The 57,671-nt window shown below is 35.3% G+C and carries 49 protein-coding genes and 1 pseudogene (1 of these 50 cut by a window edge); 26 read left to right on the top strand and 24 right to left on the bottom strand.

Annotated features, from left to right (window positions below; genetic code table 11):
- On the bottom strand, positions 1-368 hold the 5' portion of the coding sequence (locus tag VB798_RS06500; RefSeq protein WP_323257166.1) for a response regulator. The gene continues 274 nt to the left of window position 1, outside the view; only the first 368 of its 642 coding nucleotides appear in the window; the start codon lies at positions 366-368; the stop codon falls past the left edge of the window.
- A 39-nt stretch (positions 369-407) separates the two neighbouring features.
- On the opposite strand from VB798_RS06500, the gene VB798_RS06495 reads away from it, so the two are divergent.
- Positions 408-2,147, top strand: coding sequence for a sensor histidine kinase (locus VB798_RS06495; RefSeq protein ID WP_323257164.1), 1,740 nt, complete (start codon positions 408-410; stop codon positions 2,145-2,147).
- A gap of 415 nt (positions 2,148-2,562) precedes the next feature.
- On the opposite strand, the gene VB798_RS06490 is transcribed toward VB798_RS06495, so the two are convergent.
- Positions 2,563-3,315: a shikimate dehydrogenase family protein gene (locus tag VB798_RS06490; RefSeq protein WP_323257162.1), complete on the bottom strand. Its 753-nt coding sequence runs from the start codon at positions 3,313-3,315 to the stop codon at positions 2,563-2,565.
- Between the two features lie 105 nt (positions 3,316-3,420).
- Positions 3,421-3,837 (bottom strand): Holliday junction resolvase RuvX, encoded by a 417-nt coding sequence (gene ruvX, locus VB798_RS06485; RefSeq protein ID WP_323257160.1) that lies wholly within the window; start codon positions 3,835-3,837, stop codon positions 3,421-3,423.
- Positions 3,838-4,137: 300 nt separating this feature from the next.
- Between ruvX and VB798_RS06480 the strand changes: the two genes are divergently transcribed.
- Positions 4,138-5,799: a S41 family peptidase gene (locus tag VB798_RS06480; protein WP_323257158.1), complete on the top strand. Its 1,662-nt coding sequence runs from the start codon at positions 4,138-4,140 to the stop codon at positions 5,797-5,799.
- Between the two features lie 271 nt (positions 5,800-6,070).
- Positions 6,071-6,490: a hypothetical protein gene (locus VB798_RS06475; RefSeq protein ID WP_323257156.1), complete on the top strand. Its 420-nt coding sequence runs from the start codon at positions 6,071-6,073 to the stop codon at positions 6,488-6,490.
- 99 nt (positions 6,491-6,589) lie between these two features.
- Here the strand turns inward: VB798_RS06475 and VB798_RS06470 are convergent, their stop codons facing one another.
- On the bottom strand, positions 6,590-7,147 hold the full coding sequence (locus tag VB798_RS06470; protein WP_323257154.1) for a YcxB family protein: 558 nt from the start codon (positions 7,145-7,147) through the stop codon (positions 6,590-6,592).
- Positions 7,148-7,388: 241 nt separating this feature from the next.
- Here VB798_RS06470 and VB798_RS06465 point away from each other — a divergent pair, with 241 nt between their 5' ends.
- Positions 7,389-7,898 (top strand): phosphoribosyltransferase family protein, encoded by a 510-nt coding sequence (locus VB798_RS06465; protein WP_323257152.1) that lies wholly within the window; start codon positions 7,389-7,391, stop codon positions 7,896-7,898.
- Between the two features lie 2 nt (positions 7,899-7,900).
- Here the strand turns inward: VB798_RS06465 and VB798_RS06460 are convergent, their stop codons facing one another.
- Positions 7,901-9,427 carry an NADH-quinone oxidoreductase subunit N gene (locus VB798_RS06460; protein ID WP_323257150.1) on the bottom strand — a complete coding sequence of 509 codons (1,527 nt, stop codon included), beginning with the start codon at positions 9,425-9,427 and terminating at the stop codon, positions 7,901-7,903.
- A 74-nt stretch (positions 9,428-9,501) separates the two neighbouring features.
- Here VB798_RS06460 and VB798_RS06455 point away from each other — a divergent pair, with 74 nt between their 5' ends.
- The gene (locus tag VB798_RS06455) at positions 9,502-10,512 is read left to right on the top strand and encodes a sensor histidine kinase (protein WP_323257148.1); all 1,011 of its coding nucleotides are present in this window, start codon (positions 9,502-9,504) and stop codon (positions 10,510-10,512) included.
- Here the strand turns inward: VB798_RS06455 and VB798_RS06450 are convergent, their stop codons facing one another.
- Complete coding sequence (locus VB798_RS06450) at positions 10,513-12,168, bottom strand: complex I subunit 4 family protein (RefSeq protein WP_323257146.1); 1,656 nt, start codon at positions 12,166-12,168, stop codon at positions 10,513-10,515. It lies immediately after the preceding gene.
- A 45-nt stretch (positions 12,169-12,213) separates the two neighbouring features.
- Entirely contained in the window at positions 12,214-14,133 is a 1,920-nt protein-coding gene (nuoL, locus tag VB798_RS06445; RefSeq protein ID WP_323257144.1) for an NADH-quinone oxidoreductase subunit L, read from the bottom strand.
- Positions 14,134-14,355: 222 nt separating this feature from the next.
- Here nuoL and VB798_RS06440 point away from each other — a divergent pair, with 222 nt between their 5' ends.
- The 8 genes from VB798_RS06440 to VB798_RS06405 all read left to right on the top strand — a co-directional run bounded on the left by VB798_RS06440 (position 14,356) and on the right by VB798_RS06405 (position 21,304).
- Entirely contained in the window at positions 14,356-14,931 is a 576-nt protein-coding gene (locus tag VB798_RS06440; RefSeq protein ID WP_184128325.1) for an acyl-CoA thioesterase, read from the top strand.
- 117 nt (positions 14,932-15,048) lie between these two features.
- A complete protein-coding gene (locus VB798_RS06435) occupies positions 15,049-15,588 on the top strand; it encodes a DUF2911 domain-containing protein (RefSeq protein ID WP_323257142.1) in 540 nt (179 codons plus the stop codon).
- 391 nt (positions 15,589-15,979) lie between these two features.
- Positions 15,980-17,002, top strand: coding sequence for a sensor histidine kinase (locus VB798_RS06430; RefSeq protein WP_323257140.1), 1,023 nt, complete (start codon positions 15,980-15,982; stop codon positions 17,000-17,002).
- The gene (locus tag VB798_RS06425; RefSeq protein WP_323257138.1) at positions 16,999-17,778 is read left to right on the top strand and encodes a LytR/AlgR family response regulator transcription factor; all 780 of its coding nucleotides are present in this window, start codon (positions 16,999-17,001) and stop codon (positions 17,776-17,778) included. Before VB798_RS06430 ends, VB798_RS06425 begins: the two co-directional genes overlap by 4 nt.
- 112 nt (positions 17,779-17,890) lie before the next feature.
- The gene (locus VB798_RS06420) at positions 17,891-18,667 is read left to right on the top strand and encodes a sterol desaturase family protein (RefSeq protein ID WP_323257136.1); all 777 of its coding nucleotides are present in this window, start codon (positions 17,891-17,893) and stop codon (positions 18,665-18,667) included.
- Between the two features lie 66 nt (positions 18,668-18,733).
- Complete coding sequence (locus VB798_RS06415) at positions 18,734-19,132, top strand: hypothetical protein (protein WP_323257134.1); 399 nt, start codon at positions 18,734-18,736, stop codon at positions 19,130-19,132.
- A gap of 51 nt (positions 19,133-19,183) precedes the next feature.
- On the top strand, positions 19,184-20,224 hold the full coding sequence (locus VB798_RS06410; protein ID WP_323257132.1) for an alpha/beta hydrolase family protein: 1,041 nt from the start codon (positions 19,184-19,186) through the stop codon (positions 20,222-20,224).
- Positions 20,225-20,239: 15 nt separating this feature from the next.
- Positions 20,240-21,304 (top strand): serine hydrolase domain-containing protein, encoded by a 1,065-nt coding sequence (locus tag VB798_RS06405; protein ID WP_323257130.1) that lies wholly within the window; start codon positions 20,240-20,242, stop codon positions 21,302-21,304.
- Positions 21,305-21,393: 89 nt separating this feature from the next.
- Here the strand turns inward: VB798_RS06405 and VB798_RS06400 are convergent, their stop codons facing one another.
- The 8 genes from VB798_RS06400 to VB798_RS06365 form a co-directional block, all read right to left on the bottom strand.
- Positions 21,394-22,392 (bottom strand): DUF4382 domain-containing protein, encoded by a 999-nt coding sequence (locus VB798_RS06400; RefSeq protein WP_323257128.1) that lies wholly within the window; start codon positions 22,390-22,392, stop codon positions 21,394-21,396.
- Between the two features lie 643 nt (positions 22,393-23,035).
- Complete coding sequence (locus VB798_RS06395) at positions 23,036-27,763, bottom strand: pectinesterase family protein (RefSeq protein ID WP_323257126.1); 4,728 nt, start codon at positions 27,761-27,763, stop codon at positions 23,036-23,038.
- 120 nt (positions 27,764-27,883) lie between these two features.
- Positions 27,884-28,951: a pectate lyase gene (pelA, locus tag VB798_RS06390; RefSeq protein ID WP_323257124.1), complete on the bottom strand. Its 1,068-nt coding sequence runs from the start codon at positions 28,949-28,951 to the stop codon at positions 27,884-27,886.
- A gap of 92 nt (positions 28,952-29,043) precedes the next feature.
- The gene (locus VB798_RS06385; protein WP_323257122.1) at positions 29,044-30,702 is read right to left on the bottom strand and encodes a DUF5123 domain-containing protein; all 1,659 of its coding nucleotides are present in this window, start codon (positions 30,700-30,702) and stop codon (positions 29,044-29,046) included.
- A gap of 90 nt (positions 30,703-30,792) precedes the next feature.
- On the bottom strand, positions 30,793-32,607 hold the full coding sequence (locus tag VB798_RS06380; RefSeq protein ID WP_323257120.1) for a RagB/SusD family nutrient uptake outer membrane protein: 1,815 nt from the start codon (positions 32,605-32,607) through the stop codon (positions 30,793-30,795).
- Between the two features lie 70 nt (positions 32,608-32,677).
- Positions 32,678-36,253: a SusC/RagA family TonB-linked outer membrane protein gene (locus tag VB798_RS06375; protein ID WP_323257118.1), complete on the bottom strand. Its 3,576-nt coding sequence runs from the start codon at positions 36,251-36,253 to the stop codon at positions 32,678-32,680.
- A 304-nt stretch (positions 36,254-36,557) separates the two neighbouring features.
- Positions 36,558-37,595 carry a FecR family protein gene (locus VB798_RS06370; RefSeq protein WP_323257116.1) on the bottom strand — a complete coding sequence of 346 codons (1,038 nt, stop codon included), beginning with the start codon at positions 37,593-37,595 and terminating at the stop codon, positions 36,558-36,560.
- Positions 37,596-37,695: 100 nt separating this feature from the next.
- Positions 37,696-38,289, bottom strand: a complete 594-nt coding sequence (locus VB798_RS06365) for an RNA polymerase sigma-70 factor (protein ID WP_323257114.1) — start codon at positions 38,287-38,289, stop codon at positions 37,696-37,698.
- A gap of 564 nt (positions 38,290-38,853) precedes the next feature.
- Between VB798_RS06365 and VB798_RS06360 the strand changes: the two genes are divergently transcribed.
- Complete coding sequence (locus tag VB798_RS06360; RefSeq protein WP_323257112.1) at positions 38,854-40,023, top strand: pyridoxal phosphate-dependent aminotransferase; 1,170 nt, start codon at positions 38,854-38,856, stop codon at positions 40,021-40,023.
- A complete protein-coding gene (locus tag VB798_RS06355) occupies positions 40,020-41,954 on the top strand; it encodes a DsbA family protein (RefSeq protein WP_323257110.1) in 1,935 nt (644 codons plus the stop codon). The genes VB798_RS06360 and VB798_RS06355 overlap by 4 nt, the downstream gene beginning before the upstream one ends.
- Before the next feature lie 246 nt (positions 41,955-42,200).
- On the opposite strand, the gene VB798_RS06350 is transcribed toward VB798_RS06355, so the two are convergent.
- From VB798_RS06350 to VB798_RS06340, 3 genes are all read right to left on the bottom strand, one after another.
- Positions 42,201-42,653, bottom strand: a complete 453-nt coding sequence (locus VB798_RS06350) for a DUF1569 domain-containing protein (RefSeq protein WP_323257108.1) — start codon at positions 42,651-42,653, stop codon at positions 42,201-42,203.
- A 99-nt stretch (positions 42,654-42,752) separates the two neighbouring features.
- A complete protein-coding gene (locus VB798_RS06345; protein WP_323257106.1) occupies positions 42,753-43,145 on the bottom strand; it encodes a DUF1398 domain-containing protein in 393 nt (130 codons plus the stop codon).
- A 67-nt stretch (positions 43,146-43,212) separates the two neighbouring features.
- Entirely contained in the window at positions 43,213-43,983 is a 771-nt protein-coding gene (locus tag VB798_RS06340; RefSeq protein WP_323257104.1) for a helix-turn-helix domain-containing protein, read from the bottom strand.
- 356 nt (positions 43,984-44,339) lie between these two features.
- Here VB798_RS06340 and VB798_RS06335 point away from each other — a divergent pair, with 356 nt between their 5' ends.
- Complete coding sequence (locus VB798_RS06335; protein ID WP_323257102.1) at positions 44,340-45,431, top strand: plastocyanin/azurin family copper-binding protein; 1,092 nt, start codon at positions 44,340-44,342, stop codon at positions 45,429-45,431.
- The gene (locus VB798_RS06330; protein WP_323257100.1) at positions 45,428-46,945 is read left to right on the top strand and encodes a DUF7133 domain-containing protein; all 1,518 of its coding nucleotides are present in this window, start codon (positions 45,428-45,430) and stop codon (positions 46,943-46,945) included. The genes VB798_RS06335 and VB798_RS06330 overlap by 4 nt, the downstream gene beginning before the upstream one ends.
- A gap of 25 nt (positions 46,946-46,970) precedes the next feature.
- On the opposite strand, the gene VB798_RS06325 is transcribed toward VB798_RS06330, so the two are convergent.
- Positions 46,971-47,309, bottom strand: coding sequence for a HepT-like ribonuclease domain-containing protein (locus VB798_RS06325; RefSeq protein ID WP_323257098.1), 339 nt, complete (start codon positions 47,307-47,309; stop codon positions 46,971-46,973).
- On the bottom strand, positions 47,299-47,601 hold the full coding sequence (locus VB798_RS06320) for a nucleotidyltransferase family protein (RefSeq protein WP_323257096.1): 303 nt from the start codon (positions 47,599-47,601) through the stop codon (positions 47,299-47,301). The genes VB798_RS06325 and VB798_RS06320 overlap by 11 nt, the downstream gene beginning before the upstream one ends.
- Before the next feature lie 540 nt (positions 47,602-48,141).
- Between VB798_RS06320 and VB798_RS06315 the strand changes: the two genes are divergently transcribed.
- A complete protein-coding gene (locus VB798_RS06315; protein ID WP_323257094.1) occupies positions 48,142-48,471 on the top strand; it encodes a hypothetical protein in 330 nt (109 codons plus the stop codon).
- 38 nt (positions 48,472-48,509) lie between these two features.
- On the opposite strand, the gene VB798_RS06310 is transcribed toward VB798_RS06315, so the two are convergent.
- A complete protein-coding gene (locus VB798_RS06310; RefSeq protein WP_323257092.1) occupies positions 48,510-49,022 on the bottom strand; it encodes a GNAT family N-acetyltransferase in 513 nt (170 codons plus the stop codon).
- 178 nt (positions 49,023-49,200) lie between these two features.
- Between VB798_RS06310 and VB798_RS06305 the strand changes: the two genes are divergently transcribed.
- A complete protein-coding gene (locus VB798_RS06305; RefSeq protein ID WP_323257090.1) occupies positions 49,201-50,340 on the top strand; it encodes a helix-turn-helix domain-containing protein in 1,140 nt (379 codons plus the stop codon).
- Positions 50,341-50,425: 85 nt separating this feature from the next.
- On the top strand, positions 50,426-51,508 hold the full coding sequence (locus tag VB798_RS06300; protein WP_323257088.1) for a hypothetical protein: 1,083 nt from the start codon (positions 50,426-50,428) through the stop codon (positions 51,506-51,508).
- A 48-nt stretch (positions 51,509-51,556) separates the two neighbouring features.
- Here VB798_RS06300 and VB798_RS06295 read toward each other — a convergent pair whose 3' ends face one another.
- Positions 51,557-51,736 carry a DUF5522 domain-containing protein gene (locus VB798_RS06295; protein WP_323257086.1) on the bottom strand — a complete coding sequence of 60 codons (180 nt, stop codon included), beginning with the start codon at positions 51,734-51,736 and terminating at the stop codon, positions 51,557-51,559.
- Positions 51,737-51,828: 92 nt separating this feature from the next.
- On the opposite strand from VB798_RS06295, the gene VB798_RS06290 reads away from it, so the two are divergent.
- Positions 51,829-52,002, top strand: coding sequence for a hypothetical protein (locus VB798_RS06290; RefSeq protein ID WP_323257084.1), 174 nt, complete (start codon positions 51,829-51,831; stop codon positions 52,000-52,002).
- Positions 52,003-52,186: 184 nt separating this feature from the next.
- Entirely contained in the window at positions 52,187-53,434 is a 1,248-nt protein-coding gene (gene rocD, locus VB798_RS06285) for an ornithine--oxo-acid transaminase (RefSeq protein ID WP_323257083.1), read from the top strand.
- A gap of 37 nt (positions 53,435-53,471) precedes the next feature.
- On the opposite strand, the gene VB798_RS06280 is transcribed toward rocD, so the two are convergent.
- Positions 53,472-54,044, bottom strand: a complete 573-nt coding sequence (locus VB798_RS06280) for a Crp/Fnr family transcriptional regulator (protein WP_323257080.1) — start codon at positions 54,042-54,044, stop codon at positions 53,472-53,474.
- Positions 54,045-54,304: 260 nt separating this feature from the next.
- Here VB798_RS06280 and VB798_RS06275 point away from each other — a divergent pair.
- A pseudogene (locus VB798_RS06275) lies at positions 54,305-54,520 on the top strand (YciI family protein); the annotation flags it as partial.
- A 20-nt stretch (positions 54,521-54,540) separates the two neighbouring features.
- Here the strand turns inward: VB798_RS06275 and VB798_RS06270 are convergent.
- Positions 54,541-55,290: a glycosyltransferase family 2 protein gene (locus VB798_RS06270; RefSeq protein WP_323257076.1), complete on the bottom strand. Its 750-nt coding sequence runs from the start codon at positions 55,288-55,290 to the stop codon at positions 54,541-54,543.
- Between the two features lie 655 nt (positions 55,291-55,945).
- Between VB798_RS06270 and rplC the strand changes: the two genes are divergently transcribed.
- From rplC to rplW, 3 genes are all read left to right on the top strand, one after another.
- The gene (rplC, locus tag VB798_RS06265; RefSeq protein ID WP_323257074.1) at positions 55,946-56,563 is read left to right on the top strand and encodes a 50S ribosomal protein L3; all 618 of its coding nucleotides are present in this window, start codon (positions 55,946-55,948) and stop codon (positions 56,561-56,563) included.
- Positions 56,564-56,666: 103 nt separating this feature from the next.
- Positions 56,667-57,296, top strand: a complete 630-nt coding sequence (rplD, locus tag VB798_RS06260) for a 50S ribosomal protein L4 (RefSeq protein ID WP_323257071.1) — start codon at positions 56,667-56,669, stop codon at positions 57,294-57,296.
- A gap of 54 nt (positions 57,297-57,350) precedes the next feature.
- Positions 57,351-57,638 (top strand): 50S ribosomal protein L23, encoded by a 288-nt coding sequence (rplW, locus tag VB798_RS06255; RefSeq protein ID WP_323257068.1) that lies wholly within the window; start codon positions 57,351-57,353, stop codon positions 57,636-57,638.
- The last annotated feature ends 33 nt before the right edge of the window (positions 57,639-57,671 follow it).

The following is a 57,671-nucleotide window of genomic DNA, read 5'->3' as shown; positions in this document are numbered from 1 at the left end:
GTATTGCCTTCATAAACCGTTCTAATGGCTTTTTGTAATTCTTCCGTACCAGTATTTTTCAAAATATAGCCTGAAGAACCATTTTTAATCATTTTCGTGATAAAGCTTTCATCATTATACATCGACATCGCCAATACTTTTACAGTTGGATAATTGTCTGAAATATACTTACAGACATCCAAACCACTGTCTTCGCCAAGGTTGATGTCTAGCAGCATAACATCAATGCTATTTGCTGCTAAAAAAATCTTAACTTGTTCAGCCGTTTTGCATTCACCAACTACTTCAAAATCTGAAATAGGCGATAACAATGAAGCTACTCCCTCCGTGAAAATTTTATGGTCATCAACTAATAAAATGCGTATCATTACGTGATTAATATTTGGCAAATGTATATTTATACTAATATGAAGAACCTTCTTTTATCTCCTAAAATAACAATATTATTTTTGCTTCTCAAGGTTTCTATTGCAATTTCCCAAGATGAGTACCCTAGTTTAAGTAAAAACTATACTAAAACTCAATTAGACCAACTGCTACAAAAATATCAAAACAAAAAAGATACGCTTGGGCTAGCCTATACTTATTGGAGTTATGCCAAAAGTGAAGAGAAACAGTACGGACTCAATTATTCTCCGCTGACGAACCTCCGTAAAAGTATGGAGTGTTTTTTAATAATGAAAGATTCCGCTAATTTTTACAATATTCGAGGTGCTTTGGGTTCTTACTTTATGGATAGACCTTTTATCAAAGAATATGCAAAAGAATACATTACAAGTGCTGTTGATTATTTCAGAGTAAAAAATCAACCAATTAGTGAAATTGGGCATTTAGTGAATTTAGCCAATATTGATATTCATGAGAATAATTTTAAAAACGTAAAAGAAATTCTCGATAGGGTTGAAATGCTTAACAAAAAAGTAAAAGATGAGGCTTACGAAGGAAGGCTTCATTCTTCTTATTCAGATTATTATTATCGTATTGCAAACTACGACGAGTCATTGAAGCATGCCGAAATAAGTTATAGAATAGGTAAAAAATTACAAATTGACTGGTTGGAGGCTCTTTCACTGTATATAAAATCTAAATGCTTAGATGCTCTTGATAATCAAGAAGAAAGGTTGCAGGCCTTATTGGAAAGTCAAAAAATTGTTGAAAGCAATAGCATTTTGTTACAATTACAAAAGGAAGTGTATTATGAAACACAAAACTATTACTTCAAACAAAAGAATTTTCAGAAGGCTTATGACTTTATGAATAAAGCCAGAAAAACCACTGAAGAAATCTATTTTTCTAAAATGGAAAGCGATGTTCGTGCTTTTAGCGAATATAATTTACTGGAAAAACAGCGCATGGTGGTTTCTAAAATTGCTTTAGAAAAGAAACTCGCCGACATAGAATTAGACAAACTTTTGATTCGCCAACAAATGTATATTGTCTTAATTATTTTGGCGATTCTATTGATTGGCGTGCTGACTTACGCCTATTTTAGCCGACAAAGGTTTAATCGTTTGGATGCCGAGAAAGTAAAGAAAAATATTCAAATCGAAACACTTCGTGCTTTGATTAACGGACAAGAAATAGAAAGACTGCGTATTTCGCAAGAACTTCATGATGGCTTAGGGACTTTATTATCCAGAATTAAATTCCAGACAGAAAATATCAATACTTCTAAAGACCAAATTGCGGAAATGATAGATGATGCCTGTGCAGAAGTACGTATTATTTCAAGTAATTTACAACCAAATGCACTGACCCAATTTGGTTTAATTCGTTCGATTGATGATTTGATTTTAAAACAAAACAGTACTTCGCCGAATATTATCTTTCAACATTTTGGGAAAGAATTCGATATTTCGCCTGAAAGTAGCTTAATGATTTTTAGGATTATTCAAGAATTGATGACGAATGCCCTCAAACATGCTGATGCTTCTGAAATCCTGATTCAGCTTGTTTATCAAGAAGAGAGAACCCTGACCATTACCGTTGAAGACGACGGAAAAGGTTTCGACGATAACAATGTACAACCAGAGAATAATGGATGGAATAATATTCGTTCAAGAGTAAATTATTTGCATGGCATTATTACTTTACATTCAGAACCTACGGCTGGAACTTCTGTAACGATTTCAATTCCTTTTGTTTGATGTCTGTTTTAAGTTTTATCATCATTACACAAAGTAGCACGAGTTTCCAACTCGTGTTTTTTATGTTATATATTTATTTTTATTACGGATTGGAAATCCGTGTTAGGGAATATATTAAAGAATATTTGAAATTCATCGTCCTCTGTTTCCCCATTCCCATTAAAAAAAAATCAAGACTCATTCAGAAATCTTGCTTTGTAACTTAGAAAACTCGCTCCGTAGATTAGAAATCTAGCCTTGTGACTCAGAAAACTCGCTCCGTAGATTAGAAATCTTGCTTTGTGATTTAGAAAACACGCTTCGTAGATTAGAAATCTTGCTTTGTAATTTAGAAAACTCGCTTTGTGACTTAGAAAACGAGCGATGTAGTTTAGTGAACACTCCCAAACACTCCCATGTAGAGAGGAACATTGTTTTATGCGTTCCAAATTTCCCAAGCTTTTTCTGCTTGTCCATGAAGCATTTCTAAACCGAAATGAACACCTTTTGCCCCATTTTCAAGTCCTTTTTTTAAGAAAGTGGTCTCCAAAGGATTATAGACGATGTCATACAACAAATGTTTATCCGTCAATAATTGATAAGGTATTGCTGGAAAGTTTTCTATTTTAGGATACATTCCTAAAGGAGTCGTATTCACAATAAAAAGATGTTCATTCATTACTTCTTCAGTTAATTCTTCATAAGTAATGGTGTCTTCTTCTTTAGTTCTTGATACATATTGTGTGGCTAAACCTAAATCTTGCAAAGCTTGAATAATTGCTTTTGCTGCGCCACCTTTTCCTAACACTAAAGCTTTCTGAGGTAAGATTTCTTGAAAGTCCGCCCACTTTTCTAAAGTCCATCTAAAACCCCAATAATCAGTATTGAAACCTTTGGTAGAGCCATCAGGCATAATTTTGATGGTATTAACTGCACCGATTTTTAAAGCGGCTTCATCTACTGCATCCAAAAAAGGAATAACGTTTTGTTTATGGGGAATGGTGACGTTCAAACCTTTCAGTGCTAGACTATTATTTTTTAATAAAGCAGGAAAATCTTGAATGTTTTCTAATTCAAATTTTTCATAAGTATGGGTGTCGGCAATGCCTAATTGTTGGAATTTTTCAGTGAAGTATCCTTTAGAAAATGAATGTCCAAGCGGATAGCCAATAAGTCCGTAAAGATTCATGTTGATTGTTTTTTGCCTTGAAGCGTACGCTATAAGCTTTGTTGAAAATTGTTATTTTTAATGTATTAATCACTAAATCACTCATTCATTCAAACGCTCAATTAATTACATCCCTTTACTTTCCATAAAAGATTGTAAAATGATTGTCGCAGAAATTTTATCAATATTTCCTTTTTCACGGCGGTCTTTTTTCGAATATCCGCTTGTAATCATGGCACTCATTGCCATCGACGAAGTAAAACGTTCGTCATGTAAATGAATGGGCATATCAGGAAATGCTTTTTTCAGACCTTTTACAAAGCCTTTTACTTGTGGTGTATTGTTGGTGTCTTCTCCATCTAAGTTTACGGGCATTCCCACAACCATCGCTTCAACTTCTTCACGGGCAATATATGCTTTCAAAAATTCCAAAACATCTTTGCTATGAATAGTATCTAAAGCAGAAGCAATAATTTTTAAAGGGTCGGTTACTGCCAAACCTACTCTTTTACTGCCATAGTCTATGGCTAAAATTCTTCCCATTGTATTTGAATTACCTCAGCAATTGCCCTTTTAAACATTCGAGAGAAAGAAATTGAATTGAAAAAATCTTTCTTCAGAATAGTAGAGCTAGGGTTGAAGTATTTTTGATTTATTATCTTACAAAGTTACATCATTTTATTGGGCAAATATTTTCCGAATGAATTCATCGTTATTAAAAAACCTATTCCTGCTGAAAAAGGTAGAACATTATATGCTTTTTAAGAATTTATTGGTATTTTGTTGTTAAAATAATTTTTTGATTAAAAGATGAAGGAAAATAAGCCCGTAAATAATTCACCAATGAGTGTCAGACTTCCCATTATCATTGCTTTTACTTTGGTGATAGGTATGCTTGTTGGTGCCAATTTCTTTGGTGGTCAGTCGAGGATGAATAATGTTGCAAAAGGTATTGCAAAATATCGTGAAGTACTTTCTTTGGTTGAAACTAATTATGTAGATTCTGTCAGTACAGATTCTTTGGTAGAGTTTTCTATCAAAAAAATGTTAGAGAAATTAGACCCACATACTTCCTATTTTTCAACAGAAGATGTGGCAGCGGCACGTTCACAATTAGAATCGGGTTTTGATGGCATTGGTATTGAATTCAATGTTTTTAATGATACCGTTTATGTTGTTAATGCGATGGTGGGTGGTCCTTCGGATGCAGTGGGCATTAAAAGTGGTGACCGACTAATTAAAGCAGATGGTGTTTCACTGATTGGACAAAAAGTAAATTCAAGCTTGATATTTAGTAAACTCAGAGGACCAAGAGGAAGCGAAGTAAACCTAGAAATTGTAAGAAATGGCGAAAGTAAAGTCAGAACTTTTACGGTTACTCGTGATAGAATCCCTTCTTATTCAATCAATGCTGGGTTTATGATGGATAACCAAACGGGATATATCAAAGTTGACCGTTTTACAGAATCTACTTACGATGAATTTAAAAAAGTATTAACTTCTTTGAAATCGCAAGGTTTAAAAAGATTAGTACTTGATTTACGTGGAAACCCTGGAGGATATAAAGATCGTGCTGAGAAAATGGTTGATGAATTGTTATCAGACGATAGACTGATTGTTTACACAGATGGAAAAGGCACAAAGTTTGATTCACAAACTTTTACACGTCAAGAAGGCATTTTTGAAAAAGGAGCAGTGATTGTATTAGTAGATGAAAACAGTGCTTCGGCTTCTGAAATTGTAGCGGGAGCTTTACAAGATAATGACCGTGCTTTGATTGTCGGCAGACGTTCGTTTGGAAAAGGTTTGGTACAAATGCCAATTACTTTGCATGATGGTTCAGAATTAAGATTGACCATTTCGAGATATTATACACCAAGTGGTAGAAGTATTCAAAAACCATACGCTTTAGGAAAAGAAGAAGATTACGAAAAAGACTATGAACAACGAATAAAAAGCGGAGAGTTTTTTAGTTCTGACAGTATCAAATTTAATGAGAAACTAAAATATAAAACTGTTGCAGGTAGAATAGTTTATGGTGGCGGAGGCATCACGCCAGATGTATTTGTGGCAAGAGATACTACGTATTATTCTAAGTATTTAACCGAATTGTTTAGTAAGAATGTCATCAGAGAATATGCTTTGAATTATGCAAATAACAATTTGAAGACTTTGGATAAACTTAGTTTCAAGGATTTTTCAAAACAATTTGTTGTGACTGATGCCATGATGGCAGATTTACAAAAACTGGCAGCACAAGCAAAAATCAAATATTCAGCCAAAGATTATGAGCGTTCAGCCAATTATATCCGAGGACAAGTAAAAGCTTTAGTGGCTAGAAATATTTGGCAAAGAAAAACCAACAGAACCTTGAATAATGAATATTATCAAGTGTTGTTGTCTTTCGATGAAACACTGCAAAAAGCATTACAAAACTTTGAAAAAGCAGAAAAACTAGCTCGTGGTGAAATGGTTGAAACCCTGACGCATTCGGGTAAGCAGTAGTAAAATATTCAACATTTAATAAACCCATAAGTGAAGTATCATTCATTTATGGGTTTATTTTTTATAAAAGATGTTGTAAACAAATTCAAAATATTGTTGATATTACTTGACAGGTATAATATTTCTCAAGCATATTTGTTAATAGTTCGTGGACACCAAAGTCGTAGGCTTCCTTTCGTCCTTTAGTTTTCAAACAATCAGTTTTTTTATGTAAGGCTTTCATTAATTTTTCTACCAGTATTTTTTGTATTAAAAAACTCGCAAACCAAGAATGAAAAAAACAAAATGTTTAGCAGTGGCTATTACACTACTCCTAAAAATGAATCTTTCTATTGGGCAAGTAATTACTAGCTCAGATTCTTTAGCTAATCCCAAAGACTCCAGTTATGTGAAAGGAGTAAATGATGCTAAAATCTATTATTACAAGTATCGAGAGGCATCACAGCTAACATTAGTTACAACTATTTTAACAGGACCTTTGGGTTTAATTCCAGCTTATGCTACTGCTACCAAAAGACCTTCTATTCACAGACTAGGATTACCAGAGCCAGTATTGATGAGGAACACTAATTATAGAACGGGATATTATGAAACGGCATTTAGCATAAAGAAGCGTACAGTGTGGAGAAACTTTAAAATTGGAATAGCAATTTTTGTAATTCCAGCATATATTTTTTACGCAAAGAGTTAATAATATATTTTAGCACAATAAAAATCCCCTACAAACACGGTTTGCAGGGGATTTTTATTAAATACTTTCCGTACATGTCTTCACGTACAACAATTAGATTTAAGCGATTTCGTATCCTTTATCTTTCAAGATTCTATCCAATAATTTCTTATCGCTATCATTATTAAATACTGTGAATGGCAAGTAAATAAATTGATATTGACCCATATCTAAGATAAATGCTTCTTTGGTTTTTCTAGCATTTTTAATCATATCCCATTTAATAACGCCTCCTTCGGTATCATTCAATTTCATCAAAATCTGGCGACTATCAATTTCGTAACGATATTTACTAAAAAGCTGTTTGTATTGTTCTAATTGCGTAACACCTGTAAATTGAATTGCCCAGAAAATCAAATAAGCTAATGCTCCGATAATTGTTAAAACATAAATCCAGTAATTATGATAAACACCAGTAAGGTTTACGATTACATTGATAAAAATTAATGCTAAAGGCACAAATCCCCAATACCATTGATTTTTAATGAGTTGCATCATGTTTATTCCGATGAATTTATTTTTTTCAAGGGCAAACTTTTTGGTTTTGATTGCTAACGGATTTGATTGAATTGGTTGTTGTACTCGTCTTTGTTGTGACTGAGCGTATCCTTTTGCCATGTCTATAATAAAATTTGGTGATTCAGAACACAAAGGTACAAAAAATAAGGAAGTTTTGTAGTGAAGAGCTTTATCAGCATCAAATTAATGATTTCATTATAGAATTATTGGGCTATGATTCCTTTAAGCGCAAGATGAAATTATGGGTAAATTACCTTTAATGATTTGTTTTAGGTGCTTTTGAATGCTAATTTTAACATCTTAATGAAAAATATCCAAGACTTTTCAAGAATTGTAAATTATGGAACTTATCGAAAGCCAAATCCTGAGTCAGACACAAGTACTTCAAAAAATTAGAAGAATTGCTTTTGAAATTTATGAAAATAATTTTGAAGAGTCGGATATTGTCATTGCTGGAATCAGAGGGCAAGGTCATGCTTTCGCTAAATTGTTAGCATCTACACTTAGAGAGATTTCTCCTTTAGAAGCCAGTGCCGTATTGATTGATGTCGATAAAGATATTACTTACGAAAGTCCAGTAGAATTTGACTGCGACGAAAGATTTTTAGAGCGCAAAACCATCATCGTTGTTGACGACGTACTGAATAGTGGTAGAACATTAGCTTATTCATTATCTCCATTTTTAAGTATTCCCGTAAAACGCATTCAAGTAGCTGTAATTGTTGATAGAAATTATCGTCGTTTTCCTATCATGGCAGATTATGTGGGATATGAACTTTCAACAACTTTAAGTGAATATGTTTCTGTTGTGCTAGACGATGAAAACAGAATGGGTGTTTACCTTAAATAAACTTATAATTGGCTGATGATATTCATCAACCAATCTGCTTTGAAGAATAAGCCTAAAATTGGTAAAACCAAAAGTATTGCCAAGGCTAATTGTCCGATATTGAGTTTAAAAGTTTTGCCCTCTTCACTTTCTTTAAAGAACATCAAGAAAGGAATTTTTAAGTAGAAGAATAAAGAAATTACAGTATTTAGTAAGCCAAAAGCAAAAAGTAATAATAAGATTTGCTTTCCTGATAATTGGTAGGCTTCCCAAATTGCTGAAAATACATTGAGTTTCGCAAAGAAACCAGCAGTAGGAGGTAAACCTGCCAATGAAATCATCACGATTACAACCAATGTACCAAACAATGGATTGATTCTTCCTAAACCTTTAAAATTGTCGATAGAGAATTTTGAAGTATTTTCTGGAACATCATTGCCAGTTCTATTAGCGGCTAAATCAATCAACAAAAAGGCTGAAAAATTAGTAAACAAACTTACGATTAAGTAAAAAACTACACTTTTTACTCCCAATTCAGAAAGCGTTACCAAGCCAATCAACATAAAACCTGTATGAGCAATGGTTGAATAAGCCAATAATCTTTTGGTATCTTTTTGCCATAAAGCCGAGAAATTCCCGAAAGTAATACTTGCCAAAGCGATTACAGCTGTAAGTACTTGCAAGTCGTTCGGAACAGCAGAGTAAAAACGAATAATGACAAGAAAAGCTGCAATTTTTGGTGCTACAGCAAAGAAAGCGACAATCGGAGTGGGAGCAGATTGATACACATCGGGTGTCCAGATATGAAATGGACTCGCTGATATTTTAAATAAAAACCCACAAAGTGTTAGTACAATCGCAATGGTTGAGGCAATATTATCTGTTTGAGCAATCCCTCTTGAAAAGTCTGGCGAAGCAATGTTCAAAGTGCCCGTCATGCCATATAATAATGACATTCCATAAAGCATAACTGCCGAAGCAGCTGCACCAAATAAGATATATTTTAAACCACCTTCAGAAGCCTTTCTGGTTTTATTAAATGCTGTAAGAATATAGGATGAAATAGAAACGATTTCGATAGAAAGGTAAATCATTAATAAATTCACCGACATCGTCATTAGATTTAAACCAATCAACACACTAATTATCAAAGGGTAGAATTCGCCAGCGTATTTTCTTTTTGAAACATAAATATGTGCCAATAGAATAATGACAGAAAGTGTACAGAGTACTTTAAAGAAAATGGCTTTGCTATCTAATATCAGCATTTGTCCAAACAAAAATGTATCATTTGTATTTGAAAATTGTTGCACAATTTGATTCAGAGCAATTAAAACTGAAATTAAAGAGATACCCCACAACGTATTTTGATAAGCGTTTTCGTTAGTACTTTCAGATAAATCAAATTTTTGAGAAGTGTATTTATAAAGGAATAATTCAGCAATAATAAGGAGTAAAAAGACCGCCCCCAGAAAGACTTCTGGAGAAATGATGCTCAAACTATCAAGAATATGGGCAAGTAAATCGGGTAAGTATATTATTTTGGTCATTATTTTTCTTCGCAAGCGTGTTTTATTCTACTTTTGTTGTTATGTTTGAGTTTAACTTCAATTTTAGTAAAATTATGAATAAAACTAAATTCTACTGGTTGATTCAAATGTTCTGCTGGTCGATTGTCACACTTCTTTCTATCCAACACATTGAATTTACAGATTTCAGCCAATCTACCAAAACTATTTATTTAATCCTTTATTTTTTTTCAGGTCTAATTTCAAGTCACTTTTATAAAATTATTATCGGTCGATTCCATCCAGATGATATTACTCATCTTCAATATGCACTTTTCCCGATTGTAGGTGGTTTGTCAATAGGCTCTATTTATACCGTTCTTGATTATCAGTTATACAATTATCCAGATACTTCTTTTGGGGCTTTTGTGGTGATTTTCCTGAAAAATGTATGGAAAGTTTGGCCTTGGTTTATGTTTTTTCACTTGTTTCGTTTTCTTAGTATTTATCAAGATAGAAAGCAAAGAGAATCTCACACCGAAAATCTTTTAAAAATTTCAAAATTAGAAAGTCTTAAAAAACAGTTAAATCCTCATTTTTTATTCAATGCTTTGAATAGTATAAAGGCGTTGACGCTCATTGATAATGTTCAGGCTCGTGAATCTATCATTCAATTGTCTGATTTACTTAGACTTTCTTTGAACCTTGGCGAGCAACAAAAAGCAACATTGAGCGAAGAACTTCGTTTGGCTGAAAATTACCTTTCTCTTGAAAAACTTCGTTTTGATACTCGATTAGAATATGATTTCCAGATTCAAGAAGACATTGGAAATATCTTAATTATGCCAATGACTATCAATACGCTTTTAGAAAATGCTGTAAAACATGGAATCGGACAACTAAAATCTGGTGGACATATCAGCGTTATTGCCAAAACAGAAAATGGGTATATCATTTTAAGTGTTGAAAACTCTGGTATTTTTGACCCAAGACCTAAAAGTAATGAGGGCGGTATTGGATTAGAGAACCTTAAAAAACGCCTAGAATTACAATATGGCGATAATGCTTTTTTGAAAATTGTAAATACTCAAGGAAAAGTATCAGCCATTATTAAAATGCCTTATTAGTTAAAACAATTTCAACAGTTCTGAAATGGTAGCATTCGTCAAATCAAAAATGAGATGAGGAAAAATACCAAATACCAAAGCCAAGATTGCTAAAGGATAAAGCATTGTTTTTTCTCTGAAATTTAAGTCTTCTAAAGCTCCTTCAAATTGTCTTACCCAGTATTTTCCAAAGAAAATTCGTTGCAAAGTCCAAAGAAAATAACCAGCACCTAAAACCAAACCAAAGGCAGCGATTGCCGTTAACCATCTTGGAATTAATGGACTATTAAAACCGCCCATCAAAGTAAATATTTCGCCAATAAAACCAGAAAAAGCAGGCAAACCCAATGAGGCAAAAAAGGCAATTGCCGTCATGGCTGTGTAAAGAGGCATTTTATTCGCCAAACCTTGATAGCTATCAATGCGGCGGTCGTGTGTGCGGTCATACAAAACGCCCACCAATAAAAACAACATTGCCGAAAGTACTCCATGCGAAAACATTTGATATACCGCTCCATTGATACCTTCGCTAGTTAATGAGCCAATTCCTAATAGTACAAAACCCATGTGCGAAACCGAAGAGTAAGCAATCATTTTCTTCAAATCGTTCATGGCTAAGGCGTTGAATGCTCCGTAAATAATAGATAATACGCCAAAGGCAACAATCACAAAAGCGTATTCTGTAGCTACTTCTGGAAAAATTGGATAAGCGATTCTTAAAAATCCATAGCCACCTATTTTCAACAAAATACCTGCAAGTACAACTGAAACTGGCGTTGGTGCTTCCACGTGAGCATCTGGTAACCAAGTATGCACTGGCACGGCTGGTAATTTAATACCAAAGCCAATCATCAATAAAATAAAAGCTAAAGCACGAGCCGAAAAACTGAAAATCTGTATTTCAGATAAAATATTCAACCAAGAATCAGGAAGAAAATTTCCCGCATCTGGCATAAATCGTAAATCGAAAGTATGTACAATTTGTTCTGAAGGAATTTTTAGGTCTTTCAATAAGTTTTGTACTTCTGTAATAATTTGTGGCGTGATTTCCGAAACATCATTAATTAAACCAATTCTGACTGCCGTTTCTACAGGGTCAACTACAGAAAGATAAAGGGCAATCATCACAATTAAGATGAAAATTGACCCAAATAAAGTATAAAGGAAAAACTTAATAGAAGCATATTCTTTTCTTGGTCCACCCCAAATACCAATCAAAAAGTACATTGGTAAAAGCATGAATTCAAAGAAAAGGTAGAACAAAAACATATCTAAAGCCATAAAACAGCCAATCACTGAACCTGTTAATAACAAGTAAAGCGAAAAATAGCCTTTCTCCTTTTGCTCAATTTGGAAAGAGGAAATCGCTCCAACAAACATCACAATGCCCGTTAATAAAACCATAGGCATACTGATGCCATCTATACCCAAAAGGTAATCGATAGAACCGACACCCAAATTTCCCAATGGTAGCGTTATCCAATCCAATTGTTCAAGGAATTGATAATCGGCAACATCGTGGTTGAAATTTTGGTATAAGTAAATACAAATCGCTAATTCTATCGCTGTAACGCCTAGCGTAAACCATTTGAAATAAGCTTTGAATTGGTCTGGAGAAAAAGCCACAACCAACGAAGCAATCAATGGTAAAAATATAAGTACTGATAAAATGGGCATAATGATATAAGAAAAATTGTGTTCGATAGAGTGTCAAACGCAATATCAAGATGAAAAAACGATAAAAATAACCAATGCAATCAAGCCTAAAAACGACATGGCTACATAAAGCTGTACTTTACCCGCTTGCACTGAACGAGTAACTTTCCCGATTAGTCCAGCAAAAAATGCCATCGTATTCGGAATGCCATCAATAAATTTGGCATCAAACCAAGCAATCATACTGGCAATTAATACTTGTAATTTAGCAAATACATTTACGAATCGGTCAAGATAATCTTTATCCAATCCTTGTAGTAAATCTGATGCTTTCAATACTGGATTAACAAAGGCTTTTTGATAAAGAGCATCTAAAGTCGGAACTGTAAAATCAAATACTTTATTTCTGGATAAATATCCTAAAGCAATTCCTGCCACAGCCAAAGCAGTAGAAAGATAAGCTACCCAATGATTTTCGCCTGATTTTTCTACCATTTCAGGTTTCATAAATTCCCAAAACCAAGTGCTCTCAGCATTGAGTGGATTGAACGTGAATATAAAACCAATGGATAAAATCGCTAATAAACCGATGGGGAAAGTGATTTTCCAAGAACCTTCATGAATGGCAAATACATCTGCTTTTTCATTTCTGAATTCACCAAAGAAAACCATCCAAACCTGACGAGTCATATAAAATGCAGACAATAGAATACCGATGAAAAACACCACGCTGATAAGATGTAAAGCCATACTTTGATGTTGTTCTGCTTGTGCAATTACTTGTGCAAGAATAGAATCTTTCGATAAAAATCCTGAAAAGAATGGAATTCCCGCCAAAGCCAACGAACAAACGATATAACAAACAAAAGTAAAAGGCATTCTTTTCCGTAAACCGCCCATCAGGCGCATGTCTTGTGCATCAAAACCGTGTCCAGCATGATGCAAAGCGTGAATAATAGAACCCGCACTTAAAAATAATCCAGCTTTAAAGAAAGCATGTGTTAATAAATGAAAAATAGAAGCATCAGAACCCAAACCAACGACCATCAAACCTACTTGTGAAATAGTAGAATAGGCTAAAGTCTTTTTAATATCTGTTTGAAAAATCGCATAAACCGAACCCATCAGCATGGTAATACAACCTACAGAAGCCACAATCACAGATTCATCAAAACCTAATAATGGATGAATACGAGCCAATAGATAAACCCCAGCAACAACCATTGTGGCGGCGTGAATCAATGCCGAAACTGGCGTTGGTCCTTCCATCGCATCGGGCAACCAAGTATGCAATGGAAATTGTGCCGATTTACCAACACATCCACAGAAAAGTAATAAGCCTGCTACTGGAATTAAGGAAGTATCTGGAACATTCGCCATTTCGCTACTGAAAGACAGAAAATTGCTATGACCAAATAAATAATATGCTAGAAAAATCCCCAGTAAAAAACCAACATCACCCACACGATTCACTAAAAATGCCTTTTTAGAAGCATTAACTGCTTCTGGTTTTTGATACCAGAAGCCAATCAGCAAGTAAGAACTTAAACCTACCAATTCCCAGAAGGCATACATTACCAATAAATTATCGGTCAAAACTATGCCAAGCATTGAGAATACGAAAAGACTTAAAAAACCAACATAACGATATTGGTCGGGTTCTTCTTCCATATACTCTAATGAGAAAATCTGTACCAGTAAAGCAATGAAGTTTACCAATACCAACATCATCAACGTAAGTGAATCTGTTAAGAAGCCAAAAGAGTAAGTTTCTTTTCCGAGTAAAAACCAATTGAAAACCAAATGTGGATTGGCAACATGCAGATTTTGACGAAGAAGTATGATTGAAAAAATAAGGTTTAGTCCTGTTAAAGCGATACTTAGCCAAGCGGCCAAAGCATTATATTTTTTACCCAACAGAATTGGCATAATAAACCCTGCGAGTGGGGTTAGTAAAATGAGCCAAATCAAAGTGGAAGGATTCATAAAGCTTAATCACGAAGGTTTTTATACTCCTTCGTAGAGATTTTCTTGGAAAATTTCAATTTTTGTGCAAATATACGGGGCAAAATGTATTTACTCCTAATCGAATTTAGATAAAACCCACTAAGTTTGTGGAGTAATCTCTTAATATTCAATATTTCTTTGCAATTAATAGCATTTCCTTGCTTTATTTTATATTCTTAATTAACCAAATACTTTAATACGATGGATAACGCAAAAACAGTAAACTATTCAAGAACGACCATTACAGAGTTAATGATTCCGTCTTACGCAAATTTTGGAGGAAAAATTCACGGAGGAATTTTATTATCATTAATGGATAAGGTTGCTTATGTATGTGCTGCCAAGCATTCAGGCACGTATGTGGTTACGGTATCAGTAGATAATGTTGAATTTAAACAGCCAGTAGAAGTAGGTGAATTGGTTTCGCTACATGCTTCGGTCAATTATGTTGGGAATAGTTCTTTGATTGTAGGTATTAAAGTAGTGGCTGAGAATATCAAAACGGCGAGTGTAAAACATACAAATACTTCTTATTTTACGATGGTTGCCAAAGATGATCATGGAAAATTGACGGCTGTACCGCCACTAATTTTAGAAAGTGATGAAGACATCCGTAGATTTTTGGAAGCACTGAAACGTAAAGAAATTAAGAGTTCATACAAAGAGCTATTGCATGATGCCAAAACTTGTATGGAAATTGATGAAAACTTACATTTATTAGATGCCGAACGTTGTATTGTGAAGCGTGAAAAAGATATGCAAAGCGAGTGGATATAAATTAATAATTAGGTGTTTGGAATCATTTTGAAGCCAAGATAAAATGGAGTACTTTTACAAAATTGATTCCAAGATTTATCCTAATCTACTGATTCCAATCTCTCTAATTGAGTATTCATGATGAAAATATTAAGAGTTATCCTCATTATCCTAGCAATTTTAGCTTCTCTAGCAGTTTTTTTTAGATTTTATTACACCAAATCGTTTAGTCCATCTTCAACGGCAGAATACGAAAAAAATGGCTTGAGTATTACCGTAGATTATTGTCAACCTTCAAAAAAAGGTAGATTGATTTTCGGAACAGATACAGAAAAGGCCCTTGTTCCTTATGGGAAATGGTGGAGAACAGGAGCGAACGAAGCAACAGTTATTAAATTTTCAAAAGATGTAACAATTGCGGGGAAATTACTCAAAGCAGGTACTTATACGCTCTTTACGATTCCAGAAAAAGGAGATTGGACAATCATTTTCAATGCAGAAGTTGGGCAATGGGGTTTATCTTATGATGAAAAGAAAGATGTTTTGAAAGTACCAGCCCCATCTACTCAAACAACAGATAGCGCAGAAAAATTTACCATTGATTTCAATGAAAAAGAAGTAGGCGTTGATATGATTTTACATTGGGACACAACAGTAGTCACGGTTCCGATTCAGTAATTACATTTTGTATCGAAATCAAAAAAAAATAAACATTTTGCGGTTTTCTTCGGTTTTGACATACTTGAAGTATCTCACGAGATACTTCAAGTATGTCGAGAGATACTAAATCCCGCAAAATACCGCAAGAAAGTATCTCGTGATATACTTCAAGTATCTCGTGAGATATAAATTACCGCAGAATACCGCAAAAAAGAGTCTCTCAATATACTTGAAGTATGTCGGGAGACTCTTTTTATATCAATAGCTATGTTAAAAACACTCCCTCATCAATAGTAAATAATAGTAGATGAAATATTTTATCTTTCAACTCAAACACTTCACCCCCTATTTTTTCAGCTTCAACCAATTTCTAAACTTATTCAGTTGAATTTTTTTAGTAATTTAAATCATGGATAAAAATGAAAAATGGATATGTTGGTATAGCTCGCTATTGATTGCCTTGCTTGTTAACGCTACTCGTTTGTTGGCTTTGAGGGAGAAAGGTATTATTGCTCGCTACTGGCAATTTGATTTTGCCGAATACAGTTTCCAATTATTGTATAATTTGGCATTTTGTGGATTACTTTTTTACCTTAATCTAAATCCTTACCGAAGTTTTGTACAAATTCGTGAGCAAAAGAAATATGGTTTGTATTACCTGCTCAATGCTTTTGTGGTGCTTTTGGCTATTATGAGTGGAACATGGATCCAGTCGTATTTATTTGCTGAAAATCATCTGAATGGTGTTGTGCGTGCTGGTTATATAGCTCGTTTTGGATTGAGTACATTACTTGTTGCCATTATTGTTAAGATAATTTTATTGCTCCGAGAAAGTAAACGCAAAGACAATGAACATGAGCAATTGAAAAGCCTTTACTTGGAAGCTCAGTTGGAGTTATTGAAAGAACAACTCAATCCACATTTATTATTCAATTCGCTCAGTAGTTTATCGGGCATCGTTAGGGAAAACCCCAAATTGGCACAATTTTATATTGTTCATCTTTCCAAAGTATTTCGTCATGCCTTGGTGCGTGCTGGAACAAGTTTGGTTACGGTGGAAGAAGAACTTAATTCGCTAAAATCTTACGAACAACTTATCAAAATGCGTTTTGAAAATGCTTTTAGCCTATCAATCAATCTGGATGAACCATTTTACTCAGCAATGATTCCGCATTTATCTTTACAGCCTTTATTGGAAAATGCAGCCAAACATAATATTGCCACGCTTGAAAAACCTTTGTCTATTCGCATTTATACGGAAGAAAAATGGCTAATTGTTAGTAATAATTTGCAAGAAATAACAACGCCCGAAAGTAGTACTGGTATAGGTTTGGTTAATCTGAATGAGCGTTTTAGATTACTTTTCAATGCTGACATTGAGATTGAAAAAACAGAAGAATCCTTTACCGTTAAATTGCCTATCAAAATATGAAAGAATTACGCTTAGTATTGGTAGAAGATGAGGTCGTCACTGCCCGAAATTTGGAATATGTATTGAAAAGTCTAAACGAAAATATCAGTATTTTAGCGATACTTCAAAGTGTGAGCGAAGCGGTGAATTGGTTCGAGAACAATCAAACATCTTATGATTTAGTTTTTATGGACATCAGGTTGGCGGATGGTTTATCGTTCGACATCTTTAAAAAAGTAAACATCAATCGTCCAGTTATTTTTGTGACCGCCTATAATGATTACGCCATTCAAGCATTTAAAAATAATGGCATTGATTATATCCTGAAACCATTTGACGAACAGGAAATTGAGCAAGCTTTAGCTAAGTTTGAAAACCTAACAAAACCTTCTGAACAGGAATTGGACGGGAAAAAGTTAGCCCAATTATTGGATAATGTAAATGCGGGACTAAAATCCTATAAAAAATCTTTCCTTGTTCATTATCGAGATAAGTTAGTGCCTTTGGAAACGGCTAAAATCGCTTGGTTTTATACCAGTAACGAAATCGTACATGCTCATACTTTAGATGATAAACAGTACATCATGGAGTTTACGATGGAGCAATTAGAACAGCAAATCGACCCAGCATTATTTTTCAGGGCGAATCGTCAATTTATTGTCAATCGCATGGCTATTCTTGAAATTGAATTTTACTTCAATGGTCGCCTTTCTGTAAAAGTAAAACCCGAACCCACAGAACACATCTTGATTAGTAAAGCAAGAGTCCCAGCCTTTAAAAGTTGGATGAATAATTAAGCTAAGTCTGGTATTAAAACACTTCATCCCTCAGTTTTTCAGTTTCACCTGTTTTTCGCCAATATGTATTCTTTTTCTTAGCCAAATTTACATCGTATTTAATCCTAAGAAGATGAAACATCCAATAGAACCTTTTCGCATTTACATACTTCTATTTATTTTTCTGTTGATAAGTGCAGAGATTATTTGGAGTTGGAAAAAACAAAAAGCGGCTTATGAACTAAAGGAAACCCTTGCCAATATGACGATATTCATGGGTTTTCAGTTTTCAAAATACTTGTTTGCGGGTTATCAGCTAAGTACTTTGAGCTTTTTTGCAGAACATTCTTTTGCGACGTTGCCACACACGTTGATTATTTTTCTGCTGACTTTTTTCGTCACAGATTTTATTTATTACTGGTTTCATCGGGCATCACATCTTTGGAAACCACTTTGGGCATTTCACCAAGTACATCATTCAGCCATGCGAATGAACCTCACAGCAGCTTATCGGCTCAATTGGTTTTCGGCAATTGTTAGTCCACTGTTTTTTGTACCAGCCGCATTGTTGGGATTACCAGCCGACTTTATCGTACTCACTTATGCCTTAAATCTTGTTTATCAATTCTTTCTACATACCGAAGTTGTAGGGAAATTGGGAGTTGTTGAAAAGGTTTTAGATACGCCTTCTTCACATCGGGTGCATCACGGTAGTAACCCCATGTATATTGATAAAAATTTTGGAGGAGTACTGATTATTTGGGATAGACTTTTTGGTACTTATCAACCAGAAACCGAGAAAGTACAGTACGGTTTAACCACAGGATTTTTAAGTTATAATCCCTTCAAATTAGTATTACAAGGTTTTGTAGATTACTTCAAAACAATAAAATTAAATAAAGTAGAATAGTAGAAAATGTTTAATCTCTAAATCAATTACTCACAATTCATTCAATTAAAATAAACTATCAAAATCATGAAAAACAGAAAAAACTTCAAAAGCTTATTAACAGTATTTACGCTGTTATTCTTACTAATCTCTAACATGCCATTTGCCCAAAATGCTGGAAAACTAAAAGGGAGTACAGTCGAAGAAAGAGCCAGTTTTCAGACAGAATGGATGAAAGAAAAACTTCATCTTGATTCTGTTCAAGTACAAAAAGTAAAGGATATTAACCTAAAATATGCCTTGAAAAACGAACCAATTATGAAAAGTAGCGATGGTAAATTGGCTAAGTTTCGCCAATTAAAATCCAATCAAAATGAAAAAGAAGCTGAACTTAAACGAGTATTTAGCAAAGAGCAATTCAAGCAATACGAAGTAATTAAAGGCGAATTACAAGATAAAATGAAGGAAAAAATGCGTAATCAATAAGCTTACAGCAATTAAATTATTCAATAAAACCTCTTCTATTAATCCAAAAAAATGAAAACAATCCTATTTTTAATCAACCTGATGGTAATATTATCTTGTTCAAAAGTTGAAGAAACCAACGTTACCGAGCCAATTGATGATGATTTGCAAGGACCAATTTCACGCCCAACATCAGGTTATGGTGCTGATGGAACTTACAAAGTAGCAGAAATTAGTTTTCCTAATCCCTTGTATGCTGGTACTTCCGTGAGTATTTTTTATCCAGATGGAGTAAATTCTGCCAGACCAACTATTTTTTATTCACATCCTTATGGCGGAGAAGAAAAAGAATATAACAGAGGACTTTTTGAATTTATAGCCAAGAAAGGATACGTTGTAGTATTTGTCCCTTATCCAACAACGGGTGTAAGTATCGATGAACGTTATAATACTTTGTGGCAAGGTTTCAGTAAAGCAGTTGCAGATTATCCACAAATTATTGATACTAAGAAAGTTGGTTTTATGGGACATTCCTTTGGCGGTGGGGCTTCAATTGGTTTAAGTTATAAAGCTTTTACCGAAAATGGTTGGGGACAAGATGGTCGTTTCCTATTCACAATGGCACCTTGGTATAATTTTCAGATTACGCCACAACAATTACAAAGTTTTCCAGCCAATACTAAAATGATTACTCAAGTGTATGATGAAGATGTTTTTAATGACCATCGTATGGCGATTGATATTTTCAAACATATTAATATTGCCGATACAGAAAAGGATTTTATCTATATAAAACCCTCAACAATTGCTGGTTATACCTATCATACTTATCATAATTTGCCAAACACCAGAAGTGCTTACGATGCACTTGATTATTATGGCGTTTATCGTTTGTTGGATGCCTTGATAGACTATAGTTTTAATAATAATCAAGCAGCTAAAAATATAGCATTGGGCAACGGTTCTACGGAGCAAGTAAAAATGCCCATTTACAAAGGAGAAGTAATGACAGCTTTAGAAGTAACTGATAACCCCAGTCCGAAATACAACCAAAGCAAATACGAGTTTCGTTGTGGAAGTGTTGAAAACCCAAGAATATTAAATTGTAATTGATTGACTCCCAAAATCATGAAAAAGAATATTTTATTGCTTTGGTTATTCTTTGGTTTAGCAGGAAATGCTTTTGCACAAGAACAGTACGCTAAGCTAAATCAATGGCTTGAAAACAATGTTGATGAAATGGGCGGGCGAGCTATTTTGATGGTGTATCAAGATGGCAAAATAGTATATAACCATGCCGTCAATCGGATGAATAATAGGCAAAAAATGCTTGGCAAATTGATTGCTTCCCGCCAAGGTAAAACAGCAGATTTTAGTGATTTTACTGCTAATTCAAAACTACCAATTGCCAGTTGTGGCAAATGGCTGAGTGCTGCATTGGTGATGACTTTTGTGGATGAAGGTAAACTAAAACTTACAGATAGCGTCGGGAGATTTCTGCCTGTACTTTCTAAAAATGGGAAAGGAGCAATTACGATACAAGAGTGTCTTTCGCATACAACCGGAATTTTATCACCAGATTTGAGAGAAAATTTGAAAGAAATGAGAGCTATCAAAAGTATGGATGAAGCCATCGAACAAATTGCTCAATATCCAATCGAAGGACAAGCTGGGAAAGTATTTCGTTACAGTAATACAGGTTTACAAATTGCGGGTGCAGTAATAGAAAAGATAAGTGGAAAATCTTTTGAAACCTTGTTTGCAGAACGCATTGCCATTCCACTAGGCATGAAAAATACTGATTTTGGCAAAGCTAAAGTAGCGTTACCCGCTGGCGGAGCAAACAGTACACCCAACGATTATATGAATTTTTTGATGATGATTCTAAACAAAGGTCAGTTTCATGGGAAGCAGATTCTTTCAGAAAAAAGTATTGCTGAAATGCAAGTTAATAGAATCACTGCCGAAGTAAAAGTGGCACATTCACCTGCTGAGGCAGGTGGATTAGGTTATGGATTCGGAGAATGGATTATGACAAATGGTGCAATTAGTAGTCCAGGATTGTTCGGTAGTTTTCCTTGGATTAATAATGACAAAAAGTACTGTGCTTTTTTAATGACCTTTTACCTAAAATCTGACAGACGACAAGAGAAATATGTTGAATTAAGGAAATTAGTTGAGGCATCAATCTAAAAAATATTTCGGTTTATTGATTCTTACCAAAAATAAAACCTCCTTTTGTATTGTCCACAAAAGGAGGTTTTTATCAAACTTTATGAAATTTATAAACCTACTACTCCGGTCACAGCTAAAGTTAATCTAATATCAGTGTTTGATTTAACTGAAATTTTGTTCAAATCTAAAGCACTTGAAAGGCTCAAGAAAGCGTTTAGCGTAGCTGATGAACTAGCATCGCCTGAAGCTTTGTAAGAAGCGAAGTGAATTTCATAATCACCTTCTTCTAAGAACGATACTTTGAAATTACCGTTTCCATCCACTTTTGAACTTGATACTGCATTTTTAAATTCTACAGAACTATCACCTTGTCCTTTTGCTTCTGTGCTTTTGTTAAATTCGCCTTTTTTATAAACATAAGCCACAACATTACCCATTACAGCTTGGTTATATCCACTCATTTGTCCTGAAATAGTACCTGTAGTCGTTTTGTTAACAACTCTGAAAGACGATTGCAACTCGCCATAAGTTACGAATGAGTAATTTTTCTTTGAGTTCTCATTGTATGTCTTGATGGCTTTTCTTAAATCGAAATCAATCATCAAATCAGTTGCTGCATTTTGCGCAATGGTAAATGGTTTAGTATTTACATCTAATGAATTTCGTGCATTACCAGAAATCACCAATTTACTTTTTGTACCATCAACTTTTGAAAGGTAACAACCCGGTGCATTGCCAAATTGGTCTTTTTCATAGTCAAAAATAAAGGTCAATTTACTGTAAGTACCAGTTTGGAATTGTCCATCTCCCAAAGTAAAGAAATTACCATTATTCAGTTCAGCAATGTTAATGGTTTTTGGTCCTTGGAAAGCATCATATCTTTTTCCGTCTAACCTTACTTCTGTAATGGTAACAAAAGCACCATTAACTTCGGCATTGTCAATTGGAGCATCCGTAATGCCCATTCTTACTTGTCCTTTTGGAGCGTTCGGGTCTTGTTCTGTCGCCTCTGGCGTTACATTTTCATCATCTTTGCTGCATGACCATTGTAAAGTAGCGATTCCGAAAGCCATTAAAGCATAAATAAGGATTCTTTTAGTTTTCATAAGACATTATAAAGTTTAAGATTTGAATGATTGAATTGGAATTTTTGCGTTTTTGGATATTTACTCGTTAATCTGTATTTCTTAATTTGAATCTGTTGTTTTGCTTAATGAATGTAAAAGAATTATGCTTGGCTGATGAAAAGCCTAGTGGTTAGAAGCCATAAAAGGAAATGGATGATTGTAAGTTGTTGATTTTCAGTATTTTGATTTTTGGTGAGGGTTTAATCCTTCACATCATTGTGTGATGAAAAATCTGAACTAAATGCCCAAGGAGTATTTTGAACTTGAAAGAAGGCTAAGGTGAAAATTGGGGAAATTGTGTAGAAATTGTGTAGTTTTTTGGACAATCCAAGAGAATATTGATTACTCAAAAAATTTAAGGTATTATGTCTCAGGATAAAACTGTTGTTAACCCTTGCGGTTACCGATTGACAATTGCTGAGATAAGAAACGGTAACCGTGAAGGTTACCGTTACATTCATGTAGCATAGGTAGTAATCTCAATTACTTTTAAAATCAGCAAATATCATTAAAAATCTATTCTTAATCTGATAGTTAAGCAATGAATACAATTTAAGAGACGTTTTATTTTTTGCAAATAATTGATAATTAGAAGTTTGTAATTCTAATTGCTAATCACTACCTAGTTTTTGATAAACTTCAATACTTCTCGATGTTTGTCCGTCAAGTATTCAATGAAATATTGACCAGAAGATAAATGTTCAAGATTAACGATGGTGAAAGTTGAATAGAGTTGTGTTTCAATTTGTTGGATTTTTTGTCCGCCTGTCCCCAAAATACTTAAGCTTGCTTTGCCTGTTGGGTGAGATACTTTCAACGATTGTTGTGCTGGATTCGGTCCAATTGAAATTTTATTCACGGGTTCTTCTTCTACCGCTAAAGGGGCACTGACTGAACCTTTTAGGACTAACAGTTTTTCACTCATGCCCGAAGACTTATGTGTAATATTTCCAGTAAAATTACCAATCAGTTTAGCTGTCATTCTTACAGCGATACTTGTTTGGGATAATTTTCCTGACGTAGATGTAAGTTTTAAACTAGAAGCCGCATTTACCCAAGTTGTATTATCCAAAGAAATTTCAAAATGAGGTGGAGGCGTCAGAATAATTTCACCCAGTAAGTTATCACCTGAAAGATTATAAGTTTGAGTATTCGCAGGAACACCGCCAATCAAATAAACAAAATCCTGTAAATTTTGACTAATGTTAAGCGTCGGAGCTGAGGCTGTTAAAATTGCTTTTACAGCTAAAGTAATCGTAGTTAAACCCTCTGTAACATGCGAAATATTTCCAGAGTAATTTCCCGCATTAGCAGTGTTTACTCTTACATAAATGGTAGTTTGGGCAATTTTCCCAGCGCTTGCTGTTAACTTCAAACTGGTATTTGAACCAAACCATGTAATCCCATCTTTTGAAATTTCAAAATTAATGGGTGCAGTAATACTCAAATCTTGAGTCAGGTTTTCACCTGTAATGGAATAAGTTTGGATAGGAGAGTTAGTCCCAGCCATAAAAGTAAAATCACTGAGCGATTGACTAACATTAAGCACTACAGGTTTCACGGCATTCAAATCTTTGATAGACCCCAAAATACTTAGATCCTTAATTTTTGCATATCGTCCCGCACTTGAACTACCCGTACTAAAATACATTCTGATAGTAATAGAATCGCCCGTTGCTAGATTGATACCATTGGCACCATTTAGGGCTAATTGATAGAAAGTAGCCGTTTCGCTAGGTTCTGAAACAGGCAATGCTGGCGTAGCAAATGCCCCATTGGCAGTATTTGGCATCGGTATGCCACTCATCAAACCGCCTGAAACATCAGCAGAATCAGTTTTAAAACCAGTTTTAGAATAAACAATGGCAAATTTTCCAGTAGCAGCAGCATACAATGCCATTTTTAAACTGATAGAGTCAACTTTTACAGCATAACCCGATGAAGCTTTAATGACAAATTGTTCATATAATCCACGGTTTAAGTTATTTCCAAAACCTCCTCCAGCAGTTGTCCATAATCCTCCTCCATCTGTTGAAGGAGCAAAAGCTTGTCCATGCAATGCTGAATAAGCAGGAATCACCGAATTATTGGAAAGGCTAAGTCTTTTCAAAATTGGTTTTGGAACGATTACTCCTTTAGCCCTTAAAGCAGAACTATCATTATCAGCAACAATCATCGACCAAAAAGCCAAACGCTGTGAAACAGGCAGTGGGTCGGTTTGGGTAGTACCATTTACCGTGATAGATTTACTAATAGCATCCGTACTTGTATGCAAAATATTTCCACTAAAAGTACCTGCTTGCGTACTATTTAAACGAACTTGAATACTTGTCGTAGCAATACTTCCATTGGTAGGCGTCAAGGAAAAATTACTTGATGAATTCATCCAAGTTTTACCAGCATTGGCAGAAATTTCGAAATTATTGGGAATCGTAATCATAAGTTTATCAGCTAAATTTTCAGCAGATAAACTATAAACTTGTGCCGCAGAAGCTTTCCCTAAACCTTGAATAAAATCTTTGGGTGTACCAACTATCGTAATTGTTGGAACGCTTGATACGGTTAAAGTATCTGAGATATAATCTTTTAAACCAGTTTTGATTCCTTTCAATAAGTAATAATAAGTCTTCCCAGCGGCTGGTGCAGCATCAGTCATTTTGAAATTAATGATGGTATCGCTTGCTGATACGGTTTCAGTCAATTTGCTGAAAGTTGCTTTGTTGTCGGTACTTCTGTATAATTCATAACGAAGGTCTTTCATCGACCAAGCAATATTCCATGTGAAAGTTGTTGGCGTAGAAAGATTTGCTCCTTTCGTTACTTTAATATTTACGAAGGCAATTTCAGCTTTTGATGGAGTGCAAAAATCTGTTGTTGTAGCACATGGATTCCAAGTGCCAAAGACCTTGGTATTATCGTAATAAGCCAAGGCATCTGCATCACTTAATTGTTTCGACCATGTTACTCTTTTACTAATATCTGCCAAACTTCCATCATAACGTTTGTTTTTGTATTCTGCATAAGTAATGATTGAAGTATTGGTTCCAGTATCCCAAGTTGACCAACCTTCTGGTTTTACAATTTTGTTGCCGTAAATACTGTTCAAGAAAACTACTTTATTTCCCTTTTTAGCTACATCTGCCGTTGAAGCATCGTTTTGCCAAGGTCTGCCCAACACGTAAGAAGTTACTCCTGTATTCGATGGCAAAATACAATTTCTGAAAATATAGCCATAAGTTTGGGTAGTGGGCGTATTGGCTGCGGTGATATAACTACCCGCCAATTTATCTCCTCGGTCTTTGGCATAAACCACACAAGAATCAAAAACAGTGATGGCACTTCCGAAGATAAAATCAACGACACCGTCGATATAACAATCTTTGAAGTATTGTCTTTTACCATCTCCATTACTCAATACAGTATCTTGTCCGCCTAGAAAAATACAGCTTTTAGCCACATTTCTATCGCCTTCTAAAGAAATGGCTAAAGCCTGTGGCGCATCGCCTGTGGTATTTTCAACCGTTAAATTTTGTAGATAGCAGTCTGCCGCTTTGATGGTTAACGTAGCAGAAGTACTTGTACCGAAAGTTCCACCCGCAGGGTTTACTTTGCCAGAATAGTCATTCCAAGAAATAATGGTTTTTGCGGCACTTTCTCCAATGAGATGAATAAAAGTTTTATTCGCAACGATTGATACTTTTTCAAGGTATTTCCCATTTTTGATAAAGATTCTATAAGCTTGGCTAGCATTTACAGGTGCGGCATCAATGGCTGCTTGAATCGTTTTAAAAGAACCAGTACCGTCTTTTGCCACTACGGCATCGTAACCCATCAAATCAATAATTACCGAACCGCCGGCAATTTCACCTGTTCCAGTATCTTTATTGATTCCATTCAGGAAGTTCTCTAAATTGGTATAACCATTTGGTGCTATCGTATTTCCATCACTAGCATTGTTAGGGTTTAAACCATTGGCAGTTTCCCAAAGGTCATCCATTCCGTCTTTATCAGTATCTTTATAAGGAGTATTCGAACCATATTTTGGAACTCCACCTACATTTTCTGGACTATCAATAATGCCTGAAGGATGCGTAACTCCCGCATCTTTTACGGTTGAATAACCAGCACCCTCATAAGTAGCCGTACCATTTTTTGTTTCACGAATAATTCTGGCATCAACAGCATCTCGTCGTGGAAGTATTGCACCAGCACTATCCAATACTGTTAAATATGCCTGTTCCGCAGTTTGAGTACGCAAAGGAGCAGTAGCAAAAGGAACACTTTGGCGTGCCGCTTTGATTAATTCGTCGGCTCTTGCATAACTATCTTTTTGTACACCTTTTGTCCAGTTATCTGCCGAAACATCTGGATAGCCGGCTACCACATTGCCATCAATATAAAACTTACCACCCCAAGTTGTATCTGTGCCATTATCTACCACAAAATTGGAGTAATTAAGCAAGCGATTTCTTTTATTGGAACTAGAACTTACGGTTAAATTTCCCGGTGTAGCTGGACCGGGTTTGTAATAATTATTCACCATGTTTATTCTGCTACCTTCGCCACCGTAAGATGAATTAATATTGCCCCAGTTGTATAATACGTTGTTGCGATAATCGACCAATTCTTCGGAAGCGTCATAAGGAATATAGCCCGGACGAGTACCCCCAAAACGTGGATTTCGAGAAGTATGATGTGCCAATAAATTATGGTGAAAAGTAGCGTTAGCACCCCCCCAAATACCACCGTAGCCGTGTTTGCCTTTATCGTGTTTTGAATTGAATAAACTTTCGCTCAGAATACACCATTGTAAAGTAAAATTACGAATACCATAAAATGAACCCGTTTCATCGATTGACCAGCTCATAGAGCAATGATCAACAATGATGTTCTCAAAAAGGTGATTCCAACTATTCATAGCGTCGTCATCTACAGCGTTGTCGTCACCAAAACGACAGCGGAGATAACGAACGATGACATCTGAGGCAGAAATATTTACGGTATAGCCAGTGATACAAATACCTTGACCTGGAGCCGTTTGCCCAGCAATAGTAATATTGTTTTGTTTAATTTGTAAACGACTTTTTAGCTTTATTTCTCCAGAAACTTTAAAGATGATAGTTCGATTGGGCTGACTGATGGCATCTCTTAAACTTCCTGCACCTGAATCATTGAGATTGGTTACTTCATAAACCGTTCCGCCTCGTCCACCTTTTGCGAAGCGTCCGCCACCTTCGGCAGTTGGAAATGCTAGTTGTTGAGCCTTGATTGTGAAAGAAAAAAGCAAAAGGAGTAACACAGGCAAAAAAAAGCTTTTTTTGCCTTTACTTAATCGTAAAGAAGTTTTCATCGGATTTTATCAGGAAATATATTTTCCGTTAAAAAGGTTAAAATGCTTAGTTCCCTTTTGAAAAATATTAAAGAGAACTAAGCAATTGATTGAAATAGAGGTATTTGGGTAAAATATTTTTTATTTTTTATCCCATTTCTGTACCCAAGCAGGGTAATCGGTACTTAAAAGTTTAGCTGGCCAAATGCCATAATAAGCATAACCAACACGTCTTTCGTTTTCAATTTCAGCTAACGTTGCTCTAGGTACGCTGTCTCTGCCTGTAAAGAAAGGTACATTCGTTTCAGTATTATAAAATCTTGCCCAAAGTGTTGAATTTGGGTCTGCTTTTACCAGACGGTCTTTACCTTTTGGCAATGAAGGGTCTTTTACTTCTTCAATTTTGATTCCTACTAATTTTACTGAATCAAGCCAATTAACTGCTGCTTTTATTGCTTGTTTAATTTCAGGAGAAGGATTATCAATAGCCATTAAAAAAGTGACAATACCCACCGTTTCAGCACCACTTAGCGAAGGCAATTCAAATTTACGGGCTTTAGCTGGGAGTAAAGTAACACGGTCGTGTTGTGCACACCAAGCTGTTAACTTGCCATTTTGTTTGTATTGAGTATTCAAGATACAAGTAATTCCTTTTTGAACGGCTGCTTTAGCCAAAGGTCTTAATGCAGGAGAAACAAGCTCAAAATCATTCTTAGCATCGGCAGTATTTTGCATTACTTTCATCACATCCATCATTGCATTATCATTATAAGTAATGTGCTTATGATAGCCAGAAGTATCAGGGAAGAATTGTCCCCAGCCACCTGCTTTATTTTGGGCTTCCAACAAATACTTGATACCTTTTTCGGCAGCTTGTAGATAGGCTGGATTTTGTGTTTTCTTGTAGGTAGTTACTAAAGTATTGATTTCGTTTGTGGTAGCTTTATCGTCGATAGTGGTATCATAAACCTTTTTTTCGGACAATAATTTTGCTCGTAAACTTTCTGAAATTGTTAATTTGTAATTGATAGCATCACCACCCGGTTGAGGCCAGCCTCCATTATCTCTTTGGTACAAAAGCATTCTTTCAGCAACAGAATCTTGTGGATAAGCATTAGCCTGAACACTTTGCGTGATTTGAGCACTTTTACAGGCAAGTATTTCAAAACTTACCAAACAAGTTAATAAGAGGAAGGTTTTTTTTGACATAATTTTTGAGTTCAATTACCTCATCCCAACTCAAATGGCGGTTATCGTTGGGAATGAGGTATATTTTAATCTTGTTTATTTTCAATAATAAGCTATTTTACTCTCCAACGAGGGTCACCAGTATCTTTACGACCAGGGAAGCTAGTATCTTTGAAATTGAAATTTAAGCCAGTATAAGGACTTACCCAAAGTTCTGATGCTTTTTTGGTATAAGTAAATGAAGGCAAACCTGAGATTTCAGTTCCTGCAACATAAGAGAAGTCTCCTGTTGTATAAGTATTCAAAACAGTAATGTTGGTAAGGTCTAAACCAGCAGATTTCCCACGAACAGCCAATACGGCAGTTACTGCTTGATCCCAAGCATGTCCCCAAATACAGTTCGAAATTTTAATACCATTCGTTACGTTACGTAAACCAGCCGCACCACGCCAGTTGAATAATGAACCACTGTTGGTGGCTACTTCACTTAAAGTACAGTCTTCAATCAATACTGAATTTGAGTTTTGACGAGAAGTCAAGAAGATATTGATTTTACTAAAAGTACTTTTTTGGAAGATGATATTGTCAACAGCTGCATTACCAGCACCATCAGTATCAGTCGTTAAAACGCCATAAGTACCAATTTGGTGAATAATAGAGTTTTTGATAATGAAATTAGTAGCAAAGAATTTTCCTCTAATACGTAATAATCCACGCATATTCGAAGCAATACAATTATCCAAAGAAAGTTCTTTCACCGTTGTTAAAGTAGCGATGTTTGGATTGAAAATATAACTTCCACCGATGTCTGCTCCGATAAATTCGATATTGCTGAATCGGATATAATCTAACGTAACACCTGTTGCGATATTTCCACCACCAGAAGTAGTAATAATCGTTTTTTGTTCGCCAAAGCCATAAGCACTTGTTATTGTAACAGACTTTGCAAAATTGTTAACAGGCATGGTGTAAGTAGCACCTTTTTTCAAAACGATAATTCCACCTTCTACTACATTCAACAAAGCAGTATTTAATGCAGTTGGGTCGTCGTTTTCTGATAAGTCAATTACATTCGGGCTACTTGTATCTACCGCACGGCTGATTGTTGTAAAATTATCCCAACCTTTAATCGTACCATCAGCAGCATAAATGGCTAATTGATAAGTAGTGAGTGGATTTAATTTGCTAACAATCGTACTGCCAGCTTTTTGGTCAGCTTCTGAAACATTGTATTGTGCCAAAGGAGTAGCCAATTTAAGATCGGTTTTGGCAAATACTTTTACTTTTGCTACAGTTACACCGCCTGTTGTCCATCTTATTCTAGCAGCGACATCAATTACATCGGCTGCTGTAGGAGTAGCCATAATACTTGGGAATTTTTCAGTTTTTACGCTTCCTAAATCCGACACTTTACTATCCAATTCTACTTTAGCAGCATGTGCGATGGCACGTACTTGATAAGTAGTATTCCAATAAAGTGATTCACCTTTCAGCAAGGTTTCATCAACAATAACATAATTGGTATCTACTTTAAAAGTATAATCAGTTGTTTTGAAAGTATCTCTACTAACTTCTACAGTATAGCCTGTTGCTGCTTTGATATTTCCCATGTTTACGATGATGGTATTATTTTTAGCAGAAAGTTCTTTATTTAAAACGGGTCTGAAAAGACGAGTTTCAGCCGTGATTTCCTCTTCAGGTTTGCAAGCAAAGAAAGCCACTAAGCTCATCATTACAATTGCGAAACCTTGTTTTATATGTGTTTTATTCATGAGTATTTCTTTGTTTAATTATGAATTAGTGAATTGTGAGTTAGTAAATCATTCATCGAAAATTCACTAACTCATCACTTATACATTCACCTAAAATTGGTATCCATCATTCACTAATTTACCTTGGCTATTTGTAATGGCTTCTGCTGGAATCGGGAAAATGTATCGAGCAACTCCCGGCACTGGTCCATTATAATATTTTTCCCAATCTTTGTTAATCCAATCTTGGTAAGTAGTTGCTGTAGGTTTTAAGCTGGCAAGAAACGACACTCTCGTCCAAGTAGCATCAGGTGTTCCCACGTATTTACGACTTGGATTTAATATTTTGAAATTGCCACTTGCATCTCTTTTCCAGTACATATAATCAGGTAACTCTGAATATTTCCCTGAACCAGCAAAAGCTGCATCTGCCATTTCTTTAGTCGTTGCTACAAGTTCTTGCGATTTTTTAGCATATAAATTCCAACGGATTAATTCATATTTACGAATCATTTCACCACCAAATTCCCAAGCTCTTTCATTGACGATTGCATCAAAAAATGTTTGTTTACTTCCCGAAATGCTTGTTAAGTAGTTAGTTACTTTTTCTGGCCAATATTTTGAATCGAAAGCACGTTGACGTACTCTTCTTAAAGCATCTTGTGCAGTAGCTGTTGGACCATTCAATTCGTTTTCAGCTTCAGCCAACATTAATAAAACATCAGAGTAACGTAACATTGGCCAGTTGATACCTGTTCCTTTGGCTGTAGAAGCACCAGGAGCTTTATCTAAAAACCAACGACTCCATTTGCCTTGTGCGATATTCATGGTACTATTTACAAAAACGGCTTGCCCGCTTGTGTTGATTTTGTATAAGGCACAAGTAACATCACGGCGAATATCCAATGTATCAAAAGAGAAATAATAAGTTGGAGGAATTGCCATGTAGTTATTTCCTGAACCGTAACTATGTGCCGCAGTTGTTCCACCGTCAACAGTAATTCCGATGTTCCAGCCTACGTCACCATTTCCATTGGCGAATGGTATTTCAAATAAAATATCGCTGTTAGTTGGTGTTACAAATTTTGATTCATTCAAAAATACTTGTCTGAAATCTGTTGGTAAAGCACGGTCTTTCAGCGTAATTAATTTCTCTGAATATTCTTTCGCAATTTTATAGTATTCTAAATAATCAGATTTACGTTCCATCGCTAAAGAAGGAGTAAGATAATATCCACCTCTTTGTAATGCTAAGCGAGCAATCATTCCGAGTGTATATTCACGGTTTACTTGTTCAATACCATAGCTAGTTTGGTCAGCCCAAGACATTTTTCCTTCAATATCAATCAAATCTTGAATTACTTGTGTCAAGATAACATTGCGGTCTTCTTTCGGTAAAAAGAAATCGTTTCCAGCTTTTGGTGCAAGGCGAACATTTGGAACATCTCCAAAATAAAACGTTAACATACTGTACCAATAAGCACGAATGGTATAAGCTTCGCCAAGCATTTGATACATTTTTTTAGAAATCGTAGCATCCGAAGATTTAAGAGCGGCACTGGCTTCAATGCCTTCAATGGCTACATTACAGTTTCTGATAGCTGTATAGGCGGCATTCCACGTAATACGTAAATCACTGTTGGTAGCAAGGGCGCTTAAATCCCAGATTTGATAACGGTCTGCTGAACTCGACCAGCCACTTTGATGCTCAATGTCGGTATTACCCGCCATGTTATTTGAAAGTCTTGAACGGAAGGCATCTTGCCCGAAAGATTCATAAATGGCATTTACTCCTTTACGAGCATCGTCCACGTTTGAATAAATATAATTCGTATCGAAAGTTGATAATGAATCTGGTTCTAAAAAGTCTTTGCAGGATGTCATAAATATTGACAAGGCTGCGAGCATCAGTAATTTCTTTTTCATAATTATTATTAATAACTGTTCGCTTAAACGTTCAGCTATATTTATGTTGATTATAGATTGCTTTCTTTACTTAAAAAGTAATGTTAACACCAAAAGTATAAGAACGGCTTCTAGGGAAAGATGAATAATCTACGCCAGGTGTTAAGCCAGAATAACTACTTCTGGTAGTACTTACTTCTGGGTCATAGCCAGAGTATTTCGTCCAGAGATAAAGGTTATTACCTGTTACATACACTCTAAATTGCGACATACCAAGTTTAGAAATCCAGCTTTTTGGTAAAGAGTAACCAATGTTTAAGTTGTTTAAACGGATGAAAGAACCATCTTCAACTGCCCAGTCGCTGATTAATGTTTGCGAATCGCTAAAACCAAGTGGCGACCAAATGTTTTTATTCGCATTTAGTTCTGCCAATTGCGTTAAGTCAGTTACGATTTCTCCCGGAGTACCAGTGTATTTTCCGTCAACGTCTAAATAAGTAAAGCGATTTTCAAGACTCATGGCATCTGTAAGGTTTCCATAAGTAACACGGCGGAATTGGTTGTACTGAATTTTACCAGTGTTATATACATCATTTCCATACGACCAGTTGAAGAATATCGAAGCGTCTAATCCTTTATAACGACCATTAAAGCCGAAACCACCTTGCGCTTTTGGAAGTGTATTTCCGATAACCTTACGGTCAAGACTGTTTACTACGCCATCGCCATTAATGTCTTTTAATTTGATAAAGCCCGGTCTGATAGCCGAATTTCCAGTAATTGAAGTAGAGTTAATCACTCCTTCTTTTAGGATATATCTTCTAGCGGTAGCATCGTAGCTTGCGAAATCATTGGTTGAGTAATAACCATCTGAAACGTAACCATAAATATCTCCCAAAGTACCACCAACTTTTACGTAGAAATCGTCTTGGTCACGTAAATCAGTACTTGCCCAGTTCGATTGGAAGAAACGTTCCGTCGTTCCATCAAGTGCTTCTACTTTCGCTCTGTTCATCCCGAAGTTGAAGTTGGCAGAGAATGAAACATCAGATTTATCAATGAAATAACCTGTCAATGATAATTCAACACCTTTGTTTGAAGTACTACCTACATTGTTCCATTGTCTAGTAAAACCAGAACTTGATGGAATGGCAGATTGAAGTAATAAATCTTTAGTAACGTTTTGGTATAAATCAATACTTCCGACTAAACGTTGTTTGAAGAAAGCGAAATCTAAACCAAGGTTTTTATTAATAGTTGTTTCCCAAACCAAATTAGGGTTATATAAAGTAGTTCCAGTTGGCGCATAATAAACGTTATCGACATTGCCAAAACCCGGTCCACGAAGTGTTGTCGCTTCAAACAAGAATTTTGTTGCAGTAGCATCAATACGGTCGTTACCAGTAGCACCATAACTTGCACGAAGTTTCAATTCATCCAAAGCAGTGATGTTTTTGAAGAGTTTCGTTTCAGAAATTTTCCAACCTAAAGCCAAAGCAGGGAATAAACCTACACGGTTTTCAGCACTGAATTTACTTGAAGCATCCGCTCTGAAAGTAATAGCAGCCAAGTAACGGTCTTTGAATTGATAATTGATACGACCAAAACCAGAAACACGATTCACATTAGTAACTTCAGCAGTAGATTGGCGGTCGGTACGTCCGAACGACATATTGGCAAAAAGTTCTTCTGGCGTAATGGATGCTCTAAAATCTTCAGTACGAATAAAACTTTGATTACCGCCCAAAGAATATACTTCATGTCCTAATAAGAAATCAAGTTTATGCAAACCCAAACCAGACATTTGATAACCCAATGTATTTAACCAACGGAAAGAATCTACTTCATTTACGGTTTTCTCGCCGATAGGTAAGCTACTTCCGTTATTGAAAGATTCTCCAGTTAATGGGCCATAATAACGTAAGTTTTTATCGAATGATTTAGAACCTGTAATGGTCGATTTTAAATTAAGGTCTTTAAGAATTGACCAACTTAAACCAGCATTAAAAACATAGTCTTGCGTAGTTCTTTTACGCCAGTCTTGCGATACTAATTTTTTAGGATTTACAAGTGCCAAAAGGAAAGAAGCAAAATCATCATCCGTTCCAGCACTGCTTAAATCAATGTCTAATTCATCAGCAATACCGTTTGTTGGTCTTGTTTGAACAGCATCTTTAATATTAAGTTGTGCAGAACCAGAAGTTCCAGCACCGTCAATGATAGTATTCGTAATACGAGCGGAAGCATCAAACTTCAATTTCTTTGTAATCGTTTGATTGATTTTGAAGTTGATAACATTACGATTATACCCCGAACCAGTAAGTAATCCTTGGTCAGTATTGTTCGTCAAACTTAAGCTCATTGTTGTGTTTTCGTTACCACCACTAATGCTTAAATTATGTGATTGAGTAGTACGTGGAGAACCGAAAAGTTCGTCTTGCCAGTTGGTTCCTTTTTTGTTTTGGTACAAATCGTAGTCGCCATATTTTCCAAAAAACTTCTCCATGTTGTTCACATCGGCATTCGTTTTTAGTTTAGCTCTTTCATAATTTACCAAAACGTATTCGTAAGGAGAAAGTACTTTATAGGCTCTGTCAGAAGGCAATGTTTTGAATTGCATAAAACCGTTGTAAGAAACAGTAGTACGACCCGGACGAGGTTTCTTCGTGGTAATTACCACAACGCCATTGGATGCCTGAGCGCCATAAATTGCTGTAGCCGCTGCATCTTTTAAAACGTTGATGCTTTCAATATCTGAAGGTGGTACATCTTTGATACTGTTTACAATAAAACCATCTACCACATACAAAGGCGAATTATCTTGTGTAAGTGAACCACCTCCACGTACACGAATCACCACATCTGCATCTGGAGAACCATCTGTCGTTACTACACTAACACCAGCCATTCTACCCGTCATCGCTTGTGCGGCACTGGTGATGGGAATATTTTTTAAATCTCTAGCCGACATACTTGCTACCGAACCAGTATTGTCGGTTTTCTTTACCAAACCATAACCATCACTTACTACGGCTACTTCTTCAAGCATGCTATTGTCTGGTGCTAGTGATACATTGATTTCTGTACGACCATCAACGCTTACTTCTTGTGTTTTCATTCCGATGAAAGAAAAAACTAAAGTGGCACCTTTGGCTACCGAAATACTATATTTTCCGCTAACGTCTGTCGTTGTTCCAGCGGTAGTCCCTTTTACTTTTACTGTTACGCCAGGAAGTGTTTCACCTGTTTCTGAATCCACCACTTTACCTTTAACAGTAGCGTCGGCGGCGATACTGGGCATGGACGTTTCAATTGTTGATGAGGGAAGTACTATTTTTTCCTCAACTGCAGACATGGGCGTTAATATGATGGCATTATGCACAACTTTATAGCCGATATTAAGCGGAGGTAAGAAACGGCTCAATACATTTTTCAGGCTTTCGTTGGTAGCCGTCAAAGTAAGATTCGTTGCTTGCGAAATAATGTTTTTGGAACTAAAAACAAAAGGTACTCCCGATTCCTTCTCCAGTTCTTTGAGTACACCTTTAATCGTGCTGTTTTTTATAGAAACAGTCACGGTTTTGGCTAAAACTTCCTGTGCTTTGGCTTCTTTGGCATACGATGTCACCATGAAAGCTACAGTAATGGCCAACTGAATGACAGTCATCCTCATGATTTTGAAAAATGTTGTCTTAATAAATTGTTTTTCCATAAATTTGCTTTGTACGATTTTGTGTTTGAAATCTACATTACTCTTAAATCACCTAGGAAATGATTGGGGTAATTTTTGGGCTTGGGTGCTGGTAACACTTCAAGCCCTCTTTTTTTATTGAAATTGTATTGGTTGAAAATAAAATACTTAGTTAAATCTCTGCTAAACAGGATGTTTAAATATGAGTTAAAATGCTATATGTCGCTATTTTAATTTAAAAATCTGTCACTCATAATTCACAATTCATAACTCACAATTCCTACAAACAGCCTTCGCCAATGATGGTAATTTCATTACCTTCTATTTGATAAGTAGCATTGATAGAACTACAAATAATATCCATAATCACAGGTAAACGCTGGTTGGTGAAATTGGCGAAAAGTGTGCATTTACGAATATTCATATTGGGTGTACGGATGGTCATGCCATATTCTACTTCCAGTCGGGTTAATACTTTATCAAGTGCTACTTCATCAAAACTGATGCTGATTGGCTCCCAAAGCTGGCGATGTTTACTTTTTTCAAGGGTTAAATCATGCGTTTCTAAAGTATTCTCTTCTTTCTGAATTACTACTTGTTGTTGTGGCGTAATGATTACCTGATTGAAACGCTCGCTATTTTCAGGGTCTTGGTATTTTACTTTTACTTTTCCCGTCACCACCGAAACTTCATATTTTGCATCTTTTGAAGATGCCACCACATTGAAACTTGTCCCCAAAACCACTACATTCAAACCTTTATTTTTTACATAAAAAGGTTGTTCTTTATTGGGTTTTACATCGAAAAAAGCTTCTCCTTCTAAATACACATCTCTGGTTGCCGCATTTTTTACAATCTTGTACAAAATGGTGGTTGAAGGATTCAGCCAAACTTTACTACCATCTGGCAAGGCTAATTCATGTATTGCTTTACTTGTGTTGGTAAACGATTGCCACAACGAACGCTCCTTTTGTGAGATTTCCTTGAACCCCATCGTTTCTTGGAGATTACTTTCTTTTTGTGGCTGCCAAAACCAGCCTAACAATACCAGGAAACTGGCTGCAATACCTGTAATTGCCCAACGAATTACTTTGCGGTTAAACAAAGGAATTACTGATGTTTCTAATGCTTCGCTGTTGAGGCTTGGTTGTAATGTTTCCCAAATTTTTTCTTCGGGTTCTGTATGCTCTTCAGCTCCATCTTGATTGTCGTCGAAGGCATTGTACCAATCCAACAGTTTTTTGATTTCATCAGGAGTATATTTTTGCTTGAGCGAATTGATGATTTCATCATCATCCTTGAATTCACCTTGAATCATGTTAGTTGCTATTTTTTATCAATAAAATACTATTTACTCCTTAACTTATTAGTCGGCTAAGGAAAACAGTTCCACTACTTGAATATGATTATTTTTGAAATTAATTTTCAAAAAGGAAGAAAAAGAGAGGAAAAAGGGCATTTGGGCTGATAAATTCAGCCATACGAGACTTCAATAAGCGTAAAGCTTTGGCGATATGATTTTCAACAGTATTTTCAGAAATGCCTAATTGAATAGCAATTTCTTTTTGAGAAAGCCCCGCTCTACTCAACAAAAATACTTCTCGGCATTTTTCGGGTAATACGATAAGGTTTTCTTGATACAGACGCATGGCATCGGCATAAAGGATGTTTTCTTCGGTAATGTTGGAGCTTTGATTGATGTGTAATTGATAATCCAGAAAATTTTGTTTTACCGTATGGTGATCAAGTGCATCCAAAACTCTGTACTTTACACTACGCAGGAGGTAATTTTGTAAAGAATCAATTTGTATTTTTTGACGGTTCAGCCACAAGTTCAAAAACAAATCATGGATAATATCCTCTGTTTGTTGATTATCGTAAAGTCTGCGTTTAGCTAATGCGTAAAGTTTTTGGAAGTATCTTCTGTAAATTTCCTCAAAAGCAGTCTCGTTGTCTTCTAGCAAAAGACCCAGTAATTCCGTATCGCTTGAAGCTTTGAGTGGTCTGTACATGAGAAAAGTAATAATTAATATTAAAAAAATTATTTTCAAAAGTAGGCGTAAGCAATTACAATATCCAATGTTTTAGCTTAATTTTTTACGCAATCGTTCCCGACAACGTTTTCACAAAGCTATTTTGAGCGTTTTTCAGGATGGATTAACAGGAAGTACCAAGATTATCCAGTTTTTCAAAGCATAGGCAAGGTTCAAAATGAATTTTTAAAAACATAATTTACCTTTAACAAAGCCTTAATAGTGCTTGCTCATCTTTGTAATTAAAACCTTTATTGACTAGTGTGAGCCTTGATTATTTGTAGGAATTTTGAAAACTAAATGATGAAGTAATAGGGATGACCAAATCAAAAAAACGTTTATACGATGGAATTCAAAAAGTACAGTATGAACAAATGATAATTTCTAAAAGAAAAATGAATATAAAATTGTAAATTCTACATTTATTCAACATATTTAGCATCCAAATAATATGAAGAGCGGTGGAAATATTAAACATTGCCTCTTTTATCGTCTCTTTTAAGAATATAACTCATAAAAATTAACCGCCAACCACAATATTCAATGTTTGATAGTCGCTCTGTCAATTTAGAAATTTTAAAACAACGTGCCTATAATTTAAGATGGGCAACAGTACCCCAAGGAGTAATTCCATTGACGGCCGCCGACCCTGATTTTCCGAGTGCTCCTGAAATTGCAGAGTCAATCACACGTTTTGTGAAAGACCGCTACTTGTGTTATGGTCCTCCTGATGGTCTGCCTGATTTTAAAGAAAGTGTTGCTACCTTTTTTCAAAACAAAAGAAATATCCCTGCTAAGCCAGCTTACATTTTTCCTGTAGATAGTGCCGCTTTTGGAATTTATGTTGTTTGTCAGGCTTTTTTATCACCTAATGATGAAGCAATCATTTTTGACCCAGTCGATTTTCTATTCAGATATTCTGTAGAATCGGTGGGAGGAAAGGCAGTTTCTTTTGCGATTCCAGCAGGAACAGAAAAGGTAGATTTTGAAGCATTAGAAAAACTAATTACGCCTAAAACTCGATTGATTTGCTTGTGTAATCCGCTTAACCCAACAGGAAAAGTATTTACCAAAGTAGAATTACTTCAACTAGGTAACATCGCTTGCAAACATAATTTGACGATTTTGTCGGATGAAATCTGGAGTGATATTATTTATGCACCCCATACTTACACCAGTATTGCTTCATTAGATGAAGCCATTCGTGAACGGACCGTTACTGTAACAGGTTATAGTAAATCGTATGGTTTGGCAGGTTTACGCATTGGTTCAGTGATGGCATCCAATCAAGAAACTTTTGATAAATTAATAAAAGTATCATTACATCAATCTACTGTACACGGAGCAAACGTATTAGGACAGATAGCCGCCACTACCGCCCTCAACGAATGTGACTATTGGCTAAAAGCTTTTGTTGAACATTTAAACGAAATGCAAAAACTTTGTGTTACTGAACTCAACAGCATGAAAGGTGTAAGCTGTATTGCTCCTGAAGGTTGCTACGTGGCTTTTGCCAATATTGTAGGAACAGGAAAATCCAGCAAAGAAGTACATGAATTATTGTTGAATGAAGCCAAAGTAGCCGTAGTACCCGGACTAAAAGAATGGTTCGGAGCAGGAGCAGATGGTTACATTCGACTGAGTTTTGCTACTTCAAATGAAATCCTTACACAAGCACTTTCACAAATTAAAACAGTAATCAACGCATTATGAAAGTAGTAATTATTGGCGGAGGCGTCGCAGGCCTAACACTGGGACTATTACTCAAGAAAAATAATATTGAAGTTGTTGTCAACGAGAAATTCAAAGAAATGACTACCCGTGGGCATGCGTTTTTAATGCACATCGACGGTTGGTCTATCTTAAATGAATTAAATGCTAATACAGAAATTCGTCTTCCTGGTGAAGAAATCGGTGCTTTTAGCTTGAATAGACAAGATGGAAAACAAGTAAAAAGGCAAAAGCTAAATCTTTGGCGTTGTATCAAACGAAAAGATTTAGTACAGTTTTTATATGATTTGTTCCCGAAAGAGCAACTTAAAACAGGTAGAACATTCTCAAATTTTATCTATGAAAATGGGAAAGCCATTGCCGCACAATTTACCAATGGTGAAGTAGAATATGGAGATGTATTTGTTGGTGCTGATGGTGGGAATTCTGCCGTGCGTGAAGCTATTTTGGGTGCTGTTACTTATACGCCTATCGAAGTAAAAGAAGTAGTTGGGATTTGTACGAATGAAAAATTAGGTGCTTCGCATCAAAATATATTTACAAAATATCAAAGCTGTACTCGTGGACTAAGTTTCGGAATGATTCCTGTTTCTGAAAAAGACTTCGTTTGGTTTATGCAGTACAGTGTTGCTGAGGCCGATTGCGACCAAGGCTGTTCTCCTGAAGAATTAAAAGCTTTTTGTAATTATCAATTGGCGGATTTCCCACCAGTGGTTACTGAATTGTTACAAACCAATGATTTCAGTACAAGCTATATCTGGAATACTCGTGACTTCGGATTATTACCTAAATTTCATGCAGATAATGTGGTTCTAATTGGTGATGCCGCCCATTTGGCTTTACCTTTTACCAGTGCTGGAACGACTAATGCAATTTTAGATGCTAAAAAATTGACGGAAAAATTATTGTCTTTAGATGATGTTGAAGAAGCTTTTGAGGCATATTACGACGAACGCCAAGAGGATATTAAAAAGCATATTTATTTAGGAAGAGAACTAAAAGAATTGTTTTTGAATCCACTGAGCGTGGATGGCGATAAAATGGTTGTGCCTTTGATTTCAAAAAGAGAAGACAAAGATGCACATACCGAAAAGCTTATTGATATTCAGTATTTTACTGACCCAATTTGCTCTACTTGTTGGGTTGTACAGCCTTTATTGAGAAAGCTGAAATTAGAATATGGTGCTTATATCAAGATTGACTACAGAATGGGAGGTTTATTGCCTTCTTGGGATGAGTACGAGCGTGGCCCTATCACCAAACCCTCTGACGTAGCACCACATTGGGAAGAAGTTTGTATGATTCACGGAATTCCGTTGGATGGTGATATTTGGATTGAAGACCCATTGCCTTCTTCATATCCGCCTTCAATTGCTTTCAAGGCAGCACAAATGCAAGATGCAGATTTGGCTTTGTTGTTTTTGAGAAGAATTAAAGAGATGCTCTTCCTTGAAAAAATCAATATCGTTGATATGGCATACCTTGAAAAAGCGGCTTTTGATGTTGGATTAGACTCTGCTCGTTTTGTGCATGATTATGAAAATAAAGCACAGGAAGCCTTCAGAGAAGATTTGATTTTGGCTCAGAATATGCAAGTAGGCGTATTGCCAACGCTGATTTTTACTAACCTTGAGAACGAACAAATTATCAGTAAGGATTATCAAGAATATGAGTATTTAGAAGAAATTATTCATAAACTGGTGCCAAAAGCCACAAAAAGGACTTTCAATACGGATCCAATTTTCTTATTTACCAATTTCTCGACGATGACCAGCAAAGAATTTTCTTTCTTGAGTAGTAGAGATATGGAAGAAACCAATGATATTTTGGCAGATTTATTCGATAAAGGTTTTATCGATAAGTACGAAAGTAAAAACGGAATTATCTGGAAAAGTAAATTGGCAAATTATTAATATGAGTCATCCGAATCATAAAAAAGCGGTAGAAATTAGTTTTTCGACCGCTTTTTTATGATTGATGGCTAATGAATTCCTACTGTTTGAGCGAAGCGAGTTTAGGAATTCTTGATTTTCTTTTGTTACTTTTCTTTTATCAAGAAAAGAAAAGTAAGGACAAGGCGATAATAAATATAAAACTCCTCAAAACCTTTATTTAATGAGAAAATTCGGGATGACTTTATGTTTATTATACTCCAATTATTACACTCCAAACTGAGTAAGATGATGGTCAAGATGTTTCGCAAACATATTACTCCATTCAGTTTTGCTTAATACGCCAAAAGAATGAGATGCCTTTCCATCAAAATAAGCTTCACCTAATGATAAGGTTTTGTTGATATAATTAACTAAACGTGTCTTTTCTACTTCAAAATCTCTTTCATCAACAATGAGAAACATCGGTGCAGTTTGACTATTTTTTTGATAAGGTTTGTCGCCAACAACCGTATCTTTTACAAAAATCTTTAGCATAAACTTCATCAAGAAATTCGGTTTTGGATGTTTCTCTTCATAAACAAGTTCATAAGAAACATTGCAATGCGCTAACATTTGGGCAACGTTCATCTTTCCCCAAAGTGGTTGTGAACTTGGACTTAGTTGCTCGATGCGTTCTAAAATCTCGGCAGTCTCTTTCTGGTCAAATACATTTTTCATGATAATCATTAATTTAGTTCGGGTTGTTTTTATAAAGATAAGAAAAAGAACCAGTTATGTAGATTGTCCTAAAATTAACATTACCTCAAATGTATTCAATTACAGACTAGGAATTTTTTCAATTACCATCGTTATATCTTGTTTGTCGTAATAAATACAAGACATTTCTTGCATATTAACTTTCCATTTTTCAACACCCGCTTCGGCTGATTGCTTACAGAAAGTGAAGTAATCGGTTTCGCCAGCTTGGTGAATTTTTAAAGCGTATTTCAGCTTTTCCACATTGCCTTCTTCTGATATTCCTAGTAAACCATACTTCGCTTCCGATTCAATTTGAAAATTATCTTTTCCAACATACTTTGTATGACCGTCGCAAACGTAATGTTCATAGCTCGTTAAGCCTAAAACAATAAGGTTTTGGATATACTGTGGAAAATCTGCTCCGCTTTTTACTTTTGAGTGAATCTCTTTAATTTGATTAATTGTAAACATGTCTTTTTGTGTTTAAATGTGATACAAATTTGGGAGATTTACTTGGCTTGAAATTGTAAAAAATCGTTTACTTGTCGTTCTTCTTAATAAATTTTTCGGGTGTTTCGCCTGTGAAATGCTTGAAGTCTTTGATAAAATGGGCTTGGTCGAAATAGTTATTTTCAAAACAAATTTCAGTCAGTGATTTTACTTGATTCAGGCTATCAAGTACGGCATGAAACCTAACGATTGACGCAAATTTTTTAGGAGAAGTACCAACTACTTGTCGGAATCGTTTCTCAAATGGACTTTGGCTGATGCAAAGCAAATTTGCCAACTCTTTGATTTTAACATTTCCTTTATGATGATAAATGTATTGAATAGCTTTGATGACGAGCTGGTCATCTTTCTTTTCGATGATATGAGCAAGTAAAAACTGTTCTACAATATAAATTCTGTGTTCGTCGCTTTGGGAAAAGCTAAGGGCTTCTTCCACTTTTTCTAAATCATATTGATTCATAAAATGTTCTAGCGAAACACTTTCCGCAAATAATTCATTGATAGGTGTTTTGAGGAAATAAGACGCTCCGATTTCATTAAAAAATACCAATACAGAACCAATATTAGGATTACTCTTAAAAACTCTGAACCCATCTTGTAAACCCGTGATGCCCGTACTTGCTAATTTGTTTTCTCCTTCTTGAGAAAGATACGCCAAACTACCTTTATACTGAAAGCCCATTACAAGCCCAGTAGAAGGAAAAACCTTATAAGTTTGTTCTTCGGAAACTTCCGAAATGACCAAATGTTTGATATAAGGTTTTAGCAAAGCAGATGGAAGAATCTTTTCAAATTTCATTTATCAAATTGATATTAAACAGGCGAAAGCAATTTTTCGAAATTCCGCTGTTTGAGCGCAGCGAGTTTCGGAATTTCTTGATTTTCTTTTGTTACTTTTCTTGTATCAAGACAAGAAAAGTAAGCTATGGCTAATAGTATTTTACTATTATGACCAAACTAAATTAACAACTTTATAAACATAATCTAAGACTGTTAAGCCTTTATCTTTTCCTAAACCATTAGATTTTACAAGTCTTAATCTTTATAAGCTAAAAACTAAGACTAAAACCTACAATACATGAAGAGAAATTCCACTATGATGCTTAATTTACGAATTGAAATTTACTTGAATATATAATTTCCTTTGCTTCAGAAATGCTAAAAGATATAAAAATGATGCGTTTAAGTGTACTTTGTGCCTTATTGTTGATAAGTCTGCAAGGCTTTTCACAAAAAGACACAACCATTACCATTAAAATTTTAGGTGGCTTACAATTTGATTTGCCTCGTTTGGCGGTTCAACCCAATACTCGTCTGACGATTATTCTGGATAATCACGACGATATGGCGCATAACATGGTGGTCACTAAACCCAATTTCCGACTAAAAGTAGTAGAAGAAGCCATGAAATTGGGCGATAAAGGTGCTAGTATGGACTATGTTCCCAACTCTCCTTTGATTATTGCCAATACCAAAATCATTGAACCGGGCAGAATTGATACCATTACTTTTACTTTAGAAAAAGAAGGAATTTACCCTTATGTCTGTACTTATCCCGGACATGGTTTTGTTATGTACGGAGCAATTTATGCCACTAACAAAGCTTTGCCTCCTTTAGAAAAAGACATTAACGTACCAGAAACACAACGACAAAAAACAGCAGTTGTTGTTAGTCACGAAGGACATCATGCAGCGCCTTCACCGCATCCATTTCCATTAAAATACCCATTATTGTATCGCACTTTTATGCCTGACTGTGGACCAGCAGCCATTGTCGTAGCTTTTAACGAAACAGAATCTTATTGTTTTGATGCAGGCAAATGTTATTTAAGATATGCTTGGTCGGGTGGATTTGTGGATAACTCAGAACAATGGAAAGGAAACGGAAGTAAATTAACCAAAATAGTTGGAGAAGTTTATTGGCGAGATAAAACCGATTTTCCATTCAGAATAACTAATGTGAAAACCATTCCTACAGTTGATTTTAAAGGTTACCAACTCAACAAAAGATTGCCGACTTTCAAATATTTATTGGATAAAGTAGAAGTAACCGAAACCATTCGTTTGAGTGCTGATGGAAAAGCTTTGATTAGAGATTTTACCTTTAAGAACAATAAACAAAAGCTTTATTTTTTAGTCAATACCGACGATGGCATCGTGTACCAAAGCAAATTAGGTAAATTCAATAAAGGCGTACTCAGCATTCCAGCTAATGTTCAACGTCTTAGTATTTCCATGAAAAGATGAAAAATCACAATATGCTTCACAACAAAAGAACTTTTACCATACAGTTTAGCTGTTTGTTTGCTTTACTACTTTTTACTTCAAGCCTGAAAGCACAAAATATTACGCCAAAAGATTCTGCGGCAAATTATTATGAAGTAGAAAACATTACTTTACCCGACGGTTTAGTTGCCGAAACGGGTGCAATTGGCTTTATGCCAGATGGGCGTTTTGTAGCCTGTTTTCATCGTGGCGAAGTAATGATGTATAACCAAAAAACCAAACAATGGAAAATGTTTGCCGAAGGTTTGCACGAACCTTTGGGCATGATGGTGATTAATAATCATGAAATTTTAATCATGCAACGTCCTGAACTTACTCGTGTAAAAGATACTGATGGCGATGGCGTAGCCGATGTTTATCAAACAGTAACAGACGATTTCGGAATGTCGGGCAATTACCATGAATTTGCTTTCGGCCCTATTGCCGATAAACAAGGAAACCTTTTTATCGCTTTGAATTTAGCTTCAAACGGTGCAGGAATCAGGAATGAAATTCGTGGAAAATATGATTCACTTTCTCGTCCGGGACGAATGTACTCTTGCGTGCCTTATCGTGGTTGGATTATGAAATTAGGCAAAGATGGTATTTTAAAACCTTTTGCTGTTGGTTTTCGCTCGCCAAATGGTTTGGGTTTTGATGCACAAGGAAGATTATTCGTTTCCGATAATCAGGGCGACTGGTTAGGTACAAGTAAATTATTTCATGTAGAAGAAGGTAAGTTTTACGGACATCCTGCTGGTTTAATTTGGAAAGAAGATTTTCCAAGAGTCGTACCGATTAATTTACCTGTTGCCCGCTTAGACAGTATGCGAACTAAAGAATCCATTCAATTTCCGCACGGATATTTTGCCAATTCGCCAACTCAGCCCATTTTGGAAAATACAGGAGGGAAATTTGGAATGTTTGGCGGACAAATGTTGATTGGCGACATGGATCATAAATACGTAATTCGACTATTGATGGAGGAAGTAAGCGGAGCAATGCAAGGGGCTTGTATTCCTTTGAATTTTGGTTCAAAAATGCGAATTGGAAATAATCGTTTGGCTTTTGCTCCCGACGGAAGTTTGTGGGTTGGACAAAACGACCACGGTTGGGTTGGAGCAAGAGGTATTCAACGCATTACTTGGAAAGGCAAAAAGCATTTAGATATTATGGCGATGAAACTTACCAAAACAGGTTTTGACTTAACTTTCTCTATGCCACTCGACCCAGCTAAAGCACAAGATTTACTCAATTATAAATTCCGTCGTTTTTATTATGAATATCATCAAGCCTATGGTTCAAAGCAATTTGATGTAAAAGATGTTCCAGTACAATCCATCAAACTTTCTGCCGATGGCAAAACAGTTTCATTGACCTTAGCAGAATTAAAAGCAGGTTATGTGTATGAACTAAAAACAGGCGATATAGAAAGTACAGATGGTAAATACCTTTTCAATAATTTGATTTGCTATACTTTGAATCAGTTGAGGTAGGTTATTGGGGAGGAGATGGTAAAGGTTATTCATTTAACATAGTTCTTATTTCATTTTGTAAAATAGGTAAATGCTTAATCACAATTCCCCAAATTACATCATCAGAAACAGAGTCATAGCCGTGAATAATTCTATTTCGAGTATCAACTATTTTTCTGGCATTTGTGATGAGTATTGTCTCATCACGTTTTAAAATTCGATTGAGAGCTTCACCAATAATTTCGATATTTCTTTCAACAGCTCTTTTTGTTCTCAAATCATTTTGATATACAGAAAATATTTTTGGAACATCATCAAAGAAGCTTTCAATTTCCATAATGGCATTTAAAATATCATAAAGCCATACTTTAATGTCATTGTCCATAAACAAGTTGTCTTTGTTGATTTACAGATTGTTTGAAATATGGATTTTTGATAGCTTTTTCTTCCAGTAGGTCGATGGGTCTTTTAAGCATTTCTTGTAAAGAAAATTTGAAGTCAAAATAGTTATCGGCATAATCTTCCACTGCAATATTTGAGAAGTCCACAATTAAATCAATATCACTTTCATTATTAAAGCTATCAGTCAGAACCGAACCAAAAGCATACAGGCTTTTAACTTTGTGATTTTCACAAAGTTTAATTATCTCTGATATGTATGATTCAAGGTTTTTCATTTGTCAGAATATTATCACTCAAATGTAAATGATTTTCTTGATTCTTGTTGTATTTACTGGTACAAGTGAAGATTTGATTTGTGTTTGCATACTTTAATGAAAGTAAAAGAAGCCAAAAGGCAAGCGTAATAAATCCGAAGGATTTAAAGGTTTATAGAAAATCCCCAAAAACGACAGCCATTGTTCGACCCCGAAGGGGTCATACTTCTCATCGTCTTATTTTTCCTATCAACATTTAATCCATTCTGGATTAGTGTATGCCTTTGTTGGTGTTTTCACGGGGTCGCCAAGACCAACAAAACGTGTGACAGCAAAGGAGGTTGTCAGTGGAGACACTGACAACGGCAAGCAGCTAATACATTTTTGTTAACTTACAATGGCTTTCTACTGGTTTCCCTACTCCCCAAAAGTAAAAAAAGAGCATCTCGCTCACAAATAACTCAATAGTTCAGAGGCAACCATTTACAATAAGTAAAGGTTAGTGTCAGAATGAGTATAGTGCTTCATTATTTTCTGTTGAATGATGAACTAAAAACCTTCATGCGCCACTATTTTTTGTTGAACGTTGATGTAAAAATGATGAAGCATCACCATTTTCTGTTGAAGGTTGATGTAAAAATGATGAAGCATCACCATTTTCTGTTGAAGGTTGATGTAAAAATGATGAAGCATCACCATTTTCTATTGAACGTTGATGTAAAAATGATGAAGCATCACCATTTTTTGTTAAACGTTGATATAAAAATGATGATACGCCACCATTTTTTGTTGAACGTTGATGTAAAAATGATGATGCACTACCATTTTTTGTTGAACGATGATGTAAAAACGATGATGCACCACCATTTTCTGTTGAATGATGATGTATAAATGATGAAGCATCACCATTTTTTGTTAATCATGAATTACTAAAAGGTAAGCTTCAATAGCAGGAGCTTATTTTCTTGATTAGGGAAAGAATACCATCCTTCTAAACTAAGCCCAATTTTTTCTAAAAGCATTTTTGAACTTGCATTTTCAGGCATCGTAATGCCATAGACGATGGGCAATTTTAGTGTATCTTTTGCGTAAGTAATCGTGGCACTAGCAATTTCAAAAGCATAGCCCTTTCCTACATATTCAGGTAAAAAAGCGAAGCCAATATCAGGGAAATCAAGATTGTCTCTCTTAATCAATCCACACATACCAATCGGAGTCAAATCGTCTTTGGTCGCTACCAAACTTAAACCGTAGCCATTTTCAGCATAACTTTTCATGGGGCCGTTTAATAAGTAGGCTTTTGCATCTTCTTCGGTATGCACGTTTTTGTCGCCAATAAAGGCTAACCAACCTTCGCTGTTTAATAATTGAATGATAAATTGAGTATCGTCAAGATTGTATTCACGCAAGATGAGTCTTTCGGTTGTTAGTATTTTATTCATGTTGATGAGTCGTAAGGATTTCTGTTTTTTTATCAACGGAGGAATGGAATCAAATAAGCTAACATATTAGGTTATTCTGAGCAAACCCTATTAATTAGCAAATGTATAAAATTATTCAAATGGATAATTTCTTGAGGATAATAATCCCAATTTTACAAAACAAGATTAATCTTACAATATGCTCAATATTCCAATCATCAGTTTTGTTATACTTTTAGGTTTATTACAAGCCATTGTATTGAGTGGTATTTTGTTCTTTTCAAAGCGGAATAATCCTATCAAACAATACTTTTTAGCTTGGCTTATCCTCATTTTTGCCTACAATAGTTTTGAGATTTTGATGTTCACACTAGGGAAATCGAGTAGCTTTTTCTTTATTGATAACTACATTCCCTTTGTGCATATTTATTGTTTAGGTACACTGCTGTTTCTTTATATTGCAGCCAATACAATTGGTGTTGAAGCACTCAGTCGCCCTAAATGGTTCTACTTTTCTCCTGCATTACTTTGTTTGGTGGTTAACTTAAGCTTTGTTTTATTAATTCATTTTACTGCTTCAGATGAACCTAAACGTTCACAGTTATTCACAATTTATAGAAGTGTCATTGATGTAGAACGCCATTTAATGATAGTTGTTTTTGCTTGGTTTTTATTCCAATCATACAAAACTCTACAGCTTTGGTATGGTGATATTTCGTTGATGGATGACGTGAAGGAAGAGAAAGCAATTATCTACAGATGGCTAACTTTATTGCTTTATGTTTTTTTAGGAACGCTAATTGTTTGGGCTTTTACTATTTATGGAAGTGTTTTGTTGCATCAAGAAAGCAATACGTTATTTTATCTGCCTCTTGAATGTTGGTTGTCGTTTGTGATGTACTGGATAGCTTTTATGGGCTTTCATAGAATCAGCATTATAAGAATTGACAAACAAAAAAATAACCAATCCATCCTTGATTTATTGGGAGAAAAACAAGTAAATGAAGCCATCGAACAATTGAAAAAAGTAATGGAAGAAGAACAATATTACTTGAATCCTGAGTTAAACCTTGCCAAAGTATCAGAACTCACAGGATTAAATCCTAAAATTATTTCTGCCATTTGTAATCAAATACTCCATAAAGGCTTTGGCGAATTTATCAATGAATATAGAATAGAAGAAGCCAAGCAGAGATTATCAAACCCACTGAATAATCATTTAACCATTCTGAGTATCGCTTACGATGCTGGTTTTAATTCATTGCCTACTTTTCAACGTTCATTCAAACAAGTAACTGGAATGACGCCAACTGCCTTTCAAAAAAAATCTCAGGAATGATAGTCAAATCGTGATTTGAGTAGAATTAGGTGTTCAAAAGCCTGTTTTTTGCCCTAAATTCTAATTTTTAATACTCATTTCACTTATGCAACTCAAATCATTTTTTCAGAAGTTTGCTGCCTGTTTTATCTTAGGCATTACTTTATCGGCTGACGTTTTACTGGTTGGCAGAGACAAACGTCCTATTTGGATTAGTCCCGCAATGGTATTTGGTTTAGCAGGACTATGTTTTTTTGCTTCAATCATTTACGCCATTGTTTGGTATTTTAAGACCAAAAGTAAAGAGGAAGATTTACCTCAAAAGTCGCAATTTATATTAGATTTCATTCGCTATGCTTTAGCTTTTAATGTAGCGAGTTTTGGATGGAAAAAAATCTTTGGGCAACAATTTGTAGTTCCTCAGCATATTGCAGATATACCGATGAGCCAACAGTCGGGTGAGTGGCTTACTTGGTTTTATTTTGGACATTCCTATCCTTTTGCTTGTATTGTAGCAAGTATGCAAATTGTTGGTTCTCTGCTGTTCCTATTTCGTAAAACACAGATATTGGGTTTATTTGTGCTGTTGCCCGTTATGCTCAATATTTTATTAATCAATGTTTTTTATGAGATGAATGGCGGAGCATTGATGCAGTCTGTTGTGCTGGTGATGGCTGTTTTATACTTTTTGCTATTGGAATGGAATAAGTTACTGCTTTTCTTTTTTCAGAAAAATGAGGATGACGCAAGCCTAAGTGTGAGTAATAATCCTATCAAAAATATAGTAAGATTTTCGGTTATTGTTCTTGCCTTACTCTTTGTTTATCGCCTTGAAAATGACCCAAAACAAAATGAGATTTTGATAGGTTCTTATGATGTAAAATCGCTTAAAGTCAATAACAAAGCAATTAATGTCGATTCATGTATCAAGGATTCTACTCTTACTAAAATCTATTTTGATATTGGAGATGTTTGTGTATTAGAATTTAATCGAAGTAATCGCCGTAAAATAGGGCATTACGATTTTGATATTGCTCAAAAGCAAATCAAAGTAATGTTTGAACAAAGTCCTGAAAAAATAGAAGTACTGACTGCAAAACTGATTCAATTAGAAGACCCTCAACAAATGCTGATGTTGGCTAAGATGGGAAGTGACTCACTTCAAATAACATTGCAAAAACTGAAATAAGTGTAATCGTATCCTGAATAAAAGAAATAGTGTTTAAGAGAGAAATCTTTAGACACTATTTCCTTTTTTAAAGCCATAAGGACAATGCTTACAGCCATTTTTACAACAATAGCCTCTTTTTAAATGATAGGCTTCTGTAAAAACCATAAAGCCATTTTCATTTAAGTAAAAGTCTTCTGCTGTTAATCCTTGTCGATTATTATCGTTTTGTTCGTTTGTTTTCTTCATACTACTAAATCAACCCTCAATTTTGTAAAATGTTCAATACTTTGTAAATTTGAACTATGCGTATTCAAAAAAAGAATAGCGTCTCTTCAAACATGAATGATTTTTATCCTAAATACCAACGTTCAGCGATAGGCTTCAACAAGCATATCAGTAACCGTGTGTTTACGACAAGCTCATTGTATGGTCACTTCTGTAAAATTCATCGTATTCTTTCTGTATTTGTACTAATTCTGTACGTGATTGGTTTGTCTGGATTGAATGATTGAAAAATCGTTATCAGTTTTTAAAGGGTAATTTGTAGTGGCAACTCTTGCAGTTGCCGTTTCATGCGAGGCAACCGCAAGGGTTGCCACTACAGCAAATTATTGGTTAAACTAGGCTAGTAATACTAATTCTGAATAGAGATTTTAAAATCACTCATTCACAATTCACTCAATCACAATTCCAAAAATGACAGCACAAATATCAAGCGCATCGGCTTCAGAAAAAGCCATGCAATTAGAAAACCGTTTCGGAGCACACAATTATCATCCAATGCCAGTAGTTCTTCAAAAAGGCGAAGGCGTATTTGTGTGGGATGTAGAAGATAAAAGATATTTCGATTTCCTTTCAGCTTACAGTGCCGTAAATCAAGGACATTGTCACCCGAAAATTGTTCAAGCATTAGTTGAACAAGCACACAAACTTACACTTACTTCTCGTGCTTTTTACAGTGACCAGCTAGGTATTTGTGAAAAATTCCTTTGTGAATACTTCGGTTACGACAAAGTATTGATGATGAACTCAGGTGTAGAAGGAGGGGAGACCGCCCTGAAACTTACTCGTAAATGGGCTTATAAAGTAAAAGGTATTCCACAAAATCAAGCCAAAACGGTTTATGCAGCAGGCAATTTTTGGGGAAGAACCTTGGCAGCGATTTCTTCGTCAACCGACCCATCAAGCTATGCTGATTATGGCCCACTTATGCCGGGTTATGAAATAATTCCTTATAATGACTTAGACGCTTTAGCTGAGATTTTGAAAGACCCCAATGTAGCGGGTTTTATGGTTGAGCCGATTCAAGGTGAAGCAGGAGTAGTAGTGCCAGACGAAGGTTATTTGAAAAAAGCCTACGAAATGTGTCGTGCAAAAAATGTATTATTCATTGCAGATGAAGTACAAACAGGCATTGCTCGTACAGGAAAACGTTTAGCTTGCGATTATGAAGATTTTCAACCAGATATTTTAATTTTAGGGAAAGCACTCTCTGGCGGTACTTATCCCGTTTCAGCAGTTTTTTGTAGAGATGAAATCATGCTTACCATCAAACCAGGCGAACACGGTTCTACTTATGGAGGAAACCCATTAGCTTGTGCCGTTGCGATGGCAGCATTATCAGTCGTGAAAGATGAAAACCTAGCCGACAATGCCATGAAAATGGGAGAATTGTTCCGTGAGAGAATGACAAAGTTAATTGCCCAGCGTTCAGATTTAATTAGATTGGTCAGAGGAAAAGGTTTATTAAATGCCATAGAAATCAATACCGATGAAGAAAGTGAGACCGCATGGAACTTATGCGTCGCTTTTAAAGAAAACGGATTATTAGCCAAACCAACGCACGGAAACAAAATTCGTTTTGCTCCACCTTTGGTTATCACAGAAGCACAAATGAATGAAGCCTGTGATATTATTGAAAAAGTAGTGTTGAATTGGGAGTAATAAAAAATAGGCTCGCCGAATTTCGGTGAGCCTATTTTTATCGAGTAATTTCTCTTCTTAATCTACTTAATGACTGCGGTGTAATGCCTAAATAATTTGCTAAGTAAATTTGTGGCGTTCGCCTGATGAGTTCAGGTTTTGTTTTTGATAATATTTCATAACGCTCCTTGGCTGTTTCAGAAATAAAAGAACGAACCCTCATTTCCTGTAAAACAGTGTAATTTTCATAAATTATTCTACCTAAACGTTCCCACTTTGGAGATTGAGAATATAAGAGATGCAAATTTACTTTCGTAATCACGCACAAATCACAATCTTCAATCGCTTGAATGTATTCAGAACTTGGTAATCCTAAAGAGTAAGAAGTAGTGTTTGAAAAAATTTGATTTTCAATGGTAAGATCGAAGGTAATGTCAACTTTTTCTTTGATAAAATAAGAACGTATCATGCCTTTATTGATAAAAGCAACATCAGCATTATACTCTCCTTCTTTAACCCAAAACTCTCCTTTTTTTAATATGATGTCTGTAAAATAGGGCTGAGCTAAGTCAATATCTTCATCAGAAAAATCAACGTACTTTCGCACGAAGGCTATTAAATTATCTCTCATGTTGATGCGGTTGTGTATTTTTGTTTTGGATAAGAATCAAACAACAAATTTTTAATAAATGTAGTTGTTTAATATTAATTGAAACAAATTCAGATGAGTAATAGGCATCTGGAATACCTTTGTTTTATTCAATCATTTGTTTTGACATAAATACTTTCATAAAGTCACATCATAAATCATAATAAAATGTTGCAGTATGTAATTAACGCTTTTGACGGAAGAGATGAAGAAGCGCAAAATCGTAGAATGACAGCCGCCCACACCATTTGGAATGTGTCAGAAAATTGAAAGAGAACGGAAATTTTTTGTTAGGTGGAGCAATCTTGAATGAATCAGGACAAATGATAGGTTCAACCATGATTGTTCAATTTGAAACAGAAACGGCATTTCAAGATTGGTTCAATAAGGACCCTTACAATACAATGGGCGTTTGGCAACAAACAGAAGTACATCCTTTCAGAGTAGCCAATGTGTAAATGGAAAGGTAGGAAGTTTCCTATCCTTTCTTAAATAATTGTGCAATTTTAGAAAGTGGCTTCATCCATAAAGTGTACCAATGAGGCTTTAAATTATTAATTCTCCAAGCTCTTCTATCTTCCATGTTAGCTCTGTAGCGATGTTTTAAAGAGGCAGTACTTGTACCTCCATTTCTCATCGTCATAAGCGTAAGGGGTAAATACTGAACCGTCAAATGCTTTTTGTAAAGCATTCTTAGCATAAATTCATAGTCACCAGAACAAGTAAAATCAGTTACGAAATATCCATATTTTTCAAATGCAGCTTTTTTTATATAGAAACAAGGATGTGGAGGCATCCAGCCATTCAGCCAGTTTTCTCTTGAATACTCACCTGCTCTCCAATAGCGAACGATTGTATAGATGTCGTCTGGATTAATAAACTGGATGTCACCATATATCGCATCTGTCTGGTATTGAAGAAATGTTTTTGCTACATTACTGATAACTTGATTATTAGGATAAAAATCATCTCCACCAATTGTTCCAATTACTTCTCCTGTAGCCATTTTTACGCCTTTATTCATGGCATCGTAAATACCTTTGTCGGGTTCTGAAATAAATCTTATTTTATCTCCAAACGACTTTAAAATTTCTACCGTACCATCTTTTGAGGCACCATCAACCACGATGTACTCAAGAGCTGGATAATCTTGTGCTAAAACACTTTCAATGGTTTGGCGAATAGTGGCAGCGCTATTGAAGGAAACAGTAATGATAGAAATTTTCATAAAGGGCTATTTTGCTAAGATTACAAAGATAGGGATAATTTTATTCGTCAAAAAAATCAACGAAATGTTCAGTCTTTTCTCAGGATAAATCAGCTACAAGAAATGAGGAGAAAAATTCAAAAAGGGAACATACAACAAAGTCATATTTTGATTGTAAAAAAAATGTAAAATAATTTAAATATTTTTTCTTTAACTCATTGTAATTCAAAAAGAATCCTCTAATTTTGCAGTCCAATTAAGAGAGAGCGTTTTCTTTGTTTTTATATGGGTTGGCAGAACTCAATAAAAAAATACAGAAATAGGCAAAACGCTAAACCTCCTAATTCAAATTACCGCAAGTTTACTTGCAACAGTGTCAGAACTGATATTTTAATGCAAAACTGAATGCCCAGTCTGTATTTTAAATATTAAGCTACACAAGAAACGTTTCGTTTTTCAACGCAATACGGTCTTTTCCGTCTCTTCGTCTGCATACGTGCACATCTTGTAGCTTTACTTCAATTCTGTCGCAAATTTTTATTCGTGAATTAATTAGTATAGATTTTGTTATACCAAATTAAATCCCGACCTTTGCAGTCCGTTTTACGTTCCCAGTTGGGGTTTTGTCGTAACTCGTTCATTTACAATCAATTATTTAACGTTTTATTCTAATAAAATGTCTGGAATTATCGGAAAGAAAATCGGTATGACCAGCCTCTACAACGCTGACGGTTCTGCTGTCGCTTGTACGCTGATTGAAGCCGGTCCTTGTGTAGTAACGCAAGTAAAAACAGTAGAAAAAGAAGGTTATAGCGCTATTCAATTAGGCTATGGCGAGAAAAAAGAGAAGCACACAACGCAACCTCTTTTAGGTCACTTCAAAAAAGCAGGAACTACTCCAAAGAAAAAACTCGTTGAGTTTAGATCTTTCGAAAATGAGCTTTCACTTGGTGAAGTTATCTCAGCAGAATTGTTCGTAGAAGGTGACTTCGTAGATGCAATTGGTACTTCAAAAGGTAAAGGTTTCCAAGGGGTTGTTAAACGCCACGGTTTTGCAGGGGTTGGAGGTCAAACTCACGGTCAGCACAACAGAGGTCGTCACCCAGGTTCAATTGGAGCTTGTTCATTCCCATCTCGTGTATTCAAAGGTATTCGCATGGCAGGTCGTACAGGTGGTAATCGTGTAAAAGTTCAAAACTTACAAGTATTGAAAGTTTATGCAGAGAAAAACCTAATCGTAGTGTCGGGTTCAATCCCAGGAGCGAAAAACTCTTACGTTATTCTTGAAAAATAGATTTGAAAATTTGAAAGATATAAATCAACTCTTTATAGTGATTTGAAATATCAGTAGTTATCAATTTTCAAATTTTCAATTTTCAAATTTTCAAATTAGACAAATGGAATTATCAGTTTTAAACATACAAGGCAAAGAAACAGGCAAAAAGGTAACTCTTTCTGACGAAATCTTTGGCATCGAACCAAACGAACACGTAGTTTGGTTAGACGTGAAGCAATTCTTGGCAAACCAACGTCAAGGAACTCACAGAGCGAAACCAAGAGCAGAAGTTTCTCGCTCTACTCGCAAGATTAAAAAACAAAAAGGTACAGGTGGTGCTCGTGCTGGTTCAGCAAAATCTCCATTGATGAAAGGTGGTGGACGTATTTTTGGTCCAGTTCCAAGAGATTACTCTTTCAAAGTAAACAAGAAAGTGAAATCATTGGCTCGCCAATCAGCTTATGCAGCTAAAGTACAGTCAGGTTCAGTAACAGTATTAGAAGGATTCTCTTTCGATGCTCCAAAAACTAAATCTTACTTAGCATTGTTGAACGCATTGTCTTTAAACGATACTAAGACATTGTTAATCTTGCCAGAAGAAGATCAAAATGTTTATTTGTCAGGTCGTAATCTTCCAAAAACGAAAATTGCTTCAACAGGACAAGTTAACACTTATGACTTAGTTAACGCAACAAAATTGCTTATCGTAGAAGGAGCAATTTCAAAAATCGAATCATCTTTTAGTAATTAGTTATTGGTTAATTGCGAATAGCAATAACGGATAATAAATAACGAAAATAAGAAAATGAGCATTATCAAAAGACCAATTCTTACTGAGAAATCTCAGGACTTACAGAAAGGCGGTCAGTACGTTTTCGAAGTAGCAAACAAGACTAACAAAATCGAGATTGCTAAAGAAATCAAGAAAATGTACGGTGTTGAAGTTACGGCTGTAAACACACTTCGCCAATTTGGTAAGAAGAAATCAAGAAGTACTAGAACTAAAGTTACTTCTGGTATTACTTCGACATTCAAAAAAGCAATCGTTACTATCGCTAAAGGTGAAGTAATCGATTTCTATGACGGAATTTAAATTATAATTTGAATTAAGCTAATTTGAAAATTT

Origin of the sequence: Arcicella lustrica (assembly GCF_034930985.1) — a bacterium.
Lineage (GTDB): Bacteria > Bacteroidota > Bacteroidia > Cytophagales > Spirosomataceae > Arcicella > Arcicella lustrica.
This window is presented reverse-complemented; position numbering and strand designations above follow the sequence as displayed.

Bases quoted from the DNA above. Each gene is read 5' to 3' on its own strand.
- VB798_RS06495 (WP_323257164.1), top strand. From the start codon at position 408: ATGAAGAACCTTCTTTTATCTCCTAAAATAACAATATTATTTTTGCTT.
- VB798_RS06490 (WP_323257162.1), bottom strand. From the start codon at position 3,315: ATGAATCTTTACGGACTTATTGGCTATCCGCTTGGACATTCATTTTCT.
- ruvX (WP_323257160.1), bottom strand. From the start codon at position 3,837: ATGGGAAGAATTTTAGCCATAGACTATGGCAGTAAAAGAGTAGGTTTG.
- VB798_RS06480 (WP_323257158.1), top strand. From the start codon at position 4,138: ATGAGTGTCAGACTTCCCATTATCATTGCTTTTACTTTGGTGATAGGT.
- VB798_RS06475 (WP_323257156.1), top strand. From the start codon at position 6,071: ATGAAAAAAACAAAATGTTTAGCAGTGGCTATTACACTACTCCTAAAA.
- VB798_RS06470 (WP_323257154.1), bottom strand. From the start codon at position 7,147: ATGGCAAAAGGATACGCTCAGTCACAACAAAGACGAGTACAACAACCA.
- VB798_RS06465 (WP_323257152.1), top strand. From the start codon at position 7,389: ATGGAACTTATCGAAAGCCAAATCCTGAGTCAGACACAAGTACTTCAA.
- VB798_RS06460 (WP_323257150.1), bottom strand. From the start codon at position 9,427: ATGACCAAAATAATATACTTACCCGATTTACTTGCCCATATTCTTGAT.
- VB798_RS06455 (WP_323257148.1), top strand. From the start codon at position 9,502: ATGAATAAAACTAAATTCTACTGGTTGATTCAAATGTTCTGCTGGTCG.
- VB798_RS06450 (WP_323257146.1), bottom strand. From the start codon at position 12,168: ATGCCCATTTTATCAGTACTTATATTTTTACCATTGATTGCTTCGTTG.
- nuoL (WP_323257144.1), bottom strand. From the start codon at position 14,133: ATGAATCCTTCCACTTTGATTTGGCTCATTTTACTAACCCCACTCGCA.
- VB798_RS06440 (WP_184128325.1), top strand. From the start codon at position 14,356: ATGGATAACGCAAAAACAGTAAACTATTCAAGAACGACCATTACAGAG.
- VB798_RS06435 (WP_323257142.1), top strand. From the start codon at position 15,049: ATGATGAAAATATTAAGAGTTATCCTCATTATCCTAGCAATTTTAGCT.
- VB798_RS06430 (WP_323257140.1), top strand. From the start codon at position 15,980: ATGGATAAAAATGAAAAATGGATATGTTGGTATAGCTCGCTATTGATT.
- VB798_RS06425 (WP_323257138.1), top strand. From the start codon at position 16,999: ATGAAAGAATTACGCTTAGTATTGGTAGAAGATGAGGTCGTCACTGCC.
- VB798_RS06420 (WP_323257136.1), top strand. From the start codon at position 17,891: ATGAAACATCCAATAGAACCTTTTCGCATTTACATACTTCTATTTATT.
- VB798_RS06415 (WP_323257134.1), top strand. From the start codon at position 18,734: ATGAAAAACAGAAAAAACTTCAAAAGCTTATTAACAGTATTTACGCTG.
- VB798_RS06410 (WP_323257132.1), top strand. From the start codon at position 19,184: ATGAAAACAATCCTATTTTTAATCAACCTGATGGTAATATTATCTTGT.
- VB798_RS06405 (WP_323257130.1), top strand. From the start codon at position 20,240: ATGAAAAAGAATATTTTATTGCTTTGGTTATTCTTTGGTTTAGCAGGA.
- VB798_RS06400 (WP_323257128.1), bottom strand. From the start codon at position 22,392: ATGAAAACTAAAAGAATCCTTATTTATGCTTTAATGGCTTTCGGAATC.
- VB798_RS06395 (WP_323257126.1), bottom strand. From the start codon at position 27,763: ATGAAAACTTCTTTACGATTAAGTAAAGGCAAAAAAAGCTTTTTTTTG.
- pelA (WP_323257124.1), bottom strand. From the start codon at position 28,951: ATGTCAAAAAAAACCTTCCTCTTATTAACTTGTTTGGTAAGTTTTGAA.
- VB798_RS06385 (WP_323257122.1), bottom strand. From the start codon at position 30,702: ATGAATAAAACACATATAAAACAAGGTTTCGCAATTGTAATGATGAGC.
- VB798_RS06380 (WP_323257120.1), bottom strand. From the start codon at position 32,607: ATGAAAAAGAAATTACTGATGCTCGCAGCCTTGTCAATATTTATGACA.
- VB798_RS06375 (WP_323257118.1), bottom strand. From the start codon at position 36,253: ATGACTGTCATTCAGTTGGCCATTACTGTAGCTTTCATGGTGACATCG.
- VB798_RS06370 (WP_323257116.1), bottom strand. From the start codon at position 37,595: ATGATTCAAGGTGAATTCAAGGATGATGATGAAATCATCAATTCGCTC.
- VB798_RS06365 (WP_323257114.1), bottom strand. From the start codon at position 38,289: ATGTACAGACCACTCAAAGCTTCAAGCGATACGGAATTACTGGGTCTT.
- VB798_RS06360 (WP_323257112.1), top strand. From the start codon at position 38,854: ATGTTTGATAGTCGCTCTGTCAATTTAGAAATTTTAAAACAACGTGCC.
- VB798_RS06355 (WP_323257110.1), top strand. From the start codon at position 40,020: ATGAAAGTAGTAATTATTGGCGGAGGCGTCGCAGGCCTAACACTGGGA.
- VB798_RS06350 (WP_323257108.1), bottom strand. From the start codon at position 42,653: ATGAAAAATGTATTTGACCAGAAAGAGACTGCCGAGATTTTAGAACGC.
- VB798_RS06345 (WP_323257106.1), bottom strand. From the start codon at position 43,145: ATGTTTACAATTAATCAAATTAAAGAGATTCACTCAAAAGTAAAAAGC.
- VB798_RS06340 (WP_323257104.1), bottom strand. From the start codon at position 43,983: ATGAAATTTGAAAAGATTCTTCCATCTGCTTTGCTAAAACCTTATATC.
- VB798_RS06335 (WP_323257102.1), top strand. From the start codon at position 44,340: ATGCTAAAAGATATAAAAATGATGCGTTTAAGTGTACTTTGTGCCTTA.
- VB798_RS06330 (WP_323257100.1), top strand. From the start codon at position 45,428: ATGAAAAATCACAATATGCTTCACAACAAAAGAACTTTTACCATACAG.
- VB798_RS06325 (WP_323257098.1), bottom strand. From the start codon at position 47,309: ATGGACAATGACATTAAAGTATGGCTTTATGATATTTTAAATGCCATT.
- VB798_RS06320 (WP_323257096.1), bottom strand. From the start codon at position 47,601: ATGAAAAACCTTGAATCATACATATCAGAGATAATTAAACTTTGTGAA.
- VB798_RS06315 (WP_323257094.1), top strand. From the start codon at position 48,142: ATGCGCCACTATTTTTTGTTGAACGTTGATGTAAAAATGATGAAGCAT.
- VB798_RS06310 (WP_323257092.1), bottom strand. From the start codon at position 49,022: ATGAATAAAATACTAACAACCGAAAGACTCATCTTGCGTGAATACAAT.
- VB798_RS06305 (WP_323257090.1), top strand. From the start codon at position 49,201: ATGCTCAATATTCCAATCATCAGTTTTGTTATACTTTTAGGTTTATTA.
- VB798_RS06300 (WP_323257088.1), top strand. From the start codon at position 50,426: ATGCAACTCAAATCATTTTTTCAGAAGTTTGCTGCCTGTTTTATCTTA.
- VB798_RS06295 (WP_323257086.1), bottom strand. From the start codon at position 51,736: ATGAAGAAAACAAACGAACAAAACGATAATAATCGACAAGGATTAACA.
- VB798_RS06290 (WP_323257084.1), top strand. From the start codon at position 51,829: ATGAATGATTTTTATCCTAAATACCAACGTTCAGCGATAGGCTTCAAC.
- rocD (WP_323257083.1), top strand. From the start codon at position 52,187: ATGACAGCACAAATATCAAGCGCATCGGCTTCAGAAAAAGCCATGCAA.
- VB798_RS06280 (WP_323257080.1), bottom strand. From the start codon at position 54,044: ATGAGAGATAATTTAATAGCCTTCGTGCGAAAGTACGTTGATTTTTCT.
- VB798_RS06270 (WP_323257076.1), bottom strand. From the start codon at position 55,290: ATGAAAATTTCTATCATTACTGTTTCCTTCAATAGCGCTGCCACTATT.
- rplC (WP_323257074.1), top strand. From the start codon at position 55,946: ATGTCTGGAATTATCGGAAAGAAAATCGGTATGACCAGCCTCTACAAC.
- rplD (WP_323257071.1), top strand. From the start codon at position 56,667: ATGGAATTATCAGTTTTAAACATACAAGGCAAAGAAACAGGCAAAAAG.
- rplW (WP_323257068.1), top strand. From the start codon at position 57,351: ATGAGCATTATCAAAAGACCAATTCTTACTGAGAAATCTCAGGACTTA.